Source organism: Desulfosporosinus sp. Sb-LF, from assembly GCF_004766055.1.
In the GTDB taxonomy this organism is placed as follows: domain Bacteria; phylum Bacillota; class Desulfitobacteriia; order Desulfitobacteriales; family Desulfitobacteriaceae; genus Desulfosporosinus.
In genome coordinates, this window is record NZ_SPQR01000010.1 from 1 (window position 1) to 57,671 (window position 57,671).

Consider the following 57,671-nt stretch of genomic DNA (forward strand, 5'->3'; position numbering starts at 1 on the left):
ATTCTACTATTCGTACCATCTCATCTACTGGAATTTTTCTCTGTTGTGACATAATTACCCCCAGACTGAACAGTTTTTTATTTCACTGTCCTATCTGGGGGTAGCATACCAGAAATTCTCACACCAACGCATTTTGTTTTTGGAGTTGAAGAGTTGGATGAGGGAGGAGGAAATAGTTAGCTGAGTTGACATACCTAATACATCTAGGTATAGTATACCTAGATGTATTAGGTATAGCGGGTGGATTGAATGAATGTATCTAAAGACTTGATGGCCGCCTCTGCGACTCCTCTCATTTTGGCCATTCTCAAGGAAAATGACAGTTATGGCTATGCGATTATCAAGCGGGTGAAAGAGATGTCTGAGAATCAACTAATTTGGACGGAAGGTATGTTGTATCCGGTATTACATCGTCTAGAAGAACATCTATTAATTGAATCTTACTTGCGTAAATCGGAGTTAGGCCGGCAGCGTAAATATTACAGGATTAAAGAGAGTGGGTTAGCCGAGTTGGAACTGCAAAGAAAACAGTGGAAAATAGTTCATAATGCTCTTGCCAGGACCTGGAATGAAGAAAGTAATTCGTAAGGGGGATATCAAGATGTTCGATTTGGAAACACAGATTCATTTGTGGAGCGATCATTTGAGAGCTCATGGTAAGTTAAGTGATGCCGATATTGATGAATTGGAGAATCATTTGCGAGACGAAATCGAGGACTTAATAGCAACCGGACTTACGCCAGATGAAGCATTTTTAATTAGTGTCAAACGTTTAGGAAATGTAGACGCAATCTCACATGAGTTTGCCAAAGTAAATACCGAGAACCTGTGGAGACATTTATTAGTAGAAACAGTAGATTCACAAGCCAAGCAGCAAAATCGTCGCGATATTACCCTGGTGGTGATTTTTGCGTTGTTAGCTGGGACACTATTCAAAATTCCTGAACTTTTTGGTTTCGGATTACTCGATCAGGACGGTGAAATTAAAATATTCTTCATTAAAAACTTTAGTTTCTTTATTTTACCATTCATAGCGGCGTTTTTCTTGATCAAGAGGAAATCAGAGTTAAAAACATGGGCAACGATCCTGGGGATTTTTATCCTAGCAGCGGTGATTATCAATGTGTATCCGTCATTTGATCATCACAATACAGAATTTCTTACCAACGTTCATCTTCCTTTGTTTTTGTGGTTGGTCGTCGGAGCAACTTATATAGGCAGGGAGTGGCAGGGTAGTCAAGGAAGAATGAATTTTATACGCTTCACAGGTGAGGCCTTTATCTATGGTGTATTAGTCATGGCAGGTGTAATGGTGTTATTCCTGTTCACGATGGTTATTTTCAAAGCCATCCAAATTGACGTCGGAAAATTTCTTACAGAGTATTTTCTGATTTATGGAGGGTGTGCGGCAGCCATGATTACTGTTTATTTAGTCGAGGCCAAAAAAAGCGTGGTGGAGAACTTTGCACCCATTTTGGCCAAAATATTCAGTCCGCTCTTCCTGATAATTATGGTTGCTTTCTTAATAGTTATGATTATTACCGGTAAAAGTCCATTTATGGAAAGAGATTTCCTCATTGGCTTCGATTTTATGCTGGCTTTAGTACTGGGGTTAGTTTTGTACGTCATTTCGGCGCGAGATATTCGCCAGCCAGCCAACCTGTTTGATTACTTGAATCTAGCCCTGATTATGGCGGCACTGGTTATCGACGGGGTTGCTTTATCGGCAATACTTTTCCGTTTGTCCGCCTTTGGCATTACCCCCAATAAGCTGGCCGCACTAGGGGAGAATCTGGCATTGCTGGGCAACCTGGCCGGACTTGCCTGGTTATATATCGGGTATTTCAATAAGAAATTTGATTTCACCAAGATAATAAAATGGCAGACAGATTATCTCTATGTTTATTTTATTTGGACAGCAATTGTTGCCTTCATATTTCCGATTATTTTCAAGTTTAATTAATCCCTTACCTAGGGCAACAGTCGAAAAGTGACGTTGACGTTACTTCATAGTAAGTTTTTTTAGTGGAGATTATATCTCCGTGACAGGGCGCGTCGAGGTCTTAGTGCAGTTGACTTGATATTATTAGGTCAGTACCTTCATATTTTATATTTAAAATGAAAACCGGAAGATATTTTTAATACAAGAAAAGGCAATGGACGCACTCGGAAATGAGTGCGTTTTTGATATACTTGCTAGGTATATAGGCTAATGCATTCACATCAACATCAACGCACGTGGAGACGATAATAGTGCTATATCGGTGTTGAGTGAAAGCCTTGATATAAGCGGGACGTAGAGTAGGATATTAATTTTATCGCGTCGTGGTGTGTGAGGAAAGATATTTGCCAGGTCATTTTGACGGTTTGCTTTTGTACCAAGCAATAAGTTGCATTAGTTCACAAATACAGAAAATGTTGGATTTGTCTTTCTTTGCATTGTTCCTGAAGAAGGAGATAAGTAGTCTCCTTATCCAGTCACCCCATCATTCGAAGATGGGGCAAGAGTGTAATCGGGGCTTAGCAAAGAAGAACTGTCGAAGTTAAGGGATATTCTGGGTGGGTGTGATTTTGAAAAATTAAGGCCAAGGATGTGACCGATTACATACGGGTATAACTAATTAAGAAGTTGCTTGGTACGGAAATGGTAGGTTAGATTTTCAAATCTCAGATGTTGCGCCAAGTGGGTATGAATTCATGGCGAAAGTCGAAATTAGTACGGCTTACTTGCGGATGACGTACTATATTTTAAGGTGGATGACTCCAATAAGTCTGACTATGAAAGAGCAGGAATGGAACCATTCCAAGCATTTGAGGACAAACCTATGGTAATGCCCTATTATGAGGTTCCTATTGATATTTTGGAAAACAGAGAACTGTTAGCGGAATGGGCTAAGAAATCTTTATTTGCATCTAGAAATACTGACACAAAGCCCAAAAAGCAAAGACTTGAAAAGGTGGTCAATAATCCTCTAATAGGCTTATTTATTTAGTAAATAAGCCTGGTTACGAGCAGAGTGGGGAGTTATATGTTTTTAGTATTCTTTAAGTGAATGATAAATAGAGGTGAATCTGATGAATTTTGCTAAAGTACTAGCACCAATGATTGTGGTTTTTACACTTTTAGGATGTAGGCTTTCTTGCAGGAAATCAGAAGAATGGATCGACATCTCCTGTAGAAACTTTTTTCATAGAAAGATTATTTTCAGATGGGAGAATTAGAGCTTGTTTCATAACAATGTTTTACTATTTACCGCTTTGTTTTCAGCGATATTTGCTCAAATCATAAAAGTACCAATAAATTATTGGCGTAATAGAATTTGGGATTGGAAGGCAGTTTTTCAACCTGGCGGAATGCCTAGTTCACACACAGCCCTTATGGTGGGTTTAACTACTGGATGTTTATTCGAATATGGTTGGGGTGATCCCTATTTTGCAATTAGTTTTTCAATAACGCTAATTGTAATGTATGATGCCGCCGGTGTTCGAAGACAAGCGGGTCAGCATGCGGTTGTCTTAAATAAACTTACCTCGATGTTTCAAAATAGTCGTGGGAACATAGAGGCAAAAACAGGTGATACCCCACTAAAGGAGGTTCTTGGTCATAACCCAGTGGAAGTAGTAGGTGGAATTATAGTAGGAATAATCACGGCTATAGTGTTGGCTATCTAACTTTCAAGTTTCTCCTGTTTAAATAGAGCTTAAAATAACACCTATGATGACAATACAAGACAGGAGGTTTTTTATGGCTATAGATTTAGCCCTAGAACAGCGTTGGCGAGACCGCATTGAAGAATGCCCCCAGAGCGGACTGAGTGTTCAGGCGTGGTGCCTGCAAAACGGACTGAAGAATACCGCTTACCATTACTGGGTTAAAAAGTTTAAATTTCTGGAACAGCAAGAGGCAGGAGATAATACATTCGCAGAAGTGGTTCTGCTGCCGGGCGTGTGAGGGCGCATCAGTCATTCTATTCCAGTATACCCGTACCTGGGCAGGCAAAATGCCCGAAAATTTCCGGACGGTTTTTCCGGCTACCGTTATGGTTTCCACCTTTTCGTATCCGGCATAGGCATCCGTGATCAGGCGCTGTTTATGTTGGTCGCACCTGAGGCGATACTACCTGGAAGCTATTCCACTGAACAACAGAAAAAAAGAGATTCCAGGTTCCGCCGGTGCCAATATTATTACTCCATACGGTGATTAAACTCAAAAACTGTATTTGTAGAAGATAGGTCCATATAGTTAATAACAACCCTCGCTTCAATCCCTTACACAAACCTCGTTTGAGATATAAGTCACTTGATTTCCTACAAGGACCTTGATCACAGGCCCCTCCAAACATAAGGCAGACTCCGCAGAGGGTGCCTGATCAATGTCACTAAGCCTAGCTTCTGGAAAATGTTCAAGAAGTCTTTTTCGAAGTCTATTCTCCCCATACAACAGCAGGAATTCCGATCAATGAGAATGCGGACCCAGATGTGCAAAGAGATATTAGATGTGATTTATCCATGGGATATGGCTGAAGACCTCAAGATCAAGGAAATCCCGCTGTTTCCATAGGCATTTTTCAACGAGGATAGGAAAAGGACTAAAGAAAACGGAATAGAACCTATGAAATTATTAAGAGGCTACCACCCCTAATAATATAACTCCCGATAATTTAGTTCGATGATGGGTAATATTCACTTTCTATTCCAGTGTTAAGTTTGCAAGTAGTTTTTGTCTAAAATATAAAAAAGGGAGAGCAAGTTCCGTTAAACTCTCCATTTTCTATAATCAATACATAAAAAATCTCTCGCCCAACTAAAACCAACACCGATCTTTACATTACCTCGAATTAGAAACGTCGGCGGCGCCGCCTTTCGAATGGTTCAAAAAAAAATGGGAAGAAAGGGAAAAATGGGAAGAAAGGGAAAAACGGAAATCGCCGAAATTCAGAACGATTAAATCTTGGCATATATATCTGTCCTCCTTCGTAATAGAAGTGTGCTTTTACAAATTCGTTATTAAAAGATAACTCCCAATGCTATCAGGATTAAGATAGCTATAGCAATGATACCTACTCCTGCTCCTGCTCCGTCTCCACCATAACCGTACATTATTTCTCCTCCTTTTTAACTAGAATTCAGTAGCGAATTTGAAAGAGTATAGAATTAAAAAACAATACCCATAGCGATAAGCAAAAGAATGATCACGACTACAATCGCTATTCCTTCTCCAAAACGGTTTTTTGGTCTGCAATCATCTAGATCAACACCACTGAATGCCATTTGTATTTCCTCCTTTGCTAAAGATAGTACATAATATGCACAAGTTAGGGTATTGGTACAATATGGTAAAATATTGTCCTACTCGTTTTGCTCTCATCTGAGGTGTTGGGAACCTTTTGGCTTTACAGTGCCTTTATTGAACCTAAATATAATATATATTTATATATGCCTTTTAACGTAACAGGGCACGTTGGCGTTACCTCATTGTAAGGTATGGTTTGGGCTCAGAACTTGATAAGAAATTTTTGCGTTGGTTGGATAAACATTGATACATATTGCAAGGTACCTGAGAAATAAATCTTGACAAAACAATAAGGTACCTGTATTATGCAGTATATAAGGTACCTTATAAGAAACTTACTCTACTAAAAGGAGGGTATATATGAACGAAGAGAACGAGCAGAACTACGACTTGACTGAACAATTTACACGTATGGAGTGGTTACTCCATCGATACCATCAACAAAATCATACGCATCATGGGCCGATGGGGGATCCTCGCAAAGGGCAAGGCAGAGTGCTAGCTGTCCTTAAGATGCAGCCGGAAATTAGCCAAAAAGAGTTATTGTTCCTGCTAGACATGCGCCCCCAATCCTTGGGCGAGCTTCTTACTAAGTTGGAAAAGAACGGATACATTACCCGTACTCAATCGGAAACTGACCGCCGAATTATGAATATTAAGCTCACTAAAGAGGGAACCGAGGCAACAACTGAGCAAGAATTCAGCTTTGACAAGCTGTTTGAATGTCTGAGTGAAGAAGAGCAAATAAATTTGAGTATCTATCTCAACCGTATCATCGAAACGATTGAAGCTCAGCTTGGCGACGAACAACCCGGACCTGGTTTCGATCCGCGCCAACGTGGTGGCAATCCGTTTGACCCTCGCTTTGGCTTTGATCCTCATTCAGAAATGGGTCATGGTCCGGGAATGATGCCTTTTGGTCGCAGTCCTGGTATGAACCGAGGACACGGAGAATGGCCTGCCCCACCACAAAAGAAACCTGACGAAGAATAAGCAGAATTACACCACATAATATGAAGGCATTGCCGCGAAACAATGGCATTAAAGCATTGCCTTTATTTTTTTATGCCAATTTTAGGACGCGTACAACGTGGAAGGAGTTTTTAATATGGAAAATACAGATCAGAAATCGCTCTATTACCTCGAAAAAGCGCCTGTATCTAAAGCAATTATGCACATGGTTATTCCCATGATGCTGAGTTTTATCGCTACGATTATTTATAATATCACCGATGCCTTTTTTATTGGTAAACTTGATAATACAGCCATGATGGCAGCGGTCACACTTGCCTTACCGTTTTCAACGTTCCTGATGGCGCTTAGTAACCTATTCGGGGTAGGCTCGGGAACCTATGTGTCGAGACTTTTGGGCGAGGGTAATGCGGACGGAGCAAAAAAAGTTTCGTCTGTGAACTTTTGGTCATCCATGCTCACTGGAGTCATTTTTATGGCAATATGTCTACCGCTGCTAACTCCCCTTTTACAGCTTTTGGGAGCAAGCGGTGACACGTTGTGGTATACAAGAGATTATATCCTGATCTTTGTCATCGGCGCTCCGTTTATTATTGCCAATTTCTCGCTGGGGGAAAGTGTTCGTGCAGAGGGTGCATCCACCGCAGCCATGATTGGAATGTTAGCCGGCATCATAATCAACATCCTACTCAACCCTGTTTTCATTTTTTTCCTGCACATGGGCATCAGGGGATCCGCACTGGCCTCAGTCTTTGGCAATGTGGTTTCTGTTGCATGGTTCCTCTATTATCTGCAGAAGAAAAGTGCCGTTCAAAGTGTGTCAATTAAGGACTTTAAACCAAGTAAAGAGATATATTCTAATATTTTTAAAGTAGGAGTTTCAGCCTTTTTGCTTGATGGATTTATGGTAATTACCTGCTTGCTTTTCAACAATTTTGCTGTTCTCTACGGCAACAACGTTGTCGCAGGACTTGGTATCGCCCAGAGAGTTGTTCAAATTGCAGACTTTATCAGCATGAGTTTTGCAGTGGGAGCCGTACCGCTGATTGCCTTTGCCTATTCTGCCAAGAATTATATGCGCTTAATGGAGATTATCAAGACAACCACACTCTACATGATGGGCATTACAATGGGGATCACGGCGATTCTCTTTGTTCTCAGAGTGCAGGTCATGGGTGCCTTTAGTATTGATGCTGAGGTTATTGCCATCGGGCAAACCATTCTCGTGGCGCAGCTTTGCTCCACCATTTTTGCTGGCTTATCCGCACTGTTTACAGGCGTCTTTCAAGCGTTTGGAAAAGGTGTGCAATCCTCAGTTATGTCTGTTATTAGGGGCATTGCCTTTATTCCTATTTTGTTTTTAGGAAATAGGCTATTTGCAGTTAATGGAGTTATTTGGGCTAATACGATTTCCGAAGCATTAGCCTGTATAGTCGGGCTTATCCTGTTTCTGGGAATCTGGAGAAACAGCTTGGGGAATACGCAAACGATGAGGGAAACAATAACGCCGATAACCGATTTTAAGGACAATGTCCTAGGGAGTGATTAGCATTTATTGTACAGTGGTCATGGCAATATGACTAAAATAAAACTATAGCTCTTTTGGGGTGACAGGGCACGTTGAGTGCGTAATAGTGCTATATCGGTGTTGAGTGAAAGCCTTGATATGAGCGGAATGTAGAGTAGGATATTACTTTTATGGTTTCGTCGTGTCTGGGGAATATATTCAATTTGTCTCGCCAGATCGTTCATATTTTGGACGGTCTGGCTCGCTTGTTTTTTACTAATGACAAATTGATAAAGGAATAAGAACTTCTGGTAATTTTCTACATATGGGATATATTTGATTGGCCAACGAGAGTAGTTTGGATTCGACATCTAATAGTTGGTCAATAATTTGAAGAGGTGGTATACTCAAGTCTGGTTTGTGGATTAAAATGTCAGGTGTAACATGCTCCTCGGACTCGATGCCCATTCTTTCATATTTCGTATTTAAGAGGAAGCATTAGAGAAAATATGGGGATAGCAGCAGGTGGAGGACAGGCCAGGGAATCATGACGGAAGACAAGATTACTTTAAGGCTAGATTTAAGTCTACCAGTATAAGATTATCGGATCCATTAAAGTTATGAAGTAAAGTCCTTCGAGGAACAGCTTTAGATCTTTTTGCAACTCATCTTAAGTGGCTTTCTGAAGGGAAACACTGGATAAATTGCATTAGGAAATCTTTTTACTTAGATAATACAAGAATGAAGACGGTGAGAAAAATGTTGAAGATTAATGGGAAATATAATATAGCGAAAGTGTATACCGATATTCTGGAAGAAGGTGCTGCTACTCAGATTGAAACCCTTTGCAATCAGGAGTTTGTAAAAGAGAGCAAAATCCGGATCATGCCGGACGTTCATGCAGGGGCCGGTTGTACAATTGGAACCACCATGACCATTGCAGACAAAGTGGTACCTAATTTAGTGGGTGTGGATATCGGTTGCGGTATGGAAACCATCTTGCTCAGCAACAAACGCCTGGAAATGCAAAAGCTTGATAAGTTAATTTACGAGAATATTCCGTCAGGATTTGAGGTGCGGAAGACGCCACATCGCTATAACGAGCAGATCGATTTAACGCAGATCCGTTGTCACAAGGCAGTAAAACTGGACAGGGCACAAAAGAGTATTGGGACATTAGGAGGCGGCAATCATTTTATTGAGGTCAATAAGGATGAGGAGGGCAGCCTGTATGTTGTCGTTCACTCGGGCAGCCGTCATCTAGGCCTTGAAGTGGCCAAATATTACCAAGAAGCTGGCTATAATCAGTTAAACCATAATGACAAATCAGACATGGAGACACTCATTGCCCACTACAAGTCTGAAGGACGTGATAATGAAATCCAGAATGCTTTAAAGGAATTCAAAAATCAGGTGCTGACAGATATTCCGTTTCCTCTTGCTTATGTAACTGGCAGTCTCTTTGAGGACTATATTCATGATATGAAGATCGTCCAGCGGTTTGCAGAGCTGAACCGTAAAGCGATGATTACTGAGATCGTAAAAGGAATGAAATTTAACGTAGTGGAGCAGTTCACTACTACTCATAATTACATCGATACCGATACGATGATCTTACGGAAAGGCGCGGTATCCGCTAAGAAAGGGGAAAGGCTTTTAATTCCGATCAATATGAGGGATGGCAGTCTTATCTGTGTCGGCAAAGGTAATGAGGATTGGAACTGCTCTGCTCCCCATGGCGCAGGCAGGCTCATGAGTAGGACCAAAGCAAAACAAAGTTTTACCGTTTCAGAATTTAAAACACAGATGAAGGATGTCTATACGACATCTGTCAATAAGGAAACTTTGGATGAGTGTCCGATGGCCTATAAGAATATGGATGACATCGTAAACAATATCGGGCCTACGGCAGATATTGTTAAAGGTATTAAACCGATTTATAACTTTAAGGCTGGAGAAGAGGATTAAGAAAGAGAACAACTAAAGAATAGCGTCGGTATTTTGGAAACAGAATGCCGGTTTTTTTAATATATCAGAAAGTATAAGTTTTTGGGGGTTCCCCCTTTGCTTGCTCCTTTGGTATTTGTAGTTTTATTGAAACAAATATTTTGAGACGAATAGTTTTATCGTGAAAGAAAGTGAAGCAAGGATATCGCGATGAAAGGGCTACAAATACATGTAATCGAGGATGACAACCGGCGGCTTTGAAGGAAGATGGCGCAAAAAAACAGTTCCAGAGTATTGTTTAACCCTAAAACTCAGTTTTCGAAAATTAAAGTATGATGTTGTATATGATATATAAAAAATCTGCCGTAGCAATTTTAAATTAAAAATCCTCTTGCAAAAGTACGTGCACAGGAAAATCTTTCCCGCAATAAAATGAGTATGGGTAATTTTGGGAAAGAAAGGATGTTTGTAATGTACTATATAGTTCAACCAGGAGATTCTCTGCATAATGTTGCTATGCAGTATCATACAACGGTTAGACATTTGCTGGATTTAAATCCTCGAATCAGTAATCCTAATAGAATTCATGTTGGTGAAAGAATTGAAGTTGGTAATCAATGGAGTGGTCTCAATCCATGGAGGGGAAACGAATATATGAGGGGCCAGAAAGAATATCAAAGGGGTCGTGAAGAATATCGAAAGGGCCGCGCCGAGTATCACAAGGGTCGTGAGGAATACTCAAGACATCATGGTCGGTAAAAGGATTGAAATCAGTTAGGTAATCAATGGGGCGATTGCTGATGGTAGATATATAAAAGGATCGTAAAGTTACGGTCCTTTTCGCTTTGGCAGATAAAGGTTATTTACTACACCTTGGCGAACCACTTACCAAGATATAGGAGGTAATCCTCTAAAAAAGTATATAAACTGCTACTACTTTTCTGCGCATTAAACATTGTAGATTACATAACAACCATCCTAGCAATAAGCCACGGAGCATTAGAAGTAAATCCAATAGCAAATTACTTCGTCAGCAATAATTCTCTTCATTATTTCAACTCGTTGGAGTTGGCTTACTTTGTATTTATCTAATTTATATGGCAAAAAGGAATCTGGAGGCCAGTTAAGTGTGCTAAGGGCGCTGTGGGCGACAAATTTGGCATTTAGCTTGCTATGTATTTATAACGTGGTTGGGTTTTTATCAAGAAGTATGAAAGCACTTTAATTCCAAAGTGCTTTCATACTTCTTGACGAATAGACTGAGCTGAGCTATACTAATATTCGATCGAATTATCAATCGGGGCATAGCGCAGCTTGGCTAGCGCGCCTGCCTTGGGAGCAGGAGGCCGGGGGTTCGAATCCCTCTGCCCCGACCATGAATTTCCCAATCTTCCTCGGTTGATATGGTAACTTGGGTTGACTATACGGGGGTTTGAATCCCTCCAGTGCACCAATATTATAAAATATTATGATGTTCGAGACCCATCTTACACCGCATACTTCACACTTATGTTCTAGATGTTCAATTACATACAACATTAACGCGCAAGTCATTCTGATCTAGTCAGAAGGGTCTTGCGCGTTAATGTTGATATGGACTATCGGGCCATCTTGTAACTATGTATTCCATGATTACCGATCCCCTTCGGATGCGCTTAGTCTAACGGGTACCGTATAACCAAAGGATGACTATCGCATCCAACTGCCGGATCATTCCAAGATTGGGTAAAGGGCGTAACGCTCACCAAAGAGGAACTGAAGCTGTTAAGGGATGCTTTGAGTGGGTTGAATCTGTAAAATTAAAGTTAGTACCGTGGGCAGAATGTCTGATAATCAGTAACCCCTACACTCTATTGAGTGTAGGGGATTTTTTGACATCAGTTCGTTTTTTCGCTATGTTTCGCCGTCATTCTGGAATATAGTTGTGCTGATTGAAATAGTCAACAGGTTCTTAGTGGTTTATAATCAATATTTAAAAGTATTCCCCGTTTAAGTGCTCTCTTTTTTGATTTGTTTTTTTAAATGATGGAAGGTTAACTTGTTTGTCCTTGTCCTTGTCCTTGTCCTTGTTGTTGCGGTTGAGCCTGCTGTTGAATCGGTACTAATCCTTGTGTTTCATGTAATAGAGCCTGCCTTTTTAACTCGCTATAACTATCTTCCATCTGCGAATATTTATCTTTAAGTTGTTCTGATTTACTGGCTGAAGCCACTATTTCAATTTCTTTATTGATCAAGAAAGAACGCCTCCCTTAAATTTTTTAACTTATTACCTATAAAGTCTTCCCTGAATTGCAGGAATCATGTTTGGAATTTTATAGTGATATTATTTAACTGATTACAAAAAGAAGTTCGGAATGATGTTGCTCGCCGGATCATGCGAAGATGGGGAAGGGTGTAACGTCAGAAGTAAATCCAATAACAAATTAACTTTGTCAGCAATAATGCTCTTCATTATTTCAAGCTGATTGGGGTTGGCTCACACAGAAAATCATGCCATTATGATGTATGAACTATTGCTGAGAGAAGGGACAAAGAATGTTCAAGCATGAATTTGCAGCTAATGAGCTTCCCATTGGTGGCCGTCAGGAATGTTGGTACTGTTGCCAACATCCTGATTATTACGGGGCTATTCTTGCTGAAATAGAACGTGTTACTCTGAAGTAAATTAAGAGAGGAATGATGAAAGTGCCTAAATTCGTACCGATAATCTTGGGAATACTCATAATGTTCTTTTGCCTATCGCTTATAGTCACGTTTGTTGCAAATAGCTTATTTACAAAAAAGGTAGAAAGTGAAGTAGAAGCACTCTTCGCTAATCATAAACAGCAAGAAAAAGGCCTTGTTAGCAAGGCAGAGTTAGTAGGCCTGCCTTCTCCGGTACAAAAATGGTTGGAATACTCCCAATTGGTTGGGAAGGAGAGAATCAGCACAGTTCGTTTGAAACAAGTTGGATCTTTGCGCATGAAAATAGAGCAGCCTTGGATGGCTGAAGAGGCGGAACAATATTTTACTACTGTAGAACCGGGGTTTATTTGGAAAGCCAAGATTAAGCCTGCTCGGGTTCTATTCATCGCGGGAAGAGACAGATACTCTAACGGCCAGGGAAATATGCTTATTAGGCTTCTTTCGTTAATCACTGTGGCCAACGGCTCGGGCCCGGAAATCGACCAGGGTACCATGCTGAGATACCTGGCTGAAACTGTGTGGTTTCCATCGGCTGCCTTAAGCGACTACATAACCTGGGAAGCGATTAATGAAACTTCTGCGAGGGCAAGTATGAGTTACGGTGGAGTAACCGCATCAGGTGTATTTACCTTTAACGAAAAGGGTGAGGCCGTTAACTTTACTGCTAAAAGATATATGGACAACAACGGGAAGTATTCCTTGGAAACGTGGTCTGTATCCATGAGAGATTATAAAGTGTTTGAGGGAATAAAAATCCCTACCAAGGGAGAGCTGACCTGGAAATTACAATCTGGAGATTTCACTTGGTTTAATTGGGAGATCACCGATATTGAGTACAACAAGCCTATCGCTTATTAAAAAAGTGTGGTTTTTGCGACTGATTTTTAGCTCGATGTTAACGCTTACAAAAGTCCACCTATAGAAGATCATAGTTCTGGGAACGATAGTGTTAGCTTAGCGTTGAATGAAATATGTTACTAACTATTTTAAGGAGGGTTTTAAAATATGTTTACAACGGAAAATAGGATCGGAGACATTGTCGCGCAATTTCCAAAGTCTGCAGACGTGTTAAAGGCTTATAGTATTGACTTTTGCTGCGGCGGTGATCGTCCCTTAGCAGAAGCATTAAAAGAAAAAAATTTAGATGACCAAGAGGTACTGACTAAAATTAATCAAATGTACGTAAACTCCAAGAATATCAAATCCAAAGATACAGACTGGACTAAAGCAACTTTAGCCACACTGACAGATCATATAGTACAAAAACATCATCGTTATCTGAATGAAGAGTTACCCAAAATCAGTGAATATGTAACTAGAATTCTAAATGTTCATGGCGATCACCATCCCGAATTGAAACAAGTCAATACGCTCTTTCACAAGCTTAAAGACGAATTAGAGGAGCATCTTGTTAAAGAAGAACAGATTGAATTCCCGTTAATAAAGGCTTATGAGGAAAACCCTTCCCACGACAAGCTAAACCGCGCTTTGATCGTGATGGGCGATTTGGAAAAGGAACATGTTGGAGCAGGCGATATCCTCAAAGAGCTGCAGCGAATAACAGATAACTTCAAGATCCCAGCTGATGGCTGTAATAGTTACGGACTTACGTATGCAAAGCTTTCCGAACTCATGAACGATACCTTTCAGCACATTCATCTGGAAAATAACATTTTATTCCCACGTCTTAAGGCGAAGCAATTGCATTAACGCATTGTCCCGACGCATACCAATTTTAATAATAGGTTAACGCTTAAAAAGTAAGGGTTAAATGGCCCCTTATCTTGAATTCGGGATATGGGGCCATTTGACGCTTACCAATGAGAATCAAACTAATAGTTATGAGAAAGACTCAAATATAAATGATCTTGTGGATCATTCTAAGATGGGGAGAGCGTAATGCTTTCTGATGAAGTTAAGCTAGGGGCACGGTCATTGGTTTAGGTAAACAGTGGGTAAAAGTTCTCCCATGAAGATAGGTAATCCTAGTCACTCAAATGACTAACAATTATTCAAAGAAAGGGTATCAGATTGGCTGATAATAATTCCACAAAAAATTATAGACTTCTAGATGCAAATGGAAAAGCCTATGAAAGTGACACTAAGGGAACCTTAGGAGGTCATCGTAAACACAAAATATATGGTCGTTTAGATTGTCCATCAGCCTTACGTTACATAGCTAAGAGGCAACATGTGAAAAATCGCGTGTTTTTTGCAGACGAAGGGACAGCGATTGCGGCGGGATATCGTCCATGTGCGAAATGTATGCCAAAAGAGTATGCTGTATGGAAAACAAAGAAATTAATTGTGATTTCCCTCCTCTTTCATGGTGACAAGTAATTAATCAACAGGTTTTAAAACCATTGATTAATTACTTTTTGCACTATATAATTTATTTTGTCGAGTTTTTGAAGTACGGTTTTTTTGATTTAGGTAATTCTTTGGTTTGTTGGAAGAACGGGAGGAAAGAGAAAATGCCGATCACGGAACTACTATTGCGCAATGCCAAGACCTATGGCCAGGAACTATGCCTAACCGAGATTAATTTGGATCTCCAGGAAAGACATAATATCACCTGGCGTGAATATGAACTGATTGAAAACAACCCGGCAGGCGAATACCGACGAGAAATGACTTGGAGTGTTTTTGACGAGAAAGCAAATCGACTGGCCAATCTGCTGCTGAAGAGGGGAATAAAAAAAGGGGATAAGGTTGCTATTCTGTTAATGAATTGCCTGGAGTGGTTGCCGATTTATTTTGGAATCTTAAAAACGGGAGCCATCGCAGTACCCTTGAATTTTCGCTACACCGCTGAGGAAATAAAATATTGTTTAGGGTTATCCGAAACTAACGCCTTAATTTTCGGGCCTGAATTTATCGGCCGGGTGGAAATGATTTATGATCAGATACCTGAAGTGAGGGCTCTTCTTTTTGCAGGCGAGAACCGTCCTTCTTTTGCTGAAAGCTATGACCGTCTTACCGCCAATTGTTCCTCCGAGGCGCCTAAGATCAAGCTTACGGATGAAGATGATGCGGCAGTCTATTTCTCCTCGGGGACGACGGGATTTCCGAAGGCCATACTGCATACGCACCAAAGCCTGATGTCGTCATGTTATACGGAAAACAAACACCATAGTCAAGAGCGGGAAGACAATTTTTTGTGCATTCCGCCGCTGTACCATACTGGCGCTAAGATGCATTGGTTCGGGAGTTTACTGTCCGGAAGCAAAGCAGTATTGCTTCGTGGTGTTAAGCCTGAATGGATACTCAAAACTGTTTCTGAAGAAAAAATTACGATTGTCTGGCTTTTGGTCCCTTGGGCACAGGACATTCTGGATGCCTTAGAAAGAGGAGATGTGAAGCTGGAAGATTATGATCTTGCTCAGTGGAGACTAATGCATATCGGTGCTCAGCCTGTTCCACCCAGCTTAATTCGCCGCTGGAAAAAATATTTTCCCGACCATCTTTATGATACGAACTATGGTCTGAGCGAATCTATTGGTCCCGGATGTGTCCATTTAGGGACTGAGAATATTCATAAAGTCGGCGCTATAGGGATACCCGGACACAATTGGGAAGTCAAGATTACCGATGAGATTGGATGCTCTGTAACCCAGGGACAGGTTGGCGAATTAGTTGTCAAGGGGCCGGGCGTAATGAAATGCTACTACAACGACCCTGAGGCGACTGCGGCTGCGATCAAAGGTGACTGGTTGTATACCGGAGATATGGCTCGGATGGATGAAGACGGCTTTATTTATTTGGTTGACCGGAAAAAAGATGTGATTATTAGCGGCGGAGAAAATTTATATCCGGTACAAATTGAGGATTTTATCCGTGCGCATAAGGCAATTAAGGATGTCGCAGTCATTGGATTGCCGGATGACCGTCTAGGTGAAATCGCGGCTGCTATCATAGAACTAAAACCGGGCTACAAGTGTACAAAAGAAGAAATAAAGTCATTCTGTGCTCCAATGCCGCGTTACAAACGACCGAGCAAAATTATTTTTGACGAAGTCCCGCGCAACCCTACTGGAAAGATTGAAAAACCCCGTTTGAGGGATAAATTCGGTGGGTCAAGTTTAGTGGCTACTCAAACGCAGAGATAAAATAGACACATTTTGGCGCAACTATGTTTGAAAAGACTGTTTCCCTTAGTTGGGGAACAGTCTTCGTTCGTTAGGGGAAGGTGGTTCTTGATGATGTATCAATATATTGATACAATTACATATAATAAAGTGAGATGTGCGAGCCACCTATTGCAACAATTATGAGCGAAAGAACAAAGAAATATCGGGTCCAATGTAAAAAGCCTAGGTATTTCACCTAGGCAAAAACCATTAGGTTACTGCAGGGACTGCGATCAATAGCCATAATGCAACTAAAAACCTAATAATCCCAATAATCCTAATAGCCCGAATAGCCATATAGGCATTCCTGTTCACCTGCCAATTTAGAATGCCATAGTCAGAGAAGGTTCTTGATGTATATTATTCAGAATGTCCATTGAATGTTCTTGGATCAGAATGCGCGATAACTGATGACAAAAGCACCTTTATCGAAAAACATGATGTAACAGATTTTCTAGATATGGCAAAGAACCTAAGTATGTGCCTAAGTAAACTTAAAAGAGGAAGAACGTATGGTAATAAGGTCAATACAAAACGAGGACTTATTTATAATAAAGGATGAAGTTGCCCAGAATACTTTTTATGGTTGTGATCAAGAATGGTATACCACTGAATGGCAGCGTCGATCTGGATGTGGCCCGACTGTTGTGGCAAATATTTTGTATTATCTCAACCGTACGCTTAGAGGTTCCAGAACAGGCAGTCTCCCATTGACTAAGAGCGAGGCTCTTTCACTAATGGAAGAAGTCTATCAATATGTAACTCCGACACCGCGAGGAATTCCCTCAACAGAACTTCTCTATGATGATGTGCTTAATTATGCTAAAGTAATGGCGCTGAATATGAAACTTGCTATTTTCAATGTACCAAAAAATCGGGTATTACGCCCGCTATTTCACCAGCTCATATTATTTTTGGACAAAGCGTTGTGTAATGATACACCTATTGCCTTCCTCAATTTAGATAATGGAGCAGAGAAACGACTGGATTCTTGGCACTGGGTGACAATCATCTCATTAGAATACGTATTAGATGGAAGCATCGCCATCATAAGCATCCTGGATGGAGGAACCATTAAAAAAATAGATTTAGCTCAATGGTTCTTCACTACAACACTTGGTGGTGGGTTTGTAAGTTTTGATTTTGTTTAGATAAAATCTTCCACTCCAAGGAGGAATTACCTCTTTTTCCGTCGAAGATGTTGTAATGCAGGAAGGGGTATCACTGTGTTGCACTTGAAATGATGAAACAAGAGGAGGAAGAACAATGAAGATAATATTAATGGGTGGCCCAGGTGCAGGTAAGGGGACGCAGGCAAATCCACTAGTTGAGCGTTTTCATTTCCCACATATTTCGACAGGTGACATGTTTAGAGCTGCTATTAAAGAAGGCACAGCCTTAGGTCTAAAGGCTAAATCCTTCATGGATGCAGGTGGCTTGGTCCCTGATGAAGTGACGATTGGGATTGTTGAGGAACGGTTAGCGTTACCGGATTGTACGGATGGATTTCTTCTTGATGGATTTCCAAGGACACTGGCCCAAGGTAGTGCTTTAGCTGATATTTTAAATCGCCTTGGCATGAAGCTCGACGGTGTTATCAACATTGAAGTTGACGAAGAGGTGTTAATTCCTAGATTAACTGGACGACGTGTATGTCGGAAGTGCGGATCTTCCTACCATATGATCTTCAATCCACCTCAGCAAGAGGGAGTATGTGGTCAATGTGGTGGAGAACTTTATCAACGTTCTGATGACACTATTGAAACAGCTAAGAATCGCTTAAATGTTTATAATTCGCAGACGGAACCTTTGATCGCGTTCTACGAGGAAAAAGGATTGTTAAAGCGTATTAATGGAGATCAAGCAATTGATCTGGTTTTTCAGGATATTCTGAAAGCCTTGGCCTAATAACATAAAAAATAATTGCCAAATGCTTTGACGGAAAAGAAAGGGAGAGCTCAACTGCTCTCCCTTTTTGTATAGCTAAAAATAGGCATGGTTAATTGTATCGTGTGTATTTTGCAGACGAAGAGACATCAATTACGGCGGGGTCCGTAGTACTGATGCGGTTTGTAGATAAGTAGTAGAAAAATGCTTTTACTGTATATACTACAACTATCTACTTGTTGTCGCTAGATATTACACAGAAAGTTAGGGAAATCCTATGAATGACTTAAAGTTTAAAGCCTATGCAGTGACCAATGAAATCGATCTTAATAAGATTGCCGTAGAATGCAACATCAGGAAAAAGTATACCTGGGAGGAGCCTCTTCTTCTTCAGGACGAAGTGCTTGGAAAAATTATCGGAGAGAAACCCGGGGAAGATGAGAATATCCTAGTTTTTTCGTTTGGGAGTATTGTTTTTATTAACTCGACCCAACAGCATACTGAACCATTAATGCGCTATCTGAAAAGTATAAAGTCTGATATCGATATCGGACATTATGACAGGTTTCAGGAAGACTATATACTTCATCCGGTTGAGGGTGAAGAAATTGAGTTTACGGACCGCTATGTTCAGATTTCAAATATGGCGTTATTTCATCCTCAGCTAGTTTCAATCGTGATTGCCAAATCTGTAGCGCTTGAAAGGATAGAAGAGCAGCTGGGCAAAATTCTTGATGATCTTGAAAGCAAAATTGATAATCTGGAAAAGGGTAAATTAAATATTGGCAACAGAGAACTGGCCAAGACAACTTCAAGGATTGTCAGGCATGAATACAATACTATTGCGTATATCATGATTCTTGACAAACCCGACATTACCTGGATCAACAGTGATGCAGCAGATTTTTACGAAAAGATGTCAGAGTTTTTTGAGCTAAATGACCGGTACGAGGTTATAAAAAGCAAGACTGAAATCCTTAAAAGTATCATTGACGGATTGGCATCCATAAGCCATTCAATACGTGGATTGTTTGTTGAGTGGGTGATTGTTCTGCTGATTGTTATTGAAGTGGTGCTTATGGTGTTGGATTTAATCAGGTGAAGACAGGTGTAATATATGGAAAGAATAATCCTTAATACATATAAAGTTGCGACAAGACTTCCTCTCGTGCAGATAGCCTCATTTATTAATCTAAGGCAAGACGTAGGCTGGAAGGAATATATTAAATTCGACAGGGCAGAAACTGAGAAGATCTTATCATATGCTTCAGAAAACAAGGTGGTGTACTTATATAAATACGGATGTATAACCTTTTTAAACTTCAATCAAGATGAGATCTCTATATTTCTTGACTATTTGGGGACGTTGTTCATTGATTTAGATTATAAATTGCTTTCAAAATTTAATGAGACCCATGAGATGATCCTTTCAGACGATGTCTATGTAAACCTGTGGGAAGGCGATGAGGTCAAATTTCATTATCAACAGCACATAGATGATATAGCAGCAACAGTTTTAGCAAAATCCACCGAACTTTACAAGATTGAAACCGAGCTTTCGGAGGTTTTAGATGAGGCAGGTACTTTCATACATCAACTAAATAAGGGGTATCTAAGGGCAAATTCCAAAAAGGTGGCTTCAACCCTTGCCAAAAGTATCCGGTTTAGATACAGAAGTATTGAGAGTGTAAGGCTTCTTGATAGACCCTCAGAGTTTAAAAGGACCCTTGAATCAAGACAGCTATTTGACAAGATGAGTGAGTATTTCGAGCTCAATGAACGATATGCTGTTTTATCAAATCAGATGGATGTTTTAGACTCAATAACGGGAGAATATCTTAGCTTTAGAAGCAAACAATCAGAAAGGAGACTTCTGCTATTCGAAATTTTACTTCTTGCTAGCTTTCCACTTCTGCACATCCTGTCTTAATAAAACCAAGTTGTGAAAGGTTTATTGTAAGGGTAAAGTATAATTCTCCCTTTTGTAACGTTTGAGTCTTATAGCAAAGGGTCCTACTCGGCGTAACCACCGTTACGTGAGTAGGACCCTTTGGCTTAATGCGATAATGTTCTACTCGCAAACTTTACCAGGATTGAGTATATTTTTAGGGTCAAAAGCCAATTTGATCTCTCTCATAAGTTCTACATACGCTGGTTCATATTGGTCAAACATATAGCTTTTTTTAGCATAGCCAATTCCATGTTCCCCTGATACTAGTCCTTCGAGTTCTTGAGACTTTCGATACATTGCATCAAATACTTCGGCAAGTTTCTGTTTCCATTCCCCATCCGAAAGCTCATCCTTTAAGACATAGACGTGTAAATTACCATCGCCAGCATGGCCGAAACTTCTAATTCTAATATTGAACTCTTCCTGAAGAAGATGGGTGTATTTTATAAATTCAGCGACTTTATTGCGTGGAACAACGACATCACATTCATCCATGTCGGTGGTTGAGGCCTTTACCGCCTCCAAGAAAGCACCTCGCGCCGACCAAACGGCTTCTTTTCGTTCATCCGTGTCGATGATTAAGGCATCAAGAGCCCCTTCTTCAAGGCAGATGTTTGCGACTTTCTCATAGTCTTTTTCCAGTTCTTCCGTGCTATTGCCATCAAAGGTCAACAAGAGATAGGCGTCGGAAGAGTTGTCGGGGAACTTTTTGCCTAGAAATTCCTCGGCTGCAAGAATGACTTCTCTCTGCATAAATTCGATGGCTGTAGGAATGGATTTTGATTTAATAATTTTAGGAACCGTGCCAATGGCGCTATCAAGGTCGGGAAAGGGAAGTAACAGAGAAATTGCTTTCTTTGGCAGAGGAATAATTTTTAGGATCGCTTTGGTAACGATACCCAACGTTCCTTCTGATCCGCAGATTAAGTCTTTTACACTGTAACCTGACGAATTCTTGACGACTTTTCCTCCCATATTAATGACGTTACCGTTCGGCAGAACAACTTCAAGCCCTCGGATATAATCTCTAGTCACTCCATACTTTACAGCTCTCATGCCGCCGGCATTGGTATTGATATTTCCAGCAATCGTGGCGGATTTTTCACCAGGGTCTGGTGGATAGAAAAAATCACGGTCTTCGACATATTTACTAATTTCCATTAATAACACTCCGGGTTCTACGGTGAGGGTTAAGTTTTCTTCATCGAGTTCAAGGATCTTATTCATGCCGCACATATTCAGCATGATTCCCCCGAAGATAGGAACGGATGCACCAACGAGCCCGGTCCCTGATCCTCTTGCTACGACTGGAATATTGTTTTCATAGGCATAGTTCATAATTTTAGAGACTTCATCGGTGGATAGAACGTCCACTAAAACGTCCGGTCGTTTGCTGATACCACCCAATTCGTCATGGCTAAAATCGTCACTGATGGCTTCTCCGGTAAAAACTCGCTCTTCTCCTAAGAGTGACACTAAAAACTCTCTATCCTTAGCATCCAGCGTTTTATAGTTATTCATGAAATTACCTCCGCTATTTTCTATCAGTTCTCGGCGTCACTCAATCATTAACGCGCACAAGCAAGAACCTTTGAGCTTTTGATTTCTTCAATGAGTTGAGGAACGACTTCATAGAGATCTCCGATAATTCCATAATGAGCTATATTAAAGATTGAAGCATGGGGGTCTTTATTGATGGCAAAGATTTGTTCTGAGCTGTTCATGCCTGCAGTAAACTGAACTGCGCCTGAAATTCCAAGAGTTATGATCAGCTTGGGTTTAACGGTTCTACCGGATAAACCGATTTGCTGCTTGGCCTTAATCCAACCAGCTTCAACTAAGGGTCGAGTACCTGCTATTTGAGCGTCTAACAATTGAGCTAATTCCTCAATCAATGCCATGTCTTTCTCGGATTTTAAAGCTCTTCCAACAGCAATGATCACTTCTGCATCTGAGATGTTTTCTTCGATTTCTTTCCGTGTTACCTTCAGTACTTTAATAGAAGAGACTAATTGTTTTGGCTCTAATTCGCAGAGAGTAATCTTACCACTTGGATCACACTGTTTTTCGGGAGCATTCATAACCTTATATCTTACGGTCGCCATTTGAGGCCTCGTGTTCGGACAAATGATCTGGGCCATAATGTTACCACCGAAAGCAGGTCTGATTTGAACAAGATCGGTATTTTCCTTCATTTCAAGGGTTGTACAATCGGCGGTTAATCCAGTTCGAAATCTGGCCGCTACTCTTGGTGCCAAGGAGCGGCCAATCGTTGTCGCTCCGACAAGTAAAGATGAAGGTTTAACTTTCTGAACAAAATCCTCAAATGTTGCCGTATAAGGTTCTATACGGAAATGGTTTAATTCTTCGTAGTCATAGACAAAGACCTCGTCGACTCCATAATGAAGCAACTCTTGGGCTTTATGTTTAATGTTATGGCCAATAAAAACGCAATAAACTGGAAAATTGACGACTGCCGCAAGTTCCTTGGCCTTACCGATTAACTCCAGGGTTACTGGATGTATTTCACCTTCCACATGATCAACGTAGACTCCAATGCCTTTCCATAGACCTTTATCAACGGCAGTGGCCGCTTCATCAATAAATTCCATGACCCCTTCGGGCCCCTTTTTAACACAGAGTTTGCACATTTTGCAGCCTGCGGTGATTTCTAGGGTCCCATTCTTAGCTTCGAGTGCACTAAATGGACAAATATCTACTAAAGCTTGAATGTTGGATTCGTTCAACTTTTCTTGGTGACAAATTAACTTACTCATAAATCTACCCCCTCTAAATGAACTTCAATTGTTTAAGTTTATTGGCTATTTGAAAACTGAGCTCTGCTGAGGTGCCTGTCCAAGTTTCTCGGTCCATATTAATCGAAGGGGGAAAGATTCTTTCAACTTGAGTTGGTGATCCACTAAGCCCATATTTATTTTCATCGTTATCTTCAAAGTCCTTGAACGTGATCATTTTAATTTCACGGTCCTTTGTACTCAGCTTTTTCTTGTAAGAGGGAAGACGGGGCTGGAAAATGTCTTTTTCTACGGTTAAGAGGCAGGGGAATTGAATTTCGGCAACTTCTATAGTATCGGCCATATCCATTTCCACAAAGATGGAAGTGTCTTTAACTTCTACTATGCTCAAAACGTTGGCAATGTGAGGTATGCCCAGATATTCAGCCATTTCAGGACCAACTTGGGCAGTGTCTCCATCGGTGGTTTGCTTACCACAAAGTATTAGATCGAAGTCGCCTAGTTGACGAACCCCTTGAGAAATCGTGTAAGAGGTTGCCAGAACATCTGCACCCGCGAATTTTCGGTCCGAAACTAAGGCACCTTCGTCGACACCCATCATGAAGGCTTCTTTAATAACGTCCTTGGCTTGTGGTGGTCCCATACTTATAACCTGTATCGTTCCGCCTTTTTGTTCTTTAAGTCTCAATGCTGTTTCTATAGCAAATAGATCAAACGGATTCATTTTGGAATCTACGCCATCTCGTCTTAAGACACCTGTAATTGGATCAACGTCTATCTTTGAGGTTCCTGGAACTTGTTTAATACATACGAGAATTTTCATGTTCAAACCTCCTATAAATGTAATATGTATTAATTTAAAAATGTTTAAAATGTGGTCAGGCCGCTTGACCATTTGGCCGCATTTCCATGATAGCATAAGATTCAGAGCTGTTCAAAGATTAACTTTTCACAAGCGTACTTGATTTAGTTGTAGTTATACCAGAATTTATTGTGCAAAATCAGGAGTGCTTGTACAAAGCCATGAAATGGGCAGATAAGGATGTAATACCCACCCTACATTGGGGGCCTTGCTGTTAAAAATTATCCGTAAACTATAATGCCCTCGCTTGTAGAACGAAATTGGATTTGTCTTAGTAAATCCAATTTCGTGCTACAAGCGAGGGCATTATATCCACTCATTAAATTACACGATCTATGCTCGGTTGCGACCAAAACTTCAGTAAATTATAACTGTTTGTGAGAACTGTTGTATATTAGGCATTTTTAATGCGAAGTCTATACTTTAAGCTTGAGTAGCTTACGAGCATTTCCTTCGTAAATAGCATAACGGTCAGCTTCGGAAATGTTTAAGCTGTCGATAACTTCGATAGTCCAGCGAATAAAGGCAGTTCCCTTCTCAGGATCAAAAGGCGCGTCAGAGGCGAACAGTACCTTTTCCACACCGAAGAAATCCAAGCCACATTCTGTGGCACCTTTTGCCCCACTGAGTGCGGTATCACCGTAAAACATATGGAAATAGTCTATCGGTCGCTTCTTCAGCCTCTTGAGTACTAACGTTAAATCTTCATCAGAAGTTCTAGCACCTAGTTGATCCCAGCCTGGACCGATTCTACCCGCAAAGTATGGGATCATTCCCCCAAGATGGTGAGTAACAATTTTAATATTAGGGTGCTTGTCGAAAAGCCCCGAGAATACTAACCGAGCACAAGCCGCGCTTGTCTCATACGGCCAGCCAAAGGTCCACCAGATTTCATAGTTGCTTTTTGTCTCACTCTGATAATCTGAGAAACTAGCCGTACGGGTCGGGTGAAGAAAAATGGGCAGGTCAAATTCAGCCATGAGATCAAATAGCGGTGCGAATTCTGGTGCATCTAGTGGTTTACCAAGAACATTAGTGTAAATCTGAATACCCACCGCACCTAAGTCATTTATAGCTCGTTTCGCCTCTACAACGCATCCTTCTGGATCGTTCATTGCCACTCCAGCAATAAATCCAGGGAACCGATCCGGATATTTTGCTATTAAGTCCGCCATACAATCGTTACCTAGTCTCGCCATGTCATTAGCATTTGAACCAAAAATTTCTATTGGTGGTGCGGCTATGGTTAATACTTGCCTATAATCGTCACCAAACAGGTCCATGTGGCGGAAATGAAGATCAAGGTCAACCATGCAAGGTATTTCACTCACTCGTTTGACCATACCATGTTTAGGGACTAATTCAACCATCCTGTCGAAATATTTTTTAGGTAAGAAGTGATTAAAGATGTCGATTTTCATATAATTCCCCCTTTCGATTCTCTAAGCAACTGTTAACTTTGGAGTGTTTTTTTCCTTAGATCGGTTCTACCTGAATTTAATAAGGGCAATATTCATAACGGAACATTTATTTTAAATAAATTCTCTACTATGGTATGTTATTGAAACAATAATGTTCCTTATATCTTGCATTAATCAAAGAAAATTCCATTTGTCCTATTGTAACATCTGAATTTGGTTTTCCCGAGACGCATTAGGACGTGTCTTTTGAGTGTAATTTCTCCAAGCTTTTTAAGTGAAGTTGGAAGAGAGAATACAAAACCCAAAGTTGGTCCTGATCTATGAGCAGGGCCAACTTTGGGTTTTGATTTAATTACATTAACCAGACAAGAACTACCTTTTATATTTCTTCTCAAAGAAAGCACATCATTCTATGGTGTTTTTCCTATGCACAAGACTCTTCATTCCATTTAACAACGGTATTTTTTGATACTTTGGCTCTATACAAAGCTTTGTCGGCTAAGTTAACGAAGACGTCTAAAGGGTTTGACTCTAGGGTATCTGTTTGCATGACTTTGGATAAGTTTGAGTAGGATACCACACCAGAGCTGAACGTAATTTGTTTTGAGTTTATCTTAGGACCAAAATTATAAGATTCAATTATTGTTCTAATCCGTTCCAGTAGGGTATAAGCTCCCTGCATATTAGTACAGGGCATTATGATTGCAAACTCTTCGCCACCCCACCTAACTACCGAATCTGTACCCCGTGTATTTTGTTTCAATAGTTCAGCCAGTTTCTTTAAAACAACATCTCCAGCGATGTGACCAAAGGTATCGTTTATTTGTTTAAAGTTGTCTATGTCTAGCATCGCTAGACATAAGTCTTCGTCTTGTATCTGGGCCATTTCCATTTTAAGGCTGTAATTAAACATGCCTTTGTTTCCTAAACCAGTGAGAGTGTCCCTATATACATTGAAAAATAATTTTTGAATTATTGAACCCAAAAGCAATCCGTTGGCAACAAGGATGCCAGATAATATAAGAAAGAAATACAAATGTAATGGAGTTGGAACAAATTTATCGATTAAACATATTACAACTCCTGTACAAGCACCAAGTACAGCTAAAATAACATGAGGGAACTTTTGTAGAATATTTAAAGATTTAGCCATCGTAAAAATGCCCCTTCCTTTAAAACTGCTATAAGTACAAATCAAACTAAACCACTATGGTACATATATGAACGATGACGAAGTAATGCATTTTTCCTTTCACAAAAGGAATACGAAAACTGTCAGGCTTTTTAAGGGGGAATTCAACTTTTTTTCAGGTTTACTGTCGTTTTGCGTCTGGCCCAGGTATTTCCTGGAACGGCAAGTTCCCCCGAATGAAGGGGTGGGATCAGGCAACAATATCACTAGCGGGTTGAGCTAATGTTGAGGGGCTGGAGTAATTGAATAAGAGGATATGAAAAAGCCACCTGTATAAAATGAGGTGGCTTGACGTCAAGGCCTACAGGGGCTTACAGATGTGAGAAATAGAACTTCCTTGGGTAAATACCTTTCTAATTCAAAAAGTAAGGAGGAAAGGAGTATTCGCTAATAAATAGTATTTCTATATGTTTGTAAGGTATTTAACGGGATAGTCGGAATGGCCCCTTCAGTATATCCAATATACCAGGCTTTCTTCTTCGAACAGGCAGAATACCAAATCCGAAATTTAGTCGCATCTCCGGGTTCCAGAACAAAACTGCTCCGATAAATGTAACCATTGTCCCATTGACCTATGGCACCAGGCCCAAGTAACGATCCCAGTAGTGGCATACTGAGCTCTTTGGGTTGGGATATCGGTGCCGTTGCATAGAGCAATTGACAATCATTTATTGTCCCATTTATTGGCCATCCGGCAATTAAAAAATCGATTCTTTGCTCAATGTGATTAGGTTTTGCTACTACATGCCAAGGAATATATCCGCCATTCCATGTAACCCAGGGAGCGCTACAAGGTTGTCCTGTACTCCAGGTTAGGCCATCCGTCGATGTCTGTAAATGCATTGTTGACTTTCCGTCAGTAGTCCAAAGATACCACTCTTTTGCATTTTTTCGCCAAACCGTTGGGGATAAAACTAAACCGGTTTTTTTGTAATCCCATGTCTTTTCAAAGCAGAGGATTTTAGTGCTTTGTTTATGATTTGAACTGATTTTTATAGCCCATATTTTTTCAAAAGCACCATCGCTATATTCACGCCAGTATAAGATTAATTTATTTTGATCTGGGTCATAAACCAATTCTGGGTCAGAATTGTAGTTGCGGCTTAAGAAACTTAAGACGCCCAAGGGTCTTGGAGCCAAGGGATTTTTTATGCCGGGTGGGTTAATCCAGTTTAATCCATCTTTGCTAACTAAAATGCTCGGATTCTCAACGGTACTATTGAAGTTGGGATAAGGGGTAATGGCCATCCAATAACGAAACTCTCCCCAAGTTTCAATACCATACTCTGTTTTGAAATCGATAACGCTCGGATGAACCGCTTGACCAGAACGATCATAAGTGGGGGTTACTATGTGATTAAATGCATTAATAAACGGCTTGTTAGATATAAGATGAGAAAGATGGTCAGGTTGGACTTCGTCCGCTATGGCTGAAGCAGCAGATAATGGTTTAAGTACTCGTTTGGCGTTATTCTCTAATGAGAACAACTTGAAACAGTAAAGACTTGCAACAGTTCCGAAGAGTGTTTTTAGAAAAATTCTTCTTGTTGTCATGTAAACACAACTCCTAGTATTTCGAAATATTGACTGCGTTTTGTAGCGAATAATTAATTTCGACAAATTTCACCATTCGTTAAATAGTATATCGCTAAATTGAAACTCGTATATGATCCAAATGTTGGCAAATATGCTCTGGGCGAAAGGAGTAATCATGACTTCCCAGCTTCCGTGGTAATTGAACAATAACGAGTATTTGGCGGATTGTTGCTAATTACAACGAGTAATACACTAAAGAATAATAAACACCGAAATCAGACATCAAGTCTGATTTCGGTGTTTTTGAACGCAAGAATATTACTGTGCCAAGTTTGCAGAATCATCCACCAGCGGAAGAATAAGAAATGTGAAAGTTGGTTTTTATAAAGTTGTTCTGAAATTTATCTATTGTAGTATTGAAGGAGTTCTGGAAATTTGTACTCACGCTTTCAGTTTTCAGATTTTGAATAAAGGTCTTGTAGCTAGATATACCATATTGTTTTACTAGTTGCTCAACAGCCATAAAGTCTTCGTATTCAACGTTATATTGAGCGTTAAGAATATCGCTTTCTGAAGCAGTCAAGGGGAGTATTAGTCCGTTTTTGGCAGCATTCCTTACATCACTTTCAAAATAGGTCATTTCGAGAGATGCCTTTCGTGGATTTACTTTTTGCATTGCCGTAAGCCCAATTCGCCAAGCTGTTCCTTCGTTTAGCCAAGTTGGCAGTTGATCGCCATATCCCTGACTTGATGCACAAGCATGGAAAAGTTCATGACTAAGAACATTTGCAAGGTCACTATTATCTGCGAGATTGTATAACGGAATCCATATTGTTGTGTTGACCGTTAGACCTCCGGTATTGGCAACGATTGATTGTATAGAGTTAGGATCTATATTTGCTTGAACTAAAGCATTAGCATAGGTTTTAGGTGATGAGAATAAGACAACTTCAATGTTTTTTGCAGGAGATAATCCAACAACCGCATTTAATGTTGGCAAAGATATGTCTTCGATTATTTGACTAGCTTTAGTAAGACGTGCAGTAGGCACAGCGCTATCGCCCGCTTTAATATAAACATTTGTTGCAGCCTTATGGCTTGCAGCAATTTGCGTAGTCGGAAGAGTACGCAATTTTTTGGCAATATGTTCTACTTGCCTATTTTTAATTGAGTTATGATTTGGTTGTTGAAGGTTGGAATTGGACGTTGAACTGCTACCTTGCTGATTGCTTTGGGTCGTGGTTTGAAGAGGTGGAGTTACCTGCCATAAGGCTTGAAGAGAGTTGGAGGTAGGAAGTGTGCCGTGAAGCAAAGAAGAAACAATGAATCCAATAGTTACAGCTAAAATCTTAATTACGTTCAAAAGGTGATTTAATAAGTCATTCATCGATGTTACTCCCTTGCAAGATAATAAGAAGCTTAACACTCAGAGATTACACCTACATGTTAACATAAGTTTTAGTATGATACATAATCTCTCTGTACTGAATAGCTCTGAGCACCGAGCGTTCGGGAAGTAAACAGGGGATGAGTTGAAACGAAGGGATGGAATCTAGGGCGAATTTTATTGAGAAGGAAATCGAGTACTTATGGAAACAGCTTTTGAAAGGAAGCAAGCGGCATACCACCAGAAATACGAATCCGTTTCAGTGTCGATAGGTCGTCACTCAAATGTACTTTACCCGGATGTGTCGTAAAACCGAGTTTATAGCCTAGTTTTGACATCAATTTCGGCGTTGTTTTGTTATAACGTCCGGAAGGAAAGCAAAGCGCCTGAACACTAATGTCAAGATGGTTCACTAGTTCCTGCTTTGAGATGCTAAGCTCGTTTTCTTGTTGTTTGCTAGAAAGCTTCGATAGATCTAAGTGATGTACCGTATGACTACCTATAGAGTTTCCTTGGCTAGCAAGGTCATTAATCTGATCCCAGTTCATCATCCCAGGGCCAACGGAATTCGTAACAATAAAAAACGTAGCCCTGTAGCCATTTTGGTGTAAGATTGGCCAGGCTGAACTATAATTATCTTCATACCCGTCATCAAATGTTAGTAAAATGGGTTTTTCCGGGATAGGAGCTTTATTAGTCAATGCTTGATTAAACTCTTCGAGGGATAAAGAATGATAATTTTGCTGGTGAAGCCACTCTATCTCTTCAGTAAATTGTTTTACTGGAACACCAAGGGAATTGCCAGGAATCGTACTGATCGAATGATACATAAGAACAGGAACGCCTTCTTCGGGAAACTTACTCATTTTGGGCTCGTTTAGGTTATTTGAGGGTAGAGGAGGAGGTGAAGCTGGATTTGAAGTCGGATTTAAAATAGGGGTAATGGCTACATTAGGTTTTGCTTCTTGATTATGACGCCCGAAATCAATGTTTAAAGGCCATTTGAGGGTTACTGAAATTATTATTAAGATTGTGACACAGACTGTTAAAATTAAACTTCTTTTTGGATTCATTTCGAGATACCTCCTCCCGATGATATCCAAAGTATTAGTATAATGACCTCTATAAATGAGTGGAAATATATGTATAACGTAACTATAGTCAAAGTAAAATGATCGATGAACTAAGCAAGCACTAACGGAGCTGGTTGAACATTGAGAGAGCAGTACCTAGTTAGGTACTGCTCCAGAGCGAAGAAGAAAGACTTAAGATAGTTTGTTGTATGGTGTATATTTCCAGTGGAATTTGCAGGATTTTGTAGATTTATAATCGAATATTCATCAAATCAAAGAAAAGCTAAATCCAAGCTTAATGAACTTGGAACGGGGGATTCTTTTGGAGTGAATCACGTGTTCTTTCGTACTACAATAACATTTAGGTAAAACTAAGGGACTCCATGCTTAATGCAATTAACGTTTAAATTTTATAAAGTAACGGAGGCAAATTGTGATTAATAGGCAATAAGCCTCCGTCGCTTTTGTAAATGCCCTAGGGTTAGAAACCGTTTTTTCTGGATGATATACACCTCATTTTTGGAAATAGTCTGGGTATCTAATTATGTCAAAAACTTAGAAACTTGTTTAAACAGTTTGTAAATTCCAATAAGAACAAGTAAAAATCCCCAAAATGCAGGATTTGCCACATGTCTTTTTCTGCACTAACTATGGTAAAATTATCGAAAATTGTTGTATCATATGTTTGTAACGTTGTAAGCGAGTTAGCGATGATCAATATTGATAATGCAAAGAGGCGTACTTATTGAAAAAGCGAAAGAAAATAACCTATTTTTCTAGGGAATATTTTGTTTATGTCCCCCTTGTTCTTTGCGTTTTCTTGATAGTCGGACGATTAGTTTGGCTGCAAGTAATTCAAGCAAATGGATTAAATGCTAAAGGAATAGCTAACCGAATGATAAGTCAAACATTGTTACCCGAACGAGGAATTATTTACGATAGTAAAGGCAATGTATTAAGTCAAAGTGCGCATGTTCAAGAAATCTATGCTGATCCAAAAACGCTTACCCAACTTATCAATAAACATCAATATACAAAAATGTCCAAAGACGATATTGCCAAAACTGTGGGAGGTATCCTTGGTCAAGATTCTAAGACTATCCTAGACAAACTTAATAAGGATGCTCAATGGATTAGTCTAGCTCATCAAGTAGACATTAATAGTGCGGATAAGATTCGTAATTTGAATATTCCAGGCTTCGGTTTTGTCGATGAATCAAAACGGGTATACCCCCAAAACGCATGGGCTTCATCGGTTCTAGGATTTGTAAATCAGACGGGCCATGGCATAGGTGGAGTAGAAGCTTATTATGATAAATTTCTTTTTGGAACCCTTGGCCAATCCACGTCGGAAGAAACGTCTAATCATCAGTTAATTCCCGATACTCCTTCTGATATTCAACCTCCTAAACAGGGAGACAACTTAACATTAACGCTAAATACTACGATTCAGTCTTTAGTAGAAAAACAATTAACGGCTTTGGAAACCTCAACTCAGGCAAAAAGTGTCACAATTATAGCGATGGATCCTCAGACGGGTAAGGTATTGGGGATGGGAACAAATCCTACATTTGACCCTAACAATTTTGCTAATACGCCCCCTGAAAATTGGACCAACAGAGCGATAAGCATGAACTATGAGCCTGGATCGACTTTTAAAGTGGTGACAGGTTCGGCTGCTCTAGAGGAAAAGTCAATTTCCCCCAATGAATTATTTGCTGACCCAGGGTACATAAAGGTTGGAAATCACACTATCATGAACTGGGACTATGGAATAAGACCCGCTGGTGATATTACCTTTACCAAAGGAATGGAGCAATCGTCCAATGTTGTACTATCTCAAGTAGGCTTAAGACTTGGATTGGTGAACTTTTATCGTTATCTTAAGTCCTTCGGATTTGGTACAAAAACAGGGATTGATATTACAGGAGAGGAAAGCGGGTTAATCATTCCTCAAAACAATGTAAAAGAAGTTGAATTGGCAACAATGTCTTTTGGACAATCTAATATGGTAACCCCTATCCAATTAATGACGGCACTGTGCGCTGTAGCTAATGGTGGCACACTTTATAAGCCCTATGTCGTGGATAAAGTCACAGCTCCCGATGGCACGATTGTCCAACAAAATCAACCCACAAAAATCCGAAGTGTTATTTCCGCAGAGACATCGAACGAGATGACAAAAATAATGGAAAGCGTCGTTACAAACGGAACAGGGAAATTAGCAGCTATACCAGGGATTAACGTTGCCGGAAAATCAGGCACTGCCCAAAAAATTGACCCACAAACCAAAGGTTACTCATCCTCTTCATTTATAGCATCATTTGAAGCATTCGCACCAGCAGACAATCCCAAGATTGCCGTTTTAGTGGTAGTCGATAGCCCTAAGGGTGGGGAACACGAAGGCGGACCGTTATGTAGTCCTTATGCTAAAATAATTCTTCAGGGGGCTCTTGAAGAATTTAACATTTCGTTAGCGACAGAAGTACAAAATTCAGTCCCAATAACTCCTAATGATGCACCGGTTAGACCTGTTGCACAGCCAGTAACTCCTGAACGTCTGCCACTACCCAGTGAGACGGTCGTTCCTAATCTTATCGGAGAAAATATGCGACAAGTTGGGGAAACTATAAGTAAATCGGAATTACACTTTAACTTTAGTGGAAGTGGCCTTGTAAGTCAGCAAAATCCTGCAGGAGGTAAGGTAGTGACGAAAGGATCCGTAGTAGATGTGATATTTGCGCCAATATCACAATCTCCTTGAAGATTGCTCTGCATATTGTGGAGATGCTCTTAATGTCGTAGATGGGCGATTGGTTGAAAGTCATTGGGAAAATTCACTCAATATGACGTTAAAACAGTGATCTGCTATTACGGCGGAGTTTATCACGAAAATGTAAATCGCAACTACTGGAGCTAGCTAACGAGAAAACATATAATGAGGCCGCCTGTTTGAAAGTCAGGCGGCCTTACGAATCTACAGTAGACCGTTTCAACGTCTTACAATACGATTGTTTAAAGGGGTACCCAGCAGCTTTGAATGAACTTTGCTGGAATTGGTTTTCTTAGTAACTTAACTGTGTAACCAACTGTAGTAACAGGGAAGGTTTCAGCTATTAAACGTAATGTGGACACAACACCTAGATGAAACCCTCGGACGAGAAGAAGCTCTGGTCAATAAAAATGGTAACCCCAATGTTATTGACAGTGTAATAACTCTATGGAGTTTTCCTATGCACAATACTCTTCATTAACTGATTTGGCCCCGCCAGCAGGTACATTGTTTACTTGATCACTCTCTTTGCACCAACATAGGCATTCCACCAATACGGGCTAAAGTTACTAGTTGTTACACCTTTATGGCTAGTGGCATTAATAAATTTCCCGTTGCCGAGATAGATCCCTACATGAGTTACAGTATGACGTGAATTAAAGCTGAAGAAAACCAAATCTCCTGGAAGAAGTCGACTAACTGGGACATAAGTTCCTACTTTATACTGACTGGTACTAGTTCTCGGAAGGTAAATCCCGGCGGCCTTGTATGCATTCATCGTAAGTCCGGAGCAATCAATACCTCGATAGCTTGTCCCACCTAAAACATAGTTAGTTCCAGTATAACTTTCAGCTTTCGCTATAACTCGATGAACTGCTGCTGAACGAGTAGTACTCGTAGAAGCATTTGCTACTGGAACGAAACATAAAACACCCATTAAGACTGATATAATCATTGTTGTAAATTTGTTTTTCATGTTAACCTCCAAGATGTGAATTTGTTCTTAAGAGAACGTTACCTAGCATAACATACTAACAACTTGATTATAAATACTAAGTTGTTGGATGTTTTGCCATTTCTTAGCTAAACAGTGACTCCGATTCCCTAGAAACAAAGCACATATGAATCCGGCGGGTTGGGTTATGTTGAGAGGCTGGAGTAACCGGGGTAAGAGGATATTAAAAAGCCACCTGCGTAAAATCAGGTGGCTTCTTAATTATATGTTTAAATGTTGTTAGGTCCGTGCTAAAGTCCGTCTTTCTCTCGCTTACGCCGATTTATTATGGTGTTTGTTACGGGATTTTCCAAGGTCTGCTGTGTTAAGCGTATGGATGAATGCGAATAAAATTTGCGAAATTAATACTGAGAGGTGTTTGAGTTTTCACATCACAAGGAGAACAATGGCGGCAAATTCGAGGTTTTTGTTGCATCAATCCTGCACCATATCAGTTAACTCTAATAAAATAAAATAAACTATGATTAATGAGGTGTGCAATGTCAGATTTATTGGACTCAATTATACTACCCAAACGACTACCCGAAGTAGTGAGTGTGCCTAATCCCCTGTATAAATCTCTCCAAGGTAAATACTTTGTCGGTCAGACAGAACAATTGACTTTTAGCAACACTACGAACGCCTGGGGAGCATTAATTAATCCGAATGGTTCTGGTGTCAATCTATTTGCAAATGTGTTTACCATTACGAATTTATCTGATAAACCGTTTTTAGTAAAAATATGGTTTAACACTAATCTACCTGGAACAGGATCTGTATCTTCAGAGGTCAGCCCCGCTAATACAGCGCTGATTCCGCCTCCGGTACCGAAAGTGCAGATACAATTTAACCAAAATGTTAATGGAATTCCGGTTGGCGGTGTTAATGTCTTTGACCGGATAGTTCCTTCAGGCGCAACCCTTGTCAGTGAAGAGGATGGAAAGTTTATCTTTCCTCAAGGAGGTAACTGGAGCCTCTTTTTGACCTCTCCTGGGCCGGTAGCAGTTTCACTTTCTGCGATAGTTGCATTTGGTTGGTATGAAGAAAAAACTAAGCGTTTCAAGTGATTTTTTGGTATAAGGTAAAGGAAATTCCTCCCTCTCTTCCAAGGAAAGGAAAGAGAGGGAAGGCAGGGAGGAAAACTCAATGAACTTTCTTCGAGCATTACGGAACTTGCCAAGGCCGTTGCCGTCCTGAGAGCCTAAAGAAGAGGGGGAGTATAGTTGGATTGGCAAAAGATCGTAATCCACCACACGGCAAGTCCTAGGGAAGTGCGTCGTTCAGGAAGAACCGTCCCAGTCGACGCTGCCATGATTCGGGAGTGGCATAAAACCAAGGGGTGGAGCGATATCGGCTATCACTTTGTGATTATGCCGGATGGTCGCTGTGAAGAAGGAAGACCCCTATCCAAGCAAGGAGCACATTGCAATGTAGCTCATCGTAATTCTATTGGAATAGGAGTCTGTCTAGTGGGGAATTTTAGCGAGACTGAAGTTCCGGACACCCAATTTGCCGGCTTAGTGACCAAAGTCGTTCAGCTTCTAGAAACGTTTAAGCTTGGACTCGGAGACGTTGAACTGCACCGAGGCGTGCCTGGAGCAGCTACAGAATGTCCAGGACGGTATTTTCCAGGGGATGTTTTCATGAAGAAATTGAAAGAAAGCCTTAGTTGAAAGCTACAGGCTGAATTAGATTATCTAGAGAGTCCTAGTCGGTACACGCCGAATGAAGGACTCTCTTTGTCGTTAATATAGGTCATTCACTCCAATAGAATCTACAGATAGGGTGGACTCCTTCATCATTGCGGCTTTGACTACTTTTTCTCTATTACCGCTATTAAACCATAGCAACTGTTGCACATCTTAATCTTTTCTCCATCGGGATGATTTAGATCTAGCCAGTCATTGGAGTGCGTTGCTAGCATCGTTGTATCGCATCTTGCACATTTATAGGCTTCTATTTTTTCCGCTTTCTTGAATCTTAGCATTCCATTCTCGTCATGGATCATTGACTTATCGCCTTCTTTCCTCTTCTTCGGGGAGACCGATTGTTATATGCATTATTTCCATTTTGGGGGATAGATATTTGGGATTGAAATTATGGAAGTGTTCGATTGGTTCGTTGGAAGTACATAATCTTCTTTATAAAAAAGCCCGCGATACGTTAGCAGCAATTTTCTTTGCAGGCCACTTAGCCTTCTTTTTCAATACATTAGGGGGTAGGGTAGCCGCCTGGAGTAACAACAGGTTGCATAAACTCTTGTTGACAAAATACATGAATTATTCTATTATTAGGTCAATCGAATATATATTATTTATAGGTGCCCGTAAGGGATAATAGGGAACCAGGTATTAATCCTGGACGGACCCACCACTGTAATTAGGCGTTAAAAATGTACATATGCCACTGGGATAACTGGGAAGGCGTACATTTAGTCTATAAGTCAGGAGACCTGCCTATTGAATAATCGCAAGAGGACAATGGTAAAGTTCTAGCTTTTTATTAAGCTAGAACTTTTTTATTTTTTAATACTTTAGGAGTGGCTATGGAAACGATTGCAAAAATTAAAATTGAAAAACTCGTATTTCCACACGAAGAAAAACCTGCGCTCAAAAACATTGATTTCGAGATAAATCAGGGAGATTTCATCGTCATTACCGGGGGTGTAGCTTCTGGAAAATCGATTTTACTGCATGCCATCACGGGCGCTATCCCACACTACCATAACGCTGAATTAACAGGAAACGTCACAATCATGGGGCAAGATATTAAGGACATGCGCCTCAACAGAATGTCCGATTATGTGGGATACATGATGCAGGAACCCCATAATCAAATTATTAGTTTGGATGTCTACGAAGACGTTGCTTTCGGTCTTGGCAATCTGGAAATTCCCTTTAACCAAATTGATCAGATGGTTAAAGATACTTTGGAATTTGTGGGTCTAACGGGCTATGAAAACAGACGAACCGCTTCTCTTTCAGGCGGGCAGGCCCAACGTGTTGTTTTGGCGGGTGTTTTAGCCCTCAATGCCCCTATCTTGATTCTTGATCAGCCGACCGCTGAACTGGATCCGAAGGGCCGCTATGAGCTTTATCATCGGCTGGGTCAGTTGAATAAAGCTCAGAATCTAACCATTGTTTTGGTCATGGACCGAATTGAAGAAGTCCTTAACTATGCCAACAGAGTCTTCTATATTAGGGACGGTGAAATTGTCAAACAGTATTCGCCTGAGGAATATTACAAGGACCAAATCGAGCATCGAAAAGGAAGGTTAAACTATAACACTTCCTTCAATACCGATCACCGTAAGTCCAATGAAATTATTGCAGAAATGACCAATGTCTCCTACCAGTACAAAAACAATTTACTAGGTTGTGAAGACATTCGTTTAGAAATCTTCAAGAGTGACTTTTTATCGATTATTGGTTTAAATGGCTCTGGAAAATCAACGTTGGCTAAACTACTTATCGGTCTGTTAAAGCCTTCTAAGGGTGAGATTAAAGTGTTTAACCGGCCTCTGAATAAAGAAAACCTGACAGAGATCCGTACACATGTGGGCTTTCTATTTCAAAACCCCGACTATCAGATCTTTGCAAGCACCTTGGAAGAAGAGGTTGGATTTTCACTGAAGCTAAGAGGTGAACAAAATGAAGTAATCAATCAAAAAATTGATGAGTGCCTAAACTTTGTGGGACTGCTGGATTACAAGAAAATGCACCCTCATCGCTTAAGCCGCGGCCAGCGCCAGCTTTTGGCACTAGCCTCCATTCTCGTCAGTGATCCGGATTTCATCATCGCCGATGAACCGACCTCGGGCCTTGACGAAAATCAAGGGTATATGATCATGGATAAACTCTTCGATTTATCGAAAAATGGCAAAACAATTCTGCTTATCACCCACGATCTGACCATGGCTAAAATCTATTCAAACCGGTTAGTTGCCCTGCATAACCATCGCATTCAACTTGATATTTCGACGAAAGATCTCAATCAATATTTCGATACGCTTACAGCTATTGGCTTGAATTCCCATAATAATATTTCATTCAGGGAGGTTGAAAATGGGACTTTCTATGCTTGATCCCCGGACAAAGCTTGCCTGGTATGCTCTGATGATCTATTTTTCACTGAGTTGTGGAACCGCTGCACAATTGTGTATCGTTTTATTGGTAAGCATTATGGCCTCTCTAATTTTAACTGGTTCACTGAAGCAGTATAAGGTAATGATTATGATGCTCTTGCTTTTGGGACTGCAGATACTGATCGTTCAGCTGCTCTTCTGCCGGGAAGGCGTACTAATCTACCAATGGGGAATCCTTAAAATCTACAGTGAAGCCCTACCACTAGCGGTCACTGGCATACTGAAGGCTAGCATTATTTTTTTCGCAAGTATGCAATTTTTCACCTCAGCCTCACCCCTGGAATTTACCTTAATGCTCATGAAATTCAAAATCCCCTACCGCTTCGCAATGCTGGTGGGACTAAGTGTCCGCTTCCTCCCTCTGATGAAAGAAGAATATGTATCCATAATCGATAGCCAGCGTACCCGGGGCCTTAAAACCGAAAGCGTCTGGGACAATCTCAAAAGTATCATTCCAACCTTCCTGCCTTTTTTATATCGAGCCGTCCGACGCTCAACAGAAACGGCCTTAGCCATGGAGCTAAGAGGGTATGGACGAAGCAAAACCAGAACATTTTCCTCAAATTTGGCAATTAAGCATTACGATATTGCGTTAATCGCTAGCATGTTATTGGTAATAATCATCAGCCTTGCAAGCAGGATATTACCATTAATATAAATATAATCACTATAAATTTAGGAGGAGATAAAAAATGAAAGAAAAGTTATTCAGAACTGATACAAAAGCACTTGTGGGCGCCGTCATCATAGGGATCGTATTTGTAATTATGGAGCAGGTAACAGGACGTATTGACGCTATTTTGGACCCAACCCTCTTACTTCTTAATGGCACATGCTGGGCATTCTTTACAGGCCTTATTGTCTTAATGTACAAACAACCAGCGGGTATTATTGCCGGATTAGTAGAGGCCATTGTAGCCATGGCAACAGCTTATTCACCGCTGGCCTTTTTCTTCATCTTTGCCAATACCATTGGATCCATTACGTACTCATTAATTGCCAGGAATTTTTCCATGGAGAAATTAAGCCACCATATATTAGCCATGATCGGGTGTAATATTACCGGAAACCTTTGCGTGATGGCAGGCTTGATTTATGTTATTCATCTTGACTGGAAGATCGCACTTTTAAGTTCATCCATCACCGCTCTCGTGGGAACAATTGTTGCAGGTATCCTGACGAAGAGTGTTTACGGAGCTTTACAAAAATCGTCCTTGCTCTCATAATTACATTCTGGTTCCGAGCCGAAGCCTAAAAAAGAAACAATCCCATTTATCGTATGGGATTGTTTCTTTTTGAATTTGCTAGTAAATAATAATGTGGTTTAGGTGTGAATCCACATTTCCTCTATTAATAATGGTTTTCCAATTGGTCTGGATACCCCACAAGACCAAGCACAGTATATCTCGAAATATCTACTTTTTACTCATTTAACGTCACTTAGGAGGGAATCTTGGGGTTTGGAAGTATGCCTTTTCTAAGGCGTTTATTCTAGTTTGGGCTGGTGGATGGCTATAGCTAAACCAGACGATGAAGCGTGGAGGAGACAAATCCGATAAACCAGAGTAAGCCAGTTTTTTTTGTAACTGGATTTCTCCAGTGAGGTCTCCTGTGAGTTCAAGAGAAAAATGATCCGCACGTATCTCCATTTCTCTGGATATTGCATTCTGGAGAGGATTGCTTACGAAGAGAAGAAGGATAAGTGCCAGTTGTAAGGCTGCCCAGAGTTGGGGCGGCTTTTTGCTGTTTTTGGGTAACCAAGGCTTTAATAGAAAATTCAATAGACCGAAGACAATGAAACTTCCTACCATCCCATAGAAAAGCCCATGGATGATATCGTTATATCGCCAATGTCCCATCTCGTGAGCAAGCACGGCTTTGACCTCGGGTAAGGAAAAATTGCTTAAGAGGGTGTCGTAAATGACAATTCGTTTAGTAGTCCCTACCCCGGTAAAATAGGCGTTGGGTAATGTCGTCTGCCTGCTGGCGTCCATCACAAAGATAGCGTCAATGTTTAGTCCGGCTCGTTGAGCAAGATCATCGACCATAGTAACGACAGCGGGATCGGTCAAGGGTTCGAAATGGTTGAAAAGCGGGGATATAATAATGGGCCAACAAAGGTACGTTATAACAAGCCAGATGCTTAAGAGACCAGCACTGACCATCCACCAATGGCGTGATAACCGGTCGACCAGCCAGAAAAAAATTAGCCCACCCACTAGAGAAATGAGGAGGTCAATGCCGGAATTTTTAAAGTAATCAATCCACCAAGCCACTTGGCTTTGAGTACTAAATCCCCAGATTTTTTGCCAGTAGTATCCGGTGTAATAAGAAAAAGGTAGGGACAGAACTTTGAATAGAAGCCACAGGCTCAGGATGGATAAAGCAGAGACCACCCAATAATTCCGGCTGATTTTCTGGAGGCGCCGAAAGTAAGTCTGTCCCGTAGAACTAAAGAGCAACCAAAATAAAAGGAAGGTTTGGAGAAAAAACTTTAATATATAGAGGATGCGGGGAGTTGAATTGTATAGTCTAGCCTTCTCAGCCATAGCTAGCGAAAAATACTTAGTTGCCGAAGGATCAATAGGTCCGGGAAAGAGGGCGGACCTAAGGAATAAGAGAGCAAAAACAGCGGCTAATCCTATAAGAAGAAGCCAGCCGATTTTGGTGCGATCTGCGTTGCTATTATTCAGATAATACATTTTTGATTCTCCACCTCTAAACATTAAAACGTCCTTTCATTATTATAGTCCCAATCCGGAGTGCAATGCTTAAAAAGCACAATAAATCCAAACCACTGTCAAGCTACATTATAAACTCATAGAACGGGCCCGTTTTCCTGGATTGAAAATCGGTAGTTTCTAATGGTAATTAGAATGGAGAAAGGATAAACTTAAATCGTGAAGGAAGGTGAGACGTTTGGCGGTCATAGGAGGGCGGGCACATATCAATGGAATTACCTTTGTCACCAATACGCACGTTGTCCGTGGGAGGATATCAAAAGGAGCTTTATCCATTAATGCGCGTCGCCTACCCGGGATTCGGATATTTAAACTCATGGACAGAATTCCTTTCTTACGTGGAGTTTCTAAGTTAGCGAAGCTTAATCTTAAGGTGTTTCTTGGCAGCATCCTTATTCTCGCCATACCGTGGGATTGGATACTTCCTAATGATGATTTCGTAGTTTCTGAGTCAATCGGGTTCGAGCTTGCTATCGATGGTTTGGTCCTTATTGTTCTAGTGGTACTCTTAAAGCGACTCTGGCAGTTTCATGGGGCGGAACATAAAGCTTTTAACATCTATATGAGTGGGGTCGATCTCTCACTCAGCGCGGTAAGGGAAGCTAGTCGAGTTAGTGAACGTTGTGGAACTAATTTGGCGGTAATATCGTTTCCCATTGTTGTTTTGCTATCTTCAGCAACAATGCCCTTGCTCATACTTGTAGTAGGCCTCCCAATTGGCTATGAGATTTTTAATTGGAGTTCCCGCAGTAACCGTTTAAAACCTGCGTTTTGGATTGCTTCATTCATTCAGCAATATATTGTAACGGCAGAACCGACTGAAGAACAAATACAGCTAGCTACTGCTACCTTATCTAGAGCAATAGAATGTGATGGCTAAAGTACGATGATGTGGCAGCAAGATAGGATGTATTATGAACAACTAAAAAGAGCTACCCTGTGGGCGGGCGGCTCTCTTTGGATTAGATCTAAATCTTAGGGTCATTATTAGCATTTGCATGATTATCATTCTCTTCTGTAAGATAAGGGACATAGTAAGAAAATGGATTTGAGTAGGGATCACACCTGGCTATATATGATAGCATTTTAGAAAATGATGTTTTAAAAGACATTTCATCACCTCCCCAAGTTTTGTTATAGTTTAATGTTTACTGTAATCATCAAACTATGCAGAAAATAAGTTTGCATGTCGATAGCTCAGACAATATAGCGAGGTTCGAGTATATGTTTCGCACCTGTTTGCTTTCCAAAAGTCAACTCATTGAGTTAATGGGTATCGTAAGATCCGGTGTCTAAGGTGAGGTGGGATTAGATCAATGAATAGACTAAAAAACGAAAAAGCGAAACGGGTGAATTGCTTAATTGTTTACTCCCCGTTTCGCGGTCATTATAGGAAATGAGATACTAATCCCCATGTTTGCGAATGTGATAAGATCATGAGGATGTTTCTGTTGAGGGCTGATATAAACTACCTCTTGCGTTTAGCCATAAGATTACTGATGAACCCTTTAATTCCGCTCTTTTTAGGTTCCTCCCAGGCTGGTTGAACTGGCATTTGTCCTCCATACCCTTGGTTGTACCCCTGAGGTGCATACTGTTGGAGAGGATAACCTTGGGACGGGAATCCTTGCGACGGGAGATTTTGATGGGGCATAGGCCTCATTTGTTGCTGTTGCTGCCCGAAGCCTTGACCACCCGCATTTTGTGGCCCAGCACCCCAACCTGGATTCCATCCAGGATTTACTTGGGGCCTTGTCATACCTCTGTCCAGACCGCCTCCGAGACCATCTATAGATCGACCAAGTCCTGGTGTCATCGGTAACCCGCCTTGCCCTCCCATTGAGGGCGGAAATCTATGAAGAATTTGGCCCGGTGCAGCCGGGGGTTGAAAGAATTGATTCTGTTGCTGTGACATGGGTTGTTGATTCCAGTACATATTCATTTTATTAAAAGGCATTAGCTAATCACCTCCGCAAACTTAACGAAAAGGAAATATATGGTATATAATATTCGGATTCTTCTATTTCGCTACCTGAGAAGGTTGTTCCGTCTTACTCTATTTTTTCAAGTGGAGAAATGAATGCTGATAATTTGAGACCATTGCGAATATACGCATCTACAGTCATAGGTTGCGTTTCAATGGAGAATATATATTCCTTCCTTATACTGAGAAAAATCCCGCCGTGAATGGTGGGATTTTAAAAATATGTACAATGAACGAGTGCAGATCGGAAGCCCTGTTTCACATGCAGCAATTGTAGCCAGGGAATACAGCATCCTCGTGGTTGTCGCAGTTGATACTGTAACCAATATACTGAGATGGACAAAAAATTCGTGTGGATAGCACTCGGGGCGTCGTTACTATCCTTGAATAAATCTGTTGGGCAAGATTACCAACCTTCAAGTCGAGCGGGTCTTCATCCTCATCGGGAACGGTGGGGCCTTTTTTGGTGGGCCATTGGTGATACCAAAAGACTCGTATTTTGTATTAGGTGATAATCGCAATGATAGTCATTATTGGGGCGTATTACCAGAAGAAAATGTTGTGGGCAAAGTCTTATTTAGATACTGGCCACTTAAGCATTTTGGATTACTGGCTTACGACCAACCTTGATCTGAGTTGTATTACCTTGATATATAAGTCCCACAGCCTACGCCAACGATGTTTGATGTGGCCATAAATATTGTGAACATTGGCAAGGCAAGCATAACTGCAGCCACCAGGTTTGCGTCATTTAACTGTCCAAGAAGGTGTTCACATCTGTAATTATGGCCGTGAAAATGATTTTTGCACCGTATTATGGAACGGCTTGGCATTATTCTCGAGATTCTTTTTATCATCCAAATAAGGTTTATCCTGTTCAGGCAATCCAGTCGGTTCTCTGGTTTTCCACATCTCAAATGAATGATAGATGCCGTTAAGGCCCTGTAATCTGAATTTGAAATGCAGTACATTTAATTTAAACTTATGAACTTGTAAGTATAGTTATCAAAGTATCAGTTTTGTGTAACTACTGAAATGATTACATGGCAATATATAGTAACATATCCAATACATTGCCTTACTAATCAATAAATCTTCATTAGTTATTCACATATTCTTTCTTTTAATGTGTTAATATCTGTCTTGTGCCACACATTGTTTAACAAAAATGCTAAATAGGAGAGTGCAATAATGAATAGAAAATCTATTAAGTGGATATCTGGTGGATTGTTAGTGACTGTTTTATTTGCAGGCGGACTTTGGTTCTATGATACTAAAAATGCGAATGCCTCTACTATTAGTTATATTACTGGAATGGTCAGAAACGGCACGGTTGAAAAGGCGGTTAGTGCTACAGGAACCATTCAACCCATCAATCAATACAACTTGTCTTCGAGCAGTGGTGGGAAAATAACTGAAATAGATGTCAAGATAGGTGATCAGGTTAAATCCGGCCAGATCTTAGCTAAATTGGATCCCACTCAGGCTCAGCAACAAGTGACCCAAGCTCAGAACGGGTTAACTCAAGCTCAATTAAAGTTAAACCAGCTCAATGCCCCACCATCACAAGTGAGTGTCTTAAACGCTCAGAGTGCCGTCCTTAAAGCCCAATCCAACGAGTCAAACGCTCTAAATAATCTCCGAACACTTCAAAGTTATAAAAATACTTCTATACTAAAGGCGGCGATTAGTAAACTTCAGACTTCAAGTAATCAGGGCTCAACCTTACAAGATTACGTTAGTAATCCTAGTGATTTAGATGCAGCGATAGACCAAGCCACGATCACTTACCAAATTGCCCAAGCAGATTTGAATGTGGCCAAGGCACAGCAAACTCAGACTAAGGCGGGTACTAGCAACACAGACATTCAACTTGCCCAAAGTCAAGTCACTCAGGCCCAAACCTCACTAAATAGTGCTCAAACGACGTTGAACAGCGCAGTTATCACAGCTCCTGCTGACGGAACGATTACAGCCATCAACGGTCAAGTCGGAGCAAGCCCTTCAGGCAGCCAAGGAAGCAGTAGTAGTACAAGTAATCAATCGAGCAGTGCTTTTATCTCAATGATTGGTGCTTCTGACACTATGCAGGTTGTCGTACCTGTCAATCAAGTCGATATCGGTAAAATCAGCGCAGGACTGTCTGCGGACATAACGCTCGATGCTTTTTCGAATAAGAAATTTCAGGGAACTGTTGTCCAAGTTAGTCCGACCGGTACAACCCAAAGCGGTGTGACAACGTTTAATGTTACGGTCAATGTGACTAATACCGATAATGCCATGAAATCTGGAATGAGTGCAAATGTGTCAATTATTATTGCCCAAAAGAAAAACGTCGTAACCGTACCAAGTATTGCTGTTCATAGTAAAGGATCTACCCAAACGGTTTCTTTGGCGCCTGTTGGCCAAGCTACCCCGGTCGTTCGCACGGTTCAGATCGGGCTTGACGATGGAAAAAATGCAGAAGTCATCCAAGGACTACAAGAGGGTGACAAAGTCGTTATAGGTACTAAAACTCCACAAGCCAAAACTACGACAACCAATAATTCCTTGAATTCTGCCTTGAGTGGAGGAAACATGGGAGGCTTCGGTGGCGGTAACGGCGGTGGCAGAGGGAACTATTCGGGTGCAGCTGGCGGTTCCAGTGGTCGAACCCAAAATTAGGAAGCAGGTGAGTTGATGATTACTCTTAAAGATATCGTCAAAGTCTATAAAACGGGTGATCTCGAGTTAAAAGCGTTAGCTGGTGTCAATTTGACGGTAGAAGCAGGAGAATTTGTGGCCATCATGGGCCCTTCCGGCTCAGGAAAGTCGACTATGATGAATATTCTTGGCTGTTTGGATACGGCTTCCTCCGGGGATTTCTTTTTAGATGACTTGAATATAAACGTAGCAAGTGAGGACGAATTAGCGGAAATACGCAATCGCAAAATAGGGTTCGTCTTCCAAAGCTTCAATCTTTTATCTCGCACAACAGCTTTAGAAAATGTAGAATTACCCATGCTTTATAACGGTGTGAACGCGCGGGAAAGACGGTCCAAAGCGTTGAATGCTTTGGGAATTGTGGGTTTATCTAAACGTATCCACCATAAGCCGAATGAACTATCAGGGGGGCAGCAGCAAAGAGTTGCTATTGCCCGCTCCCTGGTCAACAATCCTGTGATCATCATGGCCGACGAGCCAACTGGGAATCTCGACAGTAAGTCTAGTATCGAAATCATGAGTATATTTCAGCAGCTTAACGCTATGGGAATAACGATTATCTTAGTGACGCACGAGCCGGATATTGCTCAGTACAGCAAGCGTATTATCCATTTTAAAGATGGGCTGATCGATCGTGATGAGCTTGTCCAGAATAGAAGTATGGCCGAAGGTGAACAACTCAACCTAGATTTCAATAGGAGAGCGGAGGTGGCCAGCTAATGAATTTTATTGAAAATATTAGAATTGCCATGCGTGGCCTGAAATCGAATAAGCTCCGCTCAGTTCTCACGATGTTGGGAATCATTATCGGTGTGGGCGCGGTCATTATCATGGTTGCCATCGGACAGGGGGCGAAGGCCTCGGTCGCTGGTCAGATCCAAGGGTTGGGTTCCAACTTACTCATTGTGTCCCCTGGTCAGTCCAACACGGGCGGAGTTAAAGGGGGAATCGGTAGTTTAACCAATATGACGATGGATGACGTTAATGCGATTAAAAGCGGAGCGGACGCAGTGGCCAACGTTGCCCCTTCGACCAGTAAGCAAGTACAAGTTGTTTTCGGAAGCCAAAATACCAGTACGCAGGTCATTGGTACAACGCCTTCCTATGCGGATGCACGTAATCAACAAGCAAGCATTGGGCGATTTTTAACAGATCAGGATGTTTCGGACAATGCTCAGGTTGCCGTAGTGGGTACTTCTGTTGTCCAAAACTTACTGGGGAATGCTAATGCAAACATTGTTGGACAAACCATTAACATTAATCAGGTTCCGTTCCAAGTCATTGGAGTTTTACAAAGTAAGGGATCGAGCGGGACAAGTAATAACGATGACCAAATTTTGGTGCCGATCTCCTCTGCTCAGACGCGACTCATTGGTTCCAAAAGCATCCGAACTATCTATGTTGAAGCTAAAAGCTCCGATTTGATGGGAACGGCTAGTACAGAAATTAGCCAAATTCTAAGACAGCAGCATGCCCTTAGTTTCAGTGTAGCCAATGACTTTACTGTGACCAGTCAATCCGATATTCTGTCAACCGCCGAGGGTGTTTCTCAATCATTGACTCTCTTACTCAGTGGAGTGGCGGCGATATCCCTCTTAGTTGGGGGAATCGGCATTATGAACATCATGTTGGTTTCCGTAACGGAGCGAACCAGAGAAATCGGGATTCGCAAAGCGATTGGGGCGAAACGAAAAGCCATTATGCTTCAGTTCTTAATTGAAGCAGTTATCTTAAGTATGTTGGGCGGCGTCATGGGCATTTTATTCGGGGCAGGTGGTTCTTCCTTATTGAATAAATTTGCTGGCATGTCGACCCAAATCACAACGTCTCCCGTGATTATGGCGTTTGCCTTTTCAGTAGTCATCGGGATCATTTTCGGAGTGTTTCCAGCCCAAAAAGCAGCGAAACTAAACCCTATTGATGCTCTGCGATTTGAATAGTGAATGGATTCATAGCAAACCAAGCAAAGCAGGAGCAGTTTTACAATTCCTAGGTCAATGTTGGGTACGGGTTACACTTACGGGTTTGGACCTGAAGCATCGATCGGAGGATATAACTTTATTCCGGATGATCGCCAAATTTCTGAGATGACGTTTACAGTACGTTAACCTTTGTGAACTCTAGACCCTTTTAAACGATATGAGAAAGGCTCGGCATAATTCTGCTGAGCCTGATTTTTTTATACCTGAAGATGGGCAAGTGAATTATTATCAAACCTTCGCTTCTGGAATAGTCTGACGTTTGATATAATACTACGATAGAGTAAGAGAGGAAATGGGGGACAGATATAGTTGTCTCCAGCTTGTGGATGAGAATATGCGTGCAACCACTCGAATGATTGGACATTACCTATTTATATATGGGGCGATTGGTATTTATCTGCCATTTTTGCCGCTGTTCTTGGCCGCTAATGGTTTGGACAGCTTGCAAATCGGGTTCCTTATGGCGATTGGACCAAGTACAAGTATTTTTACTCAAATTGCCTGGGGCAATTTTGCTGATAAACATAATCGGCGTAAAGAGTATTTAGTAATAGCGGTAACGGGTACGGCGTTAGTTTGTATAACTCTTACTTTTTTTAAGAGTTTATCATGGCTTGCTTTACTTCTGTTCTTCTACGCCTTGTTTAATTCAGCAACCTCTCCGTTGACGGATAGCTTGGCACTTGATACCGTTGCAGATACACGTCATTTTGGGTTGTTTCGCCGATGGGGATCGTTGGGTTTTGCAGTTACGGCAGTGACTGGAGGTTTGCTTTTTTCTTATCTACCAGTTAGTTTATTCGGAGCAGTAGCCGGAAGCTTATATGCTATGACGTTGCTCTGGACTGTGAGTTTACCTAATCCACGTAAGTGGAACCGCCCAGCAAGGGCGGCTTTTCCCCTTATCGAAGTTTTGAAGGTGCCAGGAGTTAAGCAATTGTTATTCGTTTTGTTACTGGTAATGGTCCCATATGCTGCCTATAGTTCTTTTCTGGGTTGGCATTTACAGTCCTTGGGGGCATCGCGCCTATGGGTGGGTATCGCCTGGACGGTTGCGGCGATCAGTGAAGTGCCGATATTTGGAATGGGTAGCCGGTGGTTAATACGGACCCCTGCTAGGAGCCTAATGGCTGGCGCAGCATTGATATTTTCCGTTCGCTGGTTGGCTTATGCTTATATCCAGAGCTATCCAATCATTGTCTTTTTGCAGTTGGCCCAAAGCTTAAGTTTTGCGTTGTTCTATCTGGCGGCAGTCGAGTACCTGACAAAGCTTGTTTCTGACGAGTTGCGCAGTAGTGCCCAAAGTTTGATGCAGTGTATCGGATTTGGTGTGAGTGCAATTGTGGGATCAACCATTGGAGGTTGGTTAGTTAAGACTGGCGGAATCTTTAATCTTTATATAGTGATGGCAGTATTGTCAGGGCTCGGGGCCTTAGGCAGTTTTACATGGCTACGTTATAAATCTTAGGACTAGCAGTATCACTGCTAATAACATAATTTATAATTGTTAATGGTTTCTCAATTGACTGTAAATATACGAGGGGATGGTTCATTAGGCTCTGCCAGGTATCAAGCTGATATTGCATAACCTAATAATGGAGAACTGGCTCACTGCCTGGGCCAGTTCTCCATTATTAGGTTTAACCTATTCTTAAAACAAAGGTCATGGAACGGTAGCAAATTTGTAAAAGCAGCCCTTATCTCAAAGGATAACAAAATTCCTAATTGCCCAACGGGCGCCAAGTAAGGAGTGAAAGAAGCCTTGATTGTCGGGTATAATGCAGAAAATTAGGCAGGAATTCGCGAATAGAAGGAGAATAGTTCCGAATGAGATAAGGAGGGACGTTCAATGGCTATAGTTATTGTGGATGATACGATTTTTAGTTTAAAAGTAATTGAAGCCTTTCTTATGTCTGCGGGTTATTTAGACGTTATCACCCTTAAATCGGCTAGAGAACTTTATCAGTTAGTAGACGGTTATTCAGAACGAGGGATAGTCAAAATTGATTTAATTCTGATGGATATAGTAATGCCAGAGGTTGATGGAATCGAGGCATGCCGAAATGTTAAGAAGAGAGAATGGCTGGTAGATGTACCAGTAATAATGGTGACCGCTACAACGGAAAAAGATGATCTGCAGATGGCTTTTGCCGCGGGTGCTATGGACTTCATTAAGAAACCTCTCGATAAGATGGAGTTATTAGCACGGGTGCGTTCGGCATTGAGATTGAAACATGAAACGTATCGACGAAAAGCCCGAGAGACGGAACTGCTTGAGGTCACGCACCAATTGCAAGCGGCGAATGAGATGTTACAAAATCTTTCTTACTTAGACGGACTGACAGGAATAGCTAACCGCCGGCATTTTGACCAGGGATTGCTTCAAGAGAGTAGGCGTGCCAAGCGGGAAGGTAGTCCTCTTTCTTTGATAATGCTAGATATTGACTATTTTAAAGCTTTTAATGATACATACGGTCACCTTCAAGGCGATGACTGTCTAAAAACAGTAGCATCTACTCTTAAACAAACTTTGAAACGTCCCGGAGATTTTCCCGCACGTTATGGAGGGGAAGAGTTTGCCGTTGTTTTGCCAAACACAAACGACGTAGGGGCTGCCATTATAGCCGAGGAGTTACGGGCTAGTATCGAGAGGGCGGGCATTCCGCATATCAATTCTCCCAGCGAGGATCATGTTACAGTGAGTCTTGGAGTCGTAACCAGATTTCCGGGACAAGCTGACACACCGGATGATTTGATTTTAGCTGCTGATCGTGCTCTTTACAGTTCAAAACATGAAGGCCGCAATCGGGTTAGTGTGGAACGGCTGCCGAAGATCGATGAAACATAACAGCGAGACGGATTTATTGTGGTTGGAGGAAATAAGATTTCCAACTTAAACAAAAATCGCGAGAAATCCTAGTATTACTTCGGCTTGGTGGACGTTCAAAGCCACTATGGAAGAAGCCGGGGCGCTTTGATACATTTAGAATAAGTAGCGCAATCGGCCTGGTATATAAATTTTTTATGAACCAGGCTCTTTTTTAAGAGTAGGATGCTTTTTTCGTTAGTATGAAGGAAGGAGATGTAAATGGATTGATGCTAATAAATTAAGAATTGTATAGTGTAATATGATTAATCATTTTGGAGGTGGCAGTTAATTGTCTATATTTCAATCACACATTTTGACGGATTATAACAAGTGCCAGGGGTGCAATAAATGCATAAGGGTTTGCCCGGTCGGGGCTAATTCTGCCTACCTTCTCGACGGTGAAGTTAAAGTAGAAATCAATACCGGAAAATGTATCGAATGTGGACGATGTATTACTGTCTGTGACCACGAGGCTCGATCATATATTGATGATACGGAAGTTTTTTTTCGCGATCTTAAGAAAGGCCGGAAAATTACAGTACTGGCGGCACCGTCTGTGCGGGTTAATTTTAACAATTACAACAAACTTTTCGGTTTCCTCCAATCGTTAGGTGTCCAATTCATTTATGATGTTTCGTTTGGCGCGGATATTACGACTTGGGCATATTTGAAAGTAATTAATGAGAAAAAGCTCTCAACGGTCATCGCCCAACCCTGTCCAGCAATCGTCAACTATATCGAAAGATTTAAGCCGAATCTATTGGACCAGTTATCCCCTATTCACAGTCCAATGATGTGTACCGCAGTTTATGTGAAGAAATATCTTAAAGACAGTTCGGATTTAGCCATGCTCTCACCCTGTATAGCCAAAAAGGGGGAATTCGAAAGTACCGACAATCTAATTAACTATAATGTTACCTTCAAAAAACTTGCCCAATATTTGCATGAAAATCATATTTCATTGGATGCCCACAAGGAGAAAGAGTTTGACGATATTACCTGTTCATTGGGGTTTCTATTCAGTCGTCCAGGGGGATTGAAAGAAAATGTGGAGGCCTATGTTCCGGGGGCATGGGTGAGGCAGGTGGAAGGACAAGAAGCCGCTTATGACTATTTAGAAGTTTATAGTGAACGGATTCATAAACAGAAACCAGTTCCTTTATTGGTCGATATCCTTAATTGCCCTCATGGTTGTAATATTGGTACAGGTGCATGCCTAACTGAAGATGTAATGGATGATATTGATCACGAGTTTAATTTGCTTAAACAGGGTAAATTAAGTGAAAAAGAGGGTAAAGGGTTTTCTAAAAAGTCTAGAAAGACGTGGATGGTAGATTACTTTGACAAGAATCTTAACATAAGGGATTTTTATAGAAATTACCATACGGATCGTAAAGTTGCAGATCTTAAAATTCCTACGACTAAAGAACTCGACGAGATTTTTAAGTCCATGTACAAGTTCGACGATAAGGCATGTAATATTAACTGCACGGCATGTGGTAATAATACCTGTCGAGAAATGGCCATAGCTATTTATAATGGGGAAAATATACCGTTTAACTGCTTAGATTATACGAGAGGAGCGGTTTTGGCTCAGAACGCGAAAAATACAGAGATCAATGAGATGATGAAGGAAATCGAGTTGCTCAGTGATCAACGCTTAAAGGATGCTAAGAATATCCAGAATCATTTTAGTTCCCTCAGGCTTTCCGTTAATGAAATTGCTAAAGCAAACGAGGAAAGTGCAACAAGCCTTAATAAGATGTCTGACCAAGTTCATAGAACGTTAGTCACCGCAACAATGTTAAGAGATAGTGTTACTCAAATGAAATTAAAACTGGATGATTTCAGTAAGGCGTCCAGTAAAATCGTTGATATTGCAAGTCAGACAAATTTACTTTCGCTCAATGCGGCAATTGAGGCTGCGCGGGCAGGAGAAAATGGTCGCACTTTCTCAGTTGTGGCCCAAGAAGTTAAAAAGCTTGCTGAACAATCTGGTAATGTTGTGCGTTCGACTGTCGATGATGAACAGTCGATGTTAGCGCTGATTTCTGGGATTTCAGAAGTGTCGGTGCAATTAGAAAAAGAAATGAATAATATGACGGATGAAGTTTCTCGGATTTTGTCTTCCGTTGAGGAACTCACAGCAAAAGGCCAAGAAATTCTTGCCTCAGTTGAAGAATTTGGAGCAGAATAATTACGCTTATATTTTTGGCCGCGATCGAGCATAGGTCGTGTGGAGTGCTATACGGAAGGATTCGAGGTAGGGGAAAAGCAAGTAGTTTACGATTGAGGTTGAAAGGGAGTTCAAATAATAGTATCTCCCTTCATAATTATGCACGAATATCATGCATCCGGTCTCTAGCCGTTTCATTCATCACTTTGTTTCCACCTTTATGGACAATGGTATCGCGAAAATATTGCTGAGCTTCAGTCATTAAACCATTACGCACACAAAGTTCAGCCAGTAGCATAGTCATCCGCTGGTCCTGTTCAACTGTAGTTTGACTTCTACTGTTATGGAATAAATCTTTGTATAGAATTAAAGCCTTTTCTGAAGCCATTTTAGATAATTCCAACTCAGCTACATCATCGTAAAGCCAAGCTAATCGTAACCATAACTTACTTTCTTGGGACTTATTATTTAATCCCTCTATACAATGTAACGCTAAATAATATAGTGTAAATACTTGATCTATAGTACGTTTAGTGGTGAAGTCGCCATCTATCCCAGACTTTAGTTCAGAAAGTTTTTGTGGAATTGAGCTTTTTGCTTTTTCAGTAATTTTATCAAAATCCTCAACCAGACTGGCATACTTACAGTGCGAACAAATTTGGATACTGTACCAAAGTGGCTCAAAGCCAACAAAATGCCTTCGAAAGTCAAGGTCAACTTTATCTATAGCTAATTTAGTAAATCGTACAACTTGTATCTCAATAGAACTTTCACATACAGGACAAGTAGTTTTTTTCATAAAGATAAAGTTATCTATTGGTCCAGTTGAATCTAGAGAATACTGCTTATGCTCTGGAGGAAATAACTTGGTTGAAACAAAATTAGACTCAGCAATGGGAGCACAACTATTCTTAGCAATATCTACCACTGCAGAGCTAGTGCTTAATTCAGTGGTAAGTTGATCTAAAAGCCCATCAATTTTTTTATCCCTCAATAATTGTATAAAGTTAGCGTTTTTAGCAACTACCTTAGTAACTCCGTTCACTGCTTTCATTGCTTTTACTATACCGCTAATTTTTTCTAGTAAGGACTGTGGAAGGAACTCAATATTACCAAAATCAATAGCGACATTAAGCGGTTTTACATATAAAAGCCCTTGCACAGCTTGGTATAATAATTTGAAATTTTCTTCAGTTAGAAATTTCGTTATTTTGATCTGGAATGTATTATTAATAGACTCAATTGCAAAGGGTTGTTGAGTTGTTGATCCTGAGTTTTCATTTTGTGCTTTTCTACCTGTTTCAACACCTAAAACCTTTTGAACAACAGTTACTACAGAATCATATGTGACAGGTTTAATTAAGTAATGCTTAGCACCCAGTTCTAAAGCATCAAAAACCATGTTTCTTTGAGACAGAGCACTCACCATAATTATCTTAGCTTTTGGGTACTCCTGCATTATAAGTCTAACAGCGTCAATTCCATTAATACCAGGCATAGTAATGTCCATAGTTACTAAATCTGGCAAATGAGTTCTGTACATAAGATGTGCATCTCCACCATTCGCTGCTTCGCCTACAACTGTATGCCCTGCTTTAATTAAAATGCTAGCTATGTTTTTACGCATTATATTAGAATCGTCTACCACTAAAATACGAGCCATTTCAACTGCCCCCTACTTATTAATTATTTTAGTGCCTCTAGGCATTACCAAATTCAGACTAATATTTCCCAGCTCAGTCTGCAGGTTACAACCCCAAATCTGAGAGTCTTTGTATCTAAATAGAGCATCTTCCGAAGAAAGTGAAATTGGTGTATCAATTATCAACAGTTCCTCAAGTCCTGGAAATTGTTTCAATGAATTGCCAATAATAATATTGACAACTTCGCCAAGAACATCTTCCATATAAGCTTCTTCTTCTTCCAGTGTTATTTCATCCAAAATAAAATTACGTACAACCTTCCGCAAAACAGGTTCAGAAAAACTTACAATGACGACAATATCCAGTGCTCCCCTGATATTAATGATTGCCGTTACTTTATTAAGTTCAATTTTTTTGAGCCTTTCGACTTGGAAATTGTCTTCACATGTAACAAGTAGGTCTGTTTGCTCCAACATAAATTTGCTTGTCGTATCGACGAGTGGTTGCATTAATTCTGAAATAGTTACTTCCCAACCACCTTCAGTCTCTTTGGGTAGGCAAAAATAAAATTGACTTCCAGCACCTAACTCCGTCTTTACCACTACTGAACCACCGAGCTTATTCATCTCACTCAACACTGCTGCTAAACCAACTCCGCGACCTGATAAGTCGTTGACATCATCTTTAGTAGATAAACCATCGTCAAATATAAGTTGGATAGCTTCCTCATCAGTCATTAGATTTACTTCTTCCATGGTTCTCAACCCGCTATCCACAGCCTTATTACGCAGATTTTCAGCGTCAATTCCACGTCCATCATCGGTAATGGATAAGCATATTTGCTTTTCTGTCTCTGAAATCGAACACGTTATTTTACCGAATTCGTCTTTACCCGCTTCCAATCGCTCATCTACTGATTCGAGTCCATGATCTACAGCATTTCGAAAAATGTGTACAAGGGATTTAGCAAAGCCGTAGAATCGATCGGGGTTAACTAATATTTGGTCCTCTTGTGTGATTAACACATAAACCGACTTTTCCAGCCTATCTGCCAGATTTGCCACATACTCTGGGTAGGATTTTAACAGCAAATCAAATGATTTATAACGAAGTTTACGCAATTCAGGAATAAGTATTTTACACTCGACAGGGGTAAGAATCGTTTCTATTTTCTTTTCGATCTCTAGCAATTTGTTTCCATCAATAACCAATTCGTCGTCTTTAGAGAAGAAATCCCGACCTAGAATATCTTGTAACCCCGTTATATCTTCATCTAACCAAGTTAGTAATGAAAATTGGGCAAGAAATTCTTTGACATCGCCAATAGTTAATTCGTGCGACACTAAGTTTTTCTTTAGCATCTCAATTCGAGTTTCTAAGTTATGTAAATTAGCAACTACACTACTCAAACCTAATTGACCAAAACTTCCTTTAAACGTATGGATATGTCTAAAAATCTCAGTCACTTTCTCAACTAAGGAGGTTGCCTTATTATCTAAAATTTCTTGCAGGCGTGCTTCACAGAAATAGGTATAATCTTTAGCCGTTTGATTAAAGTCAACATAATTTAATACAACATTGACGACCATTTTGAGTAAATTTCGCTCTTGTTCTATCTCAGTTTCTAATGTTCGGTGATTAGTTATATCTGTCAAGATGACCATATAATAACTTTCTATGCCATTTCCAGAATCAATTAACTTATAGTCGATACTTATAACTCTACTGTCAATAGTTACTTCTGTTGGAAGTAACGGTAAATAAATCTCACGGAACAAAGGATCGCTGTTATTCAAAACCTTAACTAATAACGACTTAAGAAAATTTTCTTGCTCAATATCATCTGGAAAGACTAACTGAGGAAAACTAAGTCCGTGAATATCTCTATTAAAAATCCTAGTACACTCAGAACTGTATTCATTATGAATTAATAGATCTGACCCAAAAGAAAGAAAGCCTTGCCCCGCGTTATCAAGTAAATTTCTAATAGACTGAGTTCGTAAAACTACTGTCTGTTCCAAACCATCATTTAATAGTTCTAGTTCAGCGTTTGCTTCTTCAATTTCAATAGTCTGAGCTTCGACATTTCTTAGATTACGTTCGTTTTCTTTAAACAAGTAGTATTTACAGCTTTCTCTGTGGTTGAGTCCATTTAGTATAGCTAACATCATTCCATGACAATTGCCATAACCACATGAGGAGCAATTAATTTTACGTTCTTCAGGTGTGAGTTTATGCATTAGCTCCCATATTTGCTCTTCTTCTTTTTCGTCTTTTGGATCGCATAAATGTTTATTTGATGACTTATCGGAATAAACCCTTGAGAAATCTATGTCTTGGGCATCGATCCAAGCATAGAAATCCTTGAATAGATTTTTAGCTCTTTCTGGGCTTGCACTATTATGTTTAATAATTAGATCTTTTTTACGTTTCTCAATAATCTTATCAATTTGATAATGAGTACGATTATGAGTAATCGCAGGTCCAACGTTGCAACCATGCAAACAGTTTAGGACGTCTATAAGTACTGGTGCTTCGCTACGAAGAATATCTTCTTTAAGCTCTGGCAAATATTTTGTGTATACTTCTTGAGGTCCTTCTATTCTTTGTATATCAGATTTTTTAAAAGGTATGCCAAAACGGTTGAATGTGTCAGTTAATCCACCTGGTTGAGAATAGCCAATACCTCTTTCGGCCTCGGGAGTGTCAAACCCAGAAGGCTCTAACTCCGCTAAGTTGATTCCTTGCTCTGAAAGATAGTTATCCAATGACTCAAAAGTTATATTATAAGAAACTACTCCTCCAGTATTTGGGTCGTGGAACTCCCTACGCTTAGCTAGGCATGGTCCAAGGAAAGCTAGTTTCAAGTGGCTAAATTCTGGCTGGTTTTTGAGCCAAATAGCAACATCAAGTGCTGGCGAGTGTGTAGGTGCTAAGAATGGTATGAGTTCTGTATGGTATATTTCAATAAAACTAACAACAGCTGGGCAGGGCTGAGCAATAATTGGCTGCTTGGCACCGTTTTTCAAGACCTGTAAGTATAGATAAGTTGTGATTTCTGCC

The 57,671-nt window shown here is 40.6% G+C and carries 47 protein-coding genes, 1 tRNA gene, 2 pseudogenes and 1 riboswitch (1 of these 51 running past the window's edge); of the genes and pseudogenes, 35 read left to right on the plus strand and 15 right to left on the minus strand.

Going from position 1 to position 57,671, the window contains the following annotated elements; genetic code table 11:
• Positions 1–249: 249 nt before the first annotated feature.
• From E4K68_RS15150 to E4K68_RS15200, 11 genes and pseudogenes are all read left to right on the plus strand, one after another.
• Positions 250–588 (plus strand): PadR family transcriptional regulator, encoded by a 339-nt coding sequence (locus E4K68_RS15150; RefSeq protein ID WP_135379779.1) that lies wholly within the window; start codon positions 250–252, stop codon positions 586–588.
• A gap of 13 nt (positions 589–601) precedes the next feature.
• Positions 602–1,963, plus strand: a complete 1,362-nt coding sequence (locus E4K68_RS15155; protein ID WP_135379780.1) for a permease prefix domain 1-containing protein — start codon at positions 602–604, stop codon at positions 1,961–1,963.
• Positions 1,964–2,753: 790 nt separating this feature from the next.
• Positions 2,754–2,993, plus strand: a complete 240-nt coding sequence (locus E4K68_RS15160; RefSeq protein ID WP_135379781.1) for a TfoX/Sxy family protein — start codon at positions 2,754–2,756, stop codon at positions 2,991–2,993.
• 232 nt (positions 2,994–3,225) lie between these two features.
• Positions 3,226–3,672 carry a divergent PAP2 family protein gene (locus E4K68_RS15165; protein WP_135379782.1) on the plus strand — a complete coding sequence of 149 codons (447 nt, stop codon included), beginning with the start codon at positions 3,226–3,228 and terminating at the stop codon, positions 3,670–3,672.
• 73 nt (positions 3,673–3,745) lie between these two features.
• Positions 3,746–3,952 (plus strand): hypothetical protein, encoded by a 207-nt coding sequence (locus tag E4K68_RS15170; protein WP_135379783.1) that lies wholly within the window; start codon positions 3,746–3,748, stop codon positions 3,950–3,952.
• Positions 3,953–4,392: 440 nt separating this feature from the next.
• Positions 4,393–4,451: pseudogene (locus tag E4K68_RS21145) on the plus strand (hypothetical protein); the annotation flags it as partial.
• A gap of 1,202 nt (positions 4,452–5,653) precedes the next feature.
• Entirely contained in the window at positions 5,654–6,286 is a 633-nt protein-coding gene (locus E4K68_RS15180) for a MarR family transcriptional regulator (protein ID WP_135379784.1), read from the plus strand.
• A 115-nt stretch (positions 6,287–6,401) separates the two neighbouring features.
• A complete protein-coding gene (locus E4K68_RS15185) occupies positions 6,402–7,814 on the plus strand; it encodes an MATE family efflux transporter (RefSeq protein ID WP_135379785.1) in 1,413 nt (470 codons plus the stop codon).
• 717 nt (positions 7,815–8,531) lie between these two features.
• The gene (locus E4K68_RS15190; RefSeq protein ID WP_135379858.1) at positions 8,532–9,740 is read left to right on the plus strand and encodes an RtcB family protein; all 1,209 of its coding nucleotides are present in this window, start codon (positions 8,532–8,534) and stop codon (positions 9,738–9,740) included.
• A 450-nt stretch (positions 9,741–10,190) separates the two neighbouring features.
• Entirely contained in the window at positions 10,191–10,478 is a 288-nt protein-coding gene (locus E4K68_RS15195) for a LysM domain-containing protein (protein WP_135379786.1), read from the plus strand.
• A 539-nt stretch (positions 10,479–11,017) separates the two neighbouring features.
• Positions 11,018–11,095, plus strand: a tRNA-Pro gene (locus E4K68_RS15200).
• Positions 11,096–11,752: 657 nt separating this feature from the next.
• Here E4K68_RS15200 and E4K68_RS15205 read toward each other — a convergent pair.
• Complete coding sequence (locus E4K68_RS15205) at positions 11,753–11,953, minus strand: hypothetical protein (RefSeq protein ID WP_135379787.1); 201 nt, start codon at positions 11,951–11,953, stop codon at positions 11,753–11,755.
• A 301-nt stretch (positions 11,954–12,254) separates the two neighbouring features.
• Here E4K68_RS15205 and E4K68_RS21475 point away from each other — a divergent pair, with 301 nt between their 5' ends.
• From E4K68_RS21475 to E4K68_RS15245, 9 genes are all read left to right on the plus strand, one after another.
• Positions 12,255–12,383, plus strand: coding sequence for a hypothetical protein (locus E4K68_RS21475; RefSeq protein ID WP_282432997.1), 129 nt, complete (start codon positions 12,255–12,257; stop codon positions 12,381–12,383).
• A 45-nt stretch (positions 12,384–12,428) separates the two neighbouring features.
• Complete coding sequence (locus E4K68_RS15210) at positions 12,429–13,262, plus strand: DUF6544 family protein (protein ID WP_243450400.1); 834 nt, start codon at positions 12,429–12,431, stop codon at positions 13,260–13,262.
• A gap of 147 nt (positions 13,263–13,409) precedes the next feature.
• Positions 13,410–14,114 carry an iron-sulfur cluster repair di-iron protein gene (gene ric / locus E4K68_RS15215; protein WP_135379789.1) on the plus strand — a complete coding sequence of 235 codons (705 nt, stop codon included), beginning with the start codon at positions 13,410–13,412 and terminating at the stop codon, positions 14,112–14,114.
• 321 nt (positions 14,115–14,435) lie between these two features.
• Complete coding sequence (locus E4K68_RS15220) at positions 14,436–14,744, plus strand: Ada metal-binding domain-containing protein (protein WP_135379790.1); 309 nt, start codon at positions 14,436–14,438, stop codon at positions 14,742–14,744.
• A 134-nt stretch (positions 14,745–14,878) separates the two neighbouring features.
• On the plus strand, positions 14,879–16,513 hold the full coding sequence (locus tag E4K68_RS15225) for a class I adenylate-forming enzyme family protein (RefSeq protein ID WP_135379791.1): 1,635 nt from the start codon (positions 14,879–14,881) through the stop codon (positions 16,511–16,513).
• Positions 16,514–17,046: 533 nt separating this feature from the next.
• Positions 17,047–17,685, plus strand: coding sequence for a hypothetical protein (locus E4K68_RS15230; protein ID WP_135379792.1), 639 nt, complete (start codon positions 17,047–17,049; stop codon positions 17,683–17,685).
• Between the two features lie 115 nt (positions 17,686–17,800).
• Complete coding sequence (locus tag E4K68_RS15235; RefSeq protein ID WP_135379793.1) at positions 17,801–18,442, plus strand: adenylate kinase; 642 nt, start codon at positions 17,801–17,803, stop codon at positions 18,440–18,442.
• 256 nt (positions 18,443–18,698) lie between these two features.
• Positions 18,699–19,523: an RMD1 family protein gene (locus E4K68_RS15240; protein ID WP_135379794.1), complete on the plus strand. Its 825-nt coding sequence runs from the start codon at positions 18,699–18,701 to the stop codon at positions 19,521–19,523.
• A gap of 15 nt (positions 19,524–19,538) precedes the next feature.
• Positions 19,539–20,351 carry an RMD1 family protein gene (locus E4K68_RS15245; RefSeq protein WP_135379795.1) on the plus strand — a complete coding sequence of 271 codons (813 nt, stop codon included), beginning with the start codon at positions 19,539–19,541 and terminating at the stop codon, positions 20,349–20,351.
• Positions 20,352–20,492: 141 nt separating this feature from the next.
• Here the strand turns inward: E4K68_RS15245 and E4K68_RS15250 are convergent, their stop codons facing one another.
• From E4K68_RS15250 to E4K68_RS15285, 8 genes are all read right to left on the minus strand, one after another.
• The gene (locus E4K68_RS15250; RefSeq protein WP_135379796.1) at positions 20,493–21,893 is read right to left on the minus strand and encodes an FAD-binding oxidoreductase; all 1,401 of its coding nucleotides are present in this window, start codon (positions 21,891–21,893) and stop codon (positions 20,493–20,495) included.
• A 47-nt stretch (positions 21,894–21,940) separates the two neighbouring features.
• Entirely contained in the window at positions 21,941–23,149 is a 1,209-nt protein-coding gene (locus E4K68_RS15255) for an electron transfer flavoprotein subunit alpha/FixB family protein (protein ID WP_135379797.1), read from the minus strand.
• 13 nt (positions 23,150–23,162) lie between these two features.
• Entirely contained in the window at positions 23,163–23,951 is a 789-nt protein-coding gene (locus tag E4K68_RS15260) for an electron transfer flavoprotein subunit beta/FixA family protein (RefSeq protein WP_135379798.1), read from the minus strand.
• A gap of 455 nt (positions 23,952–24,406) precedes the next feature.
• Positions 24,407–25,411 carry an amidohydrolase family protein gene (locus E4K68_RS15265; RefSeq protein WP_135379799.1) on the minus strand — a complete coding sequence of 335 codons (1,005 nt, stop codon included), beginning with the start codon at positions 25,409–25,411 and terminating at the stop codon, positions 24,407–24,409.
• A gap of 424 nt (positions 25,412–25,835) precedes the next feature.
• Entirely contained in the window at positions 25,836–26,564 is a 729-nt protein-coding gene (locus E4K68_RS15270; RefSeq protein WP_135379800.1) for a GGDEF domain-containing protein, read from the minus strand.
• A 426-nt stretch (positions 26,565–26,990) separates the two neighbouring features.
• On the minus strand, positions 26,991–28,157 hold the full coding sequence (locus E4K68_RS15275; protein ID WP_135379801.1) for a hypothetical protein: 1,167 nt from the start codon (positions 28,155–28,157) through the stop codon (positions 26,991–26,993).
• A gap of 322 nt (positions 28,158–28,479) precedes the next feature.
• Complete coding sequence (locus E4K68_RS15280) at positions 28,480–29,526, minus strand: hypothetical protein (RefSeq protein WP_135379802.1); 1,047 nt, start codon at positions 29,524–29,526, stop codon at positions 28,480–28,482.
• A gap of 200 nt (positions 29,527–29,726) precedes the next feature.
• The gene (locus tag E4K68_RS15285; RefSeq protein WP_135379803.1) at positions 29,727–30,599 is read right to left on the minus strand and encodes a polysaccharide deacetylase family protein; all 873 of its coding nucleotides are present in this window, start codon (positions 30,597–30,599) and stop codon (positions 29,727–29,729) included.
• A 745-nt stretch (positions 30,600–31,344) separates the two neighbouring features.
• Here E4K68_RS15285 and E4K68_RS15290 point away from each other — a divergent pair.
• Entirely contained in the window at positions 31,345–33,363 is a 2,019-nt protein-coding gene (locus E4K68_RS15290) for a penicillin-binding transpeptidase domain-containing protein (RefSeq protein ID WP_135379804.1), read from the plus strand.
• Positions 33,364–33,883: 520 nt separating this feature from the next.
• On the opposite strand, the gene E4K68_RS15295 is transcribed toward E4K68_RS15290, so the two are convergent.
• Entirely contained in the window at positions 33,884–34,348 is a 465-nt protein-coding gene (locus E4K68_RS15295; protein WP_135379805.1) for a C40 family peptidase, read from the minus strand.
• A 518-nt stretch (positions 34,349–34,866) separates the two neighbouring features.
• Between E4K68_RS15295 and E4K68_RS15300 the strand changes: the two genes are divergently transcribed.
• Complete coding sequence (locus E4K68_RS15300; protein WP_135379806.1) at positions 34,867–35,433, plus strand: DUF6143 family protein; 567 nt, start codon at positions 34,867–34,869, stop codon at positions 35,431–35,433.
• A 156-nt stretch (positions 35,434–35,589) separates the two neighbouring features.
• On the plus strand, positions 35,590–36,039 hold the full coding sequence (locus E4K68_RS15305; RefSeq protein WP_135379807.1) for a peptidoglycan recognition family protein: 450 nt from the start codon (positions 35,590–35,592) through the stop codon (positions 36,037–36,039).
• Positions 36,040–36,179: 140 nt separating this feature from the next.
• Here E4K68_RS15305 and E4K68_RS15310 read toward each other — a convergent pair whose 3' ends face one another.
• A complete protein-coding gene (locus E4K68_RS15310) occupies positions 36,180–36,374 on the minus strand; it encodes a hypothetical protein (RefSeq protein WP_135379808.1) in 195 nt (64 codons plus the stop codon).
• Between the two features lie 293 nt (positions 36,375–36,667).
• A riboswitch (cobalamin riboswitch) is annotated at positions 36,668–36,841 on the plus strand.
• Between the two features lie 70 nt (positions 36,842–36,911).
• On the opposite strand from E4K68_RS15310, the gene E4K68_RS15315 reads away from it, so the two are divergent.
• Genes E4K68_RS15315 through E4K68_RS15325 form a run of 3 tightly spaced genes read left to right on the plus strand, consistent with a single transcriptional unit; the run spans position 36,912 to position 39,736 of the window.
• A complete protein-coding gene (locus E4K68_RS15315; RefSeq protein ID WP_135379809.1) occupies positions 36,912–38,450 on the plus strand; it encodes an ABC transporter ATP-binding protein in 1,539 nt (512 codons plus the stop codon).
• Positions 38,431–39,168, plus strand: a complete 738-nt coding sequence (locus E4K68_RS15320) for an energy-coupling factor transporter transmembrane component T (protein ID WP_135379810.1) — start codon at positions 38,431–38,433, stop codon at positions 39,166–39,168. The genes E4K68_RS15315 and E4K68_RS15320 overlap by 20 nt, the downstream gene beginning before the upstream one ends.
• Positions 39,169–39,202: 34 nt before the next feature.
• Positions 39,203–39,736 (plus strand): hypothetical protein, encoded by a 534-nt coding sequence (locus tag E4K68_RS15325; RefSeq protein WP_135379811.1) that lies wholly within the window; start codon positions 39,203–39,205, stop codon positions 39,734–39,736.
• 210 nt (positions 39,737–39,946) lie between these two features.
• Here E4K68_RS15325 and E4K68_RS15330 read toward each other — a convergent pair whose 3' ends face one another.
• Positions 39,947–41,212 carry a M48 family metallopeptidase gene (locus tag E4K68_RS15330; RefSeq protein WP_135379812.1) on the minus strand — a complete coding sequence of 422 codons (1,266 nt, stop codon included), beginning with the start codon at positions 41,210–41,212 and terminating at the stop codon, positions 39,947–39,949.
• A gap of 208 nt (positions 41,213–41,420) precedes the next feature.
• On the opposite strand from E4K68_RS15330, the gene E4K68_RS15335 reads away from it, so the two are divergent.
• Positions 41,421–42,131, plus strand: a complete 711-nt coding sequence (locus E4K68_RS15335) for a DUF1385 domain-containing protein (protein WP_243450401.1) — start codon at positions 41,421–41,423, stop codon at positions 42,129–42,131.
• Positions 42,132–42,719: 588 nt separating this feature from the next.
• Here E4K68_RS15335 and E4K68_RS15340 read toward each other — a convergent pair.
• Entirely contained in the window at positions 42,720–43,208 is a 489-nt protein-coding gene (locus E4K68_RS15340; RefSeq protein ID WP_135379814.1) for a hypothetical protein, read from the minus strand.
• Between the two features lie 249 nt (positions 43,209–43,457).
• Here E4K68_RS15340 and E4K68_RS15345 point away from each other — a divergent pair, with 249 nt between their 5' ends.
• From E4K68_RS15345 to E4K68_RS15380, 8 genes and pseudogenes are all read left to right on the plus strand, one after another.
• Complete coding sequence (locus E4K68_RS15345; protein ID WP_243450402.1) at positions 43,458–43,595, plus strand: PEP-utilizing enzyme; 138 nt, start codon at positions 43,458–43,460, stop codon at positions 43,593–43,595.
• Between the two features lie 108 nt (positions 43,596–43,703).
• Positions 43,704–43,865 (plus strand): annotated as a pseudogene (locus E4K68_RS15350) (S26 family signal peptidase); the annotation flags it as partial.
• Positions 43,866–44,426: 561 nt separating this feature from the next.
• A complete protein-coding gene (locus E4K68_RS15355) occupies positions 44,427–45,899 on the plus strand; it encodes an efflux RND transporter periplasmic adaptor subunit (protein ID WP_135379815.1) in 1,473 nt (490 codons plus the stop codon).
• A gap of 15 nt (positions 45,900–45,914) precedes the next feature.
• A complete protein-coding gene (locus E4K68_RS15360) occupies positions 45,915–46,658 on the plus strand; it encodes an ABC transporter ATP-binding protein (RefSeq protein WP_199241796.1) in 744 nt (247 codons plus the stop codon).
• The gene (locus E4K68_RS15365) at positions 46,658–47,878 is read left to right on the plus strand and encodes an ABC transporter permease (protein WP_135379817.1); all 1,221 of its coding nucleotides are present in this window, start codon (positions 46,658–46,660) and stop codon (positions 47,876–47,878) included. The genes E4K68_RS15360 and E4K68_RS15365 overlap by 1 nt, the downstream gene beginning before the upstream one ends.
• A gap of 376 nt (positions 47,879–48,254) precedes the next feature.
• A complete protein-coding gene (locus E4K68_RS15370) occupies positions 48,255–49,388 on the plus strand; it encodes an MFS transporter (protein ID WP_206751209.1) in 1,134 nt (377 codons plus the stop codon).
• 381 nt (positions 49,389–49,769) lie between these two features.
• Entirely contained in the window at positions 49,770–50,768 is a 999-nt protein-coding gene (locus E4K68_RS15375) for a diguanylate cyclase (protein WP_135379819.1), read from the plus strand.
• 310 nt (positions 50,769–51,078) lie between these two features.
• A complete protein-coding gene (locus tag E4K68_RS15380) occupies positions 51,079–52,986 on the plus strand; it encodes a [Fe-Fe] hydrogenase large subunit C-terminal domain-containing protein (protein WP_135379820.1) in 1,908 nt (635 codons plus the stop codon).
• Between the two features lie 136 nt (positions 52,987–53,122).
• Here E4K68_RS15380 and E4K68_RS15385 read toward each other — a convergent pair whose 3' ends face one another.
• Positions 53,123–54,628: a DUF2225 domain-containing protein gene (locus E4K68_RS15385; protein ID WP_135379821.1), complete on the minus strand. Its 1,506-nt coding sequence runs from the start codon at positions 54,626–54,628 to the stop codon at positions 53,123–53,125.
• A 12-nt stretch (positions 54,629–54,640) separates the two neighbouring features.
• On the minus strand, positions 54,641–57,671 hold the 3' portion of the coding sequence (locus tag E4K68_RS15390; RefSeq protein ID WP_135379822.1) for a [Fe-Fe] hydrogenase large subunit C-terminal domain-containing protein. Its footprint extends 353 nt past the window's final position; the window shows 3,031 of its 3,384 coding nt (coding positions 354–3,384); its start codon lies off the right edge, out of view — the gene reads right to left on this strand; the stop codon is at positions 54,641–54,643.

Excerpts from the sequence above, each read along its gene's own strand:
- E4K68_RS15150 (WP_135379779.1), top strand. The coding sequence starts at position 250 with ATGAATGTATCTAAAGACTTGATGGCCGCCTCTGCGACTCCTCTCATT.
- E4K68_RS15155 (WP_135379780.1), top strand. The coding sequence starts at position 602 with ATGTTCGATTTGGAAACACAGATTCATTTGTGGAGCGATCATTTGAGA.
- E4K68_RS15170 (WP_135379783.1), top strand. The coding sequence starts at position 3,746 with ATGGCTATAGATTTAGCCCTAGAACAGCGTTGGCGAGACCGCATTGAA.
- E4K68_RS15180 (WP_135379784.1), top strand. The coding sequence starts at position 5,654 with ATGAACGAAGAGAACGAGCAGAACTACGACTTGACTGAACAATTTACA.
- E4K68_RS15185 (WP_135379785.1), top strand. The coding sequence starts at position 6,402 with ATGGAAAATACAGATCAGAAATCGCTCTATTACCTCGAAAAAGCGCCT.
- E4K68_RS15190 (WP_135379858.1), top strand. The coding sequence starts at position 8,532 with ATGTTGAAGATTAATGGGAAATATAATATAGCGAAAGTGTATACCGAT.
- E4K68_RS15195 (WP_135379786.1), top strand. The coding sequence starts at position 10,191 with ATGTACTATATAGTTCAACCAGGAGATTCTCTGCATAATGTTGCTATG.
- E4K68_RS21475 (WP_282432997.1), top strand. The coding sequence starts at position 12,255 with ATGTTCAAGCATGAATTTGCAGCTAATGAGCTTCCCATTGGTGGCCGT.
- ric (WP_135379789.1), top strand. The coding sequence starts at position 13,410 with ATGTTTACAACGGAAAATAGGATCGGAGACATTGTCGCGCAATTTCCA.
- E4K68_RS15225 (WP_135379791.1), top strand. The coding sequence starts at position 14,879 with ATGCCGATCACGGAACTACTATTGCGCAATGCCAAGACCTATGGCCAG.
- E4K68_RS15230 (WP_135379792.1), top strand. The coding sequence starts at position 17,047 with ATGGTAATAAGGTCAATACAAAACGAGGACTTATTTATAATAAAGGAT.
- E4K68_RS15235 (WP_135379793.1), top strand. The coding sequence starts at position 17,801 with ATGAAGATAATATTAATGGGTGGCCCAGGTGCAGGTAAGGGGACGCAG.
- E4K68_RS15240 (WP_135379794.1), top strand. The coding sequence starts at position 18,699 with ATGAATGACTTAAAGTTTAAAGCCTATGCAGTGACCAATGAAATCGAT.
- E4K68_RS15245 (WP_135379795.1), top strand. The coding sequence starts at position 19,539 with ATGGAAAGAATAATCCTTAATACATATAAAGTTGCGACAAGACTTCCT.
- E4K68_RS15250 (WP_135379796.1), bottom strand. The coding sequence starts at position 21,893 with ATGAATAACTATAAAACGCTGGATGCTAAGGATAGAGAGTTTTTAGTG.
- E4K68_RS15255 (WP_135379797.1), bottom strand. The coding sequence starts at position 23,149 with ATGAGTAAGTTAATTTGTCACCAAGAAAAGTTGAACGAATCCAACATT.
- E4K68_RS15260 (WP_135379798.1), bottom strand. The coding sequence starts at position 23,951 with ATGAAAATTCTCGTATGTATTAAACAAGTTCCAGGAACCTCAAAGATA.
- E4K68_RS15265 (WP_135379799.1), bottom strand. The coding sequence starts at position 25,411 with ATGAAAATCGACATCTTTAATCACTTCTTACCTAAAAAATATTTCGAC.
- E4K68_RS15270 (WP_135379800.1), bottom strand. The coding sequence starts at position 26,564 with ATGGCTAAATCTTTAAATATTCTACAAAAGTTCCCTCATGTTATTTTA.
- E4K68_RS15275 (WP_135379801.1), bottom strand. The coding sequence starts at position 28,157 with ATGACAACAAGAAGAATTTTTCTAAAAACACTCTTCGGAACTGTTGCA.
- E4K68_RS15280 (WP_135379802.1), bottom strand. The coding sequence starts at position 29,526 with ATGAATGACTTATTAAATCACCTTTTGAACGTAATTAAGATTTTAGCT.
- E4K68_RS15285 (WP_135379803.1), bottom strand. The coding sequence starts at position 30,599 with ATGAATCCAAAAAGAAGTTTAATTTTAACAGTCTGTGTCACAATCTTA.
- E4K68_RS15295 (WP_135379805.1), bottom strand. The coding sequence starts at position 34,348 with ATGAAAAACAAATTTACAACAATGATTATATCAGTCTTAATGGGTGTT.
- E4K68_RS15300 (WP_135379806.1), top strand. The coding sequence starts at position 34,867 with ATGTCAGATTTATTGGACTCAATTATACTACCCAAACGACTACCCGAA.
- E4K68_RS15310 (WP_135379808.1), bottom strand. The coding sequence starts at position 36,374 with ATGATCCATGACGAGAATGGAATGCTAAGATTCAAGAAAGCGGAAAAA.
- E4K68_RS15315 (WP_135379809.1), top strand. The coding sequence starts at position 36,912 with ATGGAAACGATTGCAAAAATTAAAATTGAAAAACTCGTATTTCCACAC.
- E4K68_RS15320 (WP_135379810.1), top strand. The coding sequence starts at position 38,431 with ATGGGACTTTCTATGCTTGATCCCCGGACAAAGCTTGCCTGGTATGCT.
- E4K68_RS15325 (WP_135379811.1), top strand. The coding sequence starts at position 39,203 with ATGAAAGAAAAGTTATTCAGAACTGATACAAAAGCACTTGTGGGCGCC.
- E4K68_RS15330 (WP_135379812.1), bottom strand. The coding sequence starts at position 41,212 with ATGTATTATCTGAATAATAGCAACGCAGATCGCACCAAAATCGGCTGG.
- E4K68_RS15340 (WP_135379814.1), bottom strand. The coding sequence starts at position 43,208 with ATGCCTTTTAATAAAATGAATATGTACTGGAATCAACAACCCATGTCA.
- E4K68_RS15345 (WP_243450402.1), top strand. The coding sequence starts at position 43,458 with ATGTACAATGAACGAGTGCAGATCGGAAGCCCTGTTTCACATGCAGCA.
- E4K68_RS15355 (WP_135379815.1), top strand. The coding sequence starts at position 44,427 with ATGAATAGAAAATCTATTAAGTGGATATCTGGTGGATTGTTAGTGACT.
- E4K68_RS15360 (WP_199241796.1), top strand. The coding sequence starts at position 45,915 with ATGATTACTCTTAAAGATATCGTCAAAGTCTATAAAACGGGTGATCTC.
- E4K68_RS15365 (WP_135379817.1), top strand. The coding sequence starts at position 46,658 with ATGAATTTTATTGAAAATATTAGAATTGCCATGCGTGGCCTGAAATCG.
- E4K68_RS15370 (WP_206751209.1), top strand. The coding sequence starts at position 48,255 with ATGCGTGCAACCACTCGAATGATTGGACATTACCTATTTATATATGGG.
- E4K68_RS15375 (WP_135379819.1), top strand. The coding sequence starts at position 49,770 with ATGGCTATAGTTATTGTGGATGATACGATTTTTAGTTTAAAAGTAATT.
- E4K68_RS15385 (WP_135379821.1), bottom strand. The coding sequence starts at position 54,628 with ATGGCTCGTATTTTAGTGGTAGACGATTCTAATATAATGCGTAAAAAC.